Below are 57,671 nucleotides of genomic sequence, written 5' to 3'. Positions count from 1 at the left end.
TTCTCCAACGAGGTCCAGGTGATCGCGACGGTCATCTCCATGAACCCTGACGTGGATGCGGATATTCCCGCCATGCTGGGGACGTCCGCGGCACTGGCGATCAGCGGCATCCCCTTCGAGGGCCCCATCGGTGCCGCCCGCGTCGGCTATCGTGACGGCGGGTTCATCCTCAACCCCACCTTCAGTCAGCTCGAGGAATCCGAGCTTGATCTGGTGGTCGCCGGCACCGAACAGGCGGTGCTGATGGTCGAGTCCGAGGCGGACCGCCTGTCCGAGCAGACCATGCTGGACGCCGTTCTCTACGGCCATGAGCAGATGCAGTCCGCGATCGCCGCCATCAACGAGCTGGCGGCCGAGGCCGGCAAGCCCCGCTGGGAATGGACGCCGGCGCCCACCGACGAATCGCTGGCCGCACGGGTCGGCGAACTCGCTGAACAGTCACTCACCGAGGCCTACGGGATCGCCGACAAGCAGGCACGCCAGGAGGCCATCGGCGCGGTTCGTGAGCGGGTCAGTGCGGAACTGGTCGGCGATGACGAGACGGCCGAGGGCTGGAGCGCCGATGCTGTCGGCGAGGCCTTCAAGACGCTCGAGAAGCGCATCGTGCGTGGCCGCATTCTGGGTGGAGAGCCCCGGATCGATGGTCGTGACCAGAAGACGGTCCGCCCCATCGACATCGAGGTGGGCACCCTCCCGCGTACGCATGGTTCGGCGATCTTCACCCGCGGTGAGACGCAGGCGATTGTCGTGACCACCCTGGGCACCGGGCGTGACGCGCAGATCATCGATGCCATTGAAGGCGAGCGTCGCGAGCCCTTCATGCTGCATTACAACTTCCCGCCTTATTGTGTGGGCGAGACGGGTTTCATGGGGACCCCCAAGCGCCGTGAAATCGGGCATGGCAAGCTGGCCAAGCGGGGCATCCAGGCGGTCATGCCGTCCCCCGAGGACTGTCCATACGTGGTTCGCGTGGTCTCCGAGATCACCGAGTCGAACGGCTCGAGCTCCATGGCCTCGGTCTGTGGTACCAGTCTCTCGCTGATGGACGCCGGTGTGCCCATCAAGGCACCCGTCGCTGGCATCGCCATGGGCCTGATCAAGGAAGGCGATGAATTCGCCGTGCTGACTGACATCCTCGGTGACGAGGATCATCTCGGCGACATGGACTTCAAGGTCGCCGGCACCGACAACGGTGTGACCGCGCTGCAGATGGACATCAAGATCAACGGCATCACCCGCGAGATCATGGAGCGGGCGCTGGAGCAGGCGCGCGATGGCCGGCTGCATATCCTCGGGCGCATGAACGATGTCATCGCCGAGCATCGCGAGGAGATGTCCGCCTACGCCCCGAGGCTCATCACACTGCGTATCGATCCGGAGAAGATCCGCGATGTCATCGGCAAGGGTGGCGCGACGATCCGTCAGCTGACCGAGGAGACCGGCACGACCATCGACATCACCGATGACGGCACGGTCACCATCGGTTCCGTGGACAAGGCGGCCGGTGAAGAGGCGCGACGCCGCATCGAGCTGCTTACCGCGGATGTCGAGGTCGGACAGGTATACGAGGGCAAGGTCATCAAGCTGATGGACTTTGGCGCTTTCGTGAATATCCTGCCGGGCCGTGACGGCCTCGTGCACATCTCGCAGATCTCCAACCGCCGGGTCGAGAGCGTCTCCGACGAGCTGAAGGAAGGACAGATGGTGCGGGTCAAGGTGCTCGAGGTGGATCGCCAGGGGCGCATCCGGCTCAGCATCAAGGCGCTGGAGGAAGAGGGCGTCGAGGGCTAGGCCGATCAATGGGATGCGGGGCCGATCCGCTCGGCCCGGATGAAAGCCCCGCGGCGGATGCCCGGGGCTTTTTCATTTCAGGCGGCTCAGAACGCGCGCTGCTGGCGTCGGAATTCCACCATCCGCTCCTGCGCGGCAATGGCCTCGCTGAGTGTGGTGATCGATTCGCCGGGCAGCAGCTCGATGAGTCGGGTGAATATCTCCGCCGTGGTCAGCGAATCTCCAAGGGCGGTATGGCGGCCGCCGACGCCGACACCGAGCCGGTCGGCGACGCTCTCCATGGTGTGCTCTCCCGTGTGGTCGTGCAGGAGGATGGAAAGCAACAGGGCGTCGAGCGTGGGATTATCGAACCGCACACCGCAGCGGCGCTGCTTGAGCCGCAGGAAGCGCATGTCGAACGCGATATTGAAGCCGACCAGCACTGCATCGCCGGCATAGGCATGGAATCGCCGGACGACCTCCTCGACGGGCGGTGCGTCGGCGATATCTTCATCGCTGATGCCATGAATGCTCGTCGCGAGCGCCGGAATGGGTCGGCCCGGATTGGCCAGCAGTTCAAAGGTTTCGCCGTGCATGACCCGGCCCCGGTGGATTCGTACCGCACCGATGGAAACGATCTCGTCGCCCTGACTGGGGGCCAGCCCGGTCGTCTCGCAGTCGAACACGACATAATCGAGGCTTGCGAGACTCGCCTCGGCCTCTGCGCCAAGCGGCCTGACAGGCTCTGAGTCCTCGACGGCGAAGTCATAGAATTCCGGGCGTGCAGGCACGATCTCGGTGGTCCTCACCTTCTCCGGCGCACCCGGCAGGGGCAGACGCAAGAGGGCCCGGCCGGTGCGTGACAGATCGGGCTGGCTCCAGGCCGTCGTATCGTGCCGCTGCAGGACCTCGCGCAGCGTGACAGTCCCGCCAACATCCTCGAGTCCGGCGTCCAGCCATTCATCCAGCTGGTCCGGTGCAATGACGTCTCCCGACCAGTTCATCTCCAGATACACGAGGCTCCCCTCCTCACGGCCGGAGAGGGCCACGGCGGAGACATCGAGCTCGGTGACCAGGCGCGCCAGCAGCGCCTCGACAACCTGACTCAGCAGATAGGGCTCCGCAGACACCCAGACATCGGCACGACACTGGATCCGGGGCAGGGCAGCACTATCTCCGGTCTGCTTGATACCGTCGACCAGGCTGCCGAGATGGACATCCTCCAGCCGCCAGTTGTCGGTCACCACTGACATCGTCTCAGTGGACAGTGCCTTGAAGCCCTCGGTGAGGCGATGCGTCTCCTCGCTGATCATGCCGCTGAAGCGGGTCGCGTCCTCCGTCAGGCCAGCCTCCTGGGCGAGGCGTAGAGTCTCGCTGGCGGTATTGAGGCTCGTCAGCGGGTTGCGCAGGGCCTCCACGGCCTCGCGCAGGCGCTGCTCCCGGCGAAGGGCGGAGCGTGTCTGACGTGAGACATCCTGCAGCGTCATCACGAAGCCGGCGGTGTCCGGGTCGTCGGTGGCGAGTCGCGCGACCCGGCAGCGAAGCAGGCGCTCACCGCTGGCCGTGGCACAGACCAGCTCGGCGTCGGCCGGCGCATCGGTCCCGCCCTCCCGCGGTTCCAGCAGACGCAGGGTATGGCGCAGCGGGCCCTCGTTGAGCACCTCATTGATATTGCGGCCGAGGCCAAGAGCCGGTTCGGCGCTCAGCAGTTCCCGCGCCGTCCGGTTATACAGGTTGATGCGGCCGTCCGGCCCACAGACGAGGACCCCCTCGCGGATCTCGCGCAGGATCGTCTCGAGTCGGGCCTTCCTGGCCTCGATACGAGTGGTCCAGGCGGCGGCCGCCTCTTCGAGCTCACGCCGGCTGCGGGCCACCGCACCGCCGAGTTGCTCCACGGTCTCGGGCAGCCGACCCAGCCAGTGACGGCCCCTCACCTCGAGACGATGTCCGGGGTTGGTGGTCGCGATGATACCGGCACCGCGTTCGGTCGCCACGAGCGGGCGGCCGATGCGTCGGTCGATGACGAACCCGGCGGCGAGCGTGCCAGATGCACCGGCGGCGGCCGCCAGCAGGGGATGCAGCGGAACCAGCAGGATGATGGCGATCAGCTCCGCCGCCGCCAAGGCGCCAATGGTGAGCCAGAGGCGTTTGCGCAGTCGGGGGAGCCGGAACGCCCGCACCCTCAGGCAGCCTCTCGGAGCAGCTCCTGCACCCGGACAAGCATTCCCGCGGGGTCGAATGGTTTGACGACGAAGTCGGTGGCGCCCAGTGATAATGCCTTCTCACGTTCCACCTCGAGGCTGCGGGTGGTCAGCATGAGAACGGGAAGATGCTGTAGCCCGGGTCGGGCCAGCAGCGCCTGACAGAGATCGTAGCCACTGCGGTCGGGCAGGTTGGCGTCGATCAGGGCCAGGTCCGGGCGCATTGTCTCGACCGCGGCCTCCGCCTCGGCGTAAGTGCCGGCAAGCGTCACATTGAATCCGGCATGACCGAGCAGGAACTGAAGGGCGGTGGCGAGGTTGGACTCGTGATCCACGAGCAGAATGTTCTTATACATGGCGATCCAGCATCACTGATGCTGCCTCCTCCTCCTCGTTTCCTCTGCAGTATAGGCTATTAAGGCCGGGGTTTGTCGAGGTATTCTGTCTGCCGATAAGGCTGATTTTTCCAGGAGACGCGCATGGTTGGCGCCAATGCCGGCACCAACGCCACGGCTGTGGCCCGGGAGTTCCTCAAGGATAATGCCCCGTTCGACCGGCTTCCCAATGGGCTTCAGCGATACTTCCTCGAGCACTGCGAACTCCGCGACTACACGGCCGGAACCGTGATCCTCGATCCGGCCGCGGGCCGGGCGCCGCACTTCTATGTGATCGTTGGCGGACGGGTGGATGCGGAGCGGCCCGGTGGTGGTGAATCGGGCGTCGAGCGATTTCAGCTCGAGACCGGCGAAAACTTTCCGATGGCGGCCATGATCGGGCAGCGGGCCACGCGGACCGTGTATCGGGCCGGCACCGATGTGCGCTGTCTCAGGCTGCCGCGTCCGGCGTTCGAGCATCTCATCAGCGAGAGTTCCGTTTTCCGGGACTACTGCCTGCGGGGCGTGAGCAGCCTGCTCGACCAGGTCCAGCAGGATATCCAGCAGCATGCCGCCGGCAATCTCGGAGGGGATTCCACCCTTGATACGCCGCTTGGTGATCTCATGAAGGGTGATCCGCTCACCTGCGCGCCGGATACCTCGGTGCGCGGCGCGGTGGAGGCGATGCATGAGCGCAAGGTGGGCAGTGTGCTGGTCACCGATGACGATCATCGGCCCCGCGGAATCTTCACGCTCCACGACCTGCGTGCCGTCGTCGCTGGCGGCAGCGGCCTGGACGAGCCGCTCAGTACGGTCATGACCGGTGATCCGCTGACCCTCGATACCGACACCTACGCCTTCGAGGCGATCGTCGAGATGGCCCGGCACCGGATCCGCCACATGATCATCACTGATCATGCGGGGCGGCTTGCCGGCGTGATTTCCGAGCGGGACATCTTCGCGCTCCAGCGCATCAATCTCGTTCATCTCACCCGCTCCATCACCGGTGCCGAGAGCGTTGACGCCCTCGTTCATGCCAGGGGGCAGGTGGGTGCGCTGATTGACAGCATGATGGCCCATGGCGCCGGCGTGGAGCAGATCACGCGGATCATCACCCTGCTCAATGACCGAACGGTCACCCGTGCCATTGAACTGGTGCTGGAGGAGCGGGGGGATCCTGGCGTGCCATTCACCTGGATCGCTTTTGGCAGCGAGGGGCGTAGCGAGCAGACGCGGGTGACGGATCAGGATAACGGCATCCTGTTCGATCCGGGTGCCGAGCCGCCGGAGACAGTCCGGGAGCGCCTGCTGCCCCTGGCCTGGCGTATCAATGAGGTGCTGGATGCCTGCGGGTTCACGCTATGCACCGGCAATGTCATGGCCAGCAACCCCAATCTCTGCCTGAGTCTGGCCGAGTGGGAGGACACCTTCCGCGGCATGGTCGGCAGCGCCACGCCGGAGAACCTGCTCAACTCCACCATTTATTTCGATTTTCGACCCATCTGGGGTGATCTTGCCGCCGGTGAGGCGCTCCATCAGCGTGTGGTTGAAATCGCAGCCGGCAACAGCGTCTTTCTGCATACCCTGGCGGGCAACTGCCTGGCCATCAAACCGCCCCTTGGTGTCTTTCGTGACTTCGTCACGGACAAGGACGATGACGGTGTCAACCGGCTCGATCTCAAGGTGCGGGGACTGACGCCATTCGTCGATGCTGCCCGGGTCATGGCGCTGCAGGCCGGCATCGTGGAATCCAACACGCCGGCACGCTTTCGCGGTCTGGTGGAGGCCGAAGTCCTCAGCGCCGAGGATGCCGGGGCATTCGAGCGCTCGTTCGCCTTTGTGCAGCTGCTGCGCATGCGGGAGCATCAGCGCCAGGCAGCCGCAGGCGAGGCCATGGGCAACCGGCTCGACCCCGATGAGCTCAACCCGATGGATCGCCGGATCCTCAAGGAGGCGTTCCGCGAGGCCCGTCGACTGCAGAAAAAGCTCGAGCTGCGCTTTCAGCTCTAGGGCGGGCCCTGCGTCCCAGCGAGTGACCCCACCGCGCCATTAAAAAGCCCCGGCACCTGACGGTGACCGGGGCTTTCGAGTTCAGCGGCTCGGTGCGTCATTCCATCGACGCACCGCACCGTCAGTCTCAGCTCGCGCGTGGCACGCGGATGCTCTCCACCAGCTCCTGGATATCCTTCGGCGGCGGTGCCGTCGCACGGGATACCAGGGTGGCCACAACCACGTTGATCAACGCGCCGATGGCGCCAATGGCCTGCGGCCCAATACCCATGAACCAGTGCTCCGGCGTGTCCGGCAGCGTGTTCGTGCCCGGGATGAAGAACCATCCCTTGTAGGTGAACACATAGATCAGGGTGAAGGTGAGGCCCGAGAGCATGCCCGCGATGGCGCCGGCACTGTTCATGCGCCGGTTGAAGATGCCGAGCATGAGGACCGGGAATAGTGAAGAGGCGGCCAGACCGAATGCCAGAGCCACCACCTGGGCCGCAAATCCTGGTGGATTCAGGCCCAGATAGCCAGCCACCAGCACCGCTGAACCCATGGCTATTCGCGCGGCTAACAACTCGCTCTTCTCGCTGATCCCCGGGTTGATGACACCCTTGATCAAGTCATGGGATATCGACGAGGAGATTGCCATGAGCAGGCCCGCCGCCGTTGACAGCGCCGCTGCCAGGCCGCCGGCCACCGTCAGCGCGATCACCCAGTTGGGCAACTGCGCGATCTCCGGGTTGGCCATGACCATGATGTCGCGGTCGACGGTCAGCTCGTTGCCTTCCCAGCCGTACTCGGCAGCCGTCGGCGCAAAGGCCGGGTTATTCGAGTCGTAGTACTGGATACGGCCGTCATCGTTCTTGTCCTCCCACTGGAGGAGTCCGGTCTCCTGCCAGCGCGAGAACCAGCCCGGCACGTCCTCATAGAGGAGGTTGCCGTCTTCCGACCCGATCGGACCCGGCTGGACCGTATTGATCAGGTTGTAGAAGGACATGGCGCCGACCGCCGGGGCCGTCGTGTAGAGGATGGCAATGAAGATCAGCGTCCATCCAGCGGAAAGGCGGGCATCCCGCACCCTCGGCACCGTGAAGAAACGCACGATGACGTGAGGCAGGCCGGCCGTGCCGATCATCAGCGACATGGTCAGGAAGAACATGTTGAGCATGCTTCCCTTCATCGCCGTGTACTGGGAAAAGCCGAGATCCACCAGAATGTTGTCCAGCTTGTTCAGCAGGTACGTGCCATCCGAGACGGTACCGCCCAATCCGAGCTGGGGCAGCGGATTGCCGGTGATGGCCAGCGAGATGAACACCGCCGGAATGGTATAGGCGAAGATCATGACGCAGTACTGGGCGATCTGCGTGTAGGTGATGCCCTTCATGCCGCCGATGACGGCATAGAAGAAGACGATCGCCATGCCGATGAAAAGCCCGACCTCGTAGCTCGTCTCCAGGAACCGCGAGAACGCGACGCCGATGCCCTTCATCTGCCCGATCACGTAGGTGATCGAGGCGACGATCAGGGCGATGACGGCGATGACGCGGGCGGTCTTGGAGTAAAAGCGGTCACCGATGAACTCGGGGACCGTGAACTTCCCGAACTTGCGCAGATAAGGCGCCAGGAGCAGGGCCAGGAGCACGTAGCCGCCGGTCCAGCCCATCAGGTAGACCGACGCGTCATAGCCCAGGAAGGCGATGAGGCCGGCCATGGAGATGAAGGAAGCCGCGGACATCCAGTCCGCCGCCGTGGCCATGCCGTTGGCAATTGGGTTGACCCCCTTGCCCGCGACATAGAATTCGCCGGTGCTGCCGGCCTTGGCCCAGATCGCGATCCCGATGTAGAGCACGAAGGTGGCGCCGACGATCAGATAGGTAGTGAGTGCCAGATCCATGTCGAATTCCCCTTCGTTATTCTTCGTGCACGTCGTATTTCCGATCCAGCGCATTCATTTTGAACACGTAGACGAAAATCAGGACGATGAACGCATAAATGGCGCCCTGCTGGGCGAACCAGAACCCGAGGGGGTAACCAGCGATCACGATGCTGTTGAGTGCCGGGGCGAGAATGATGCCCAGCCCATAGGAGACGACAAACCAGATGATCAGCAGCGTGATCAACAGTCTGACGTTCTCCTTCCAGTAGGCGATTGCCGCCTCTTCCTTACTTGAAGCCATGCTTTAGCTCCTCCTGCAGATGTCACTTCGGAGGCAGTGTCTGATTGACCTGCCGCCTTGTTATACGACGAATCCCGGTCCGTCTGACTACTATTCTTGCAAGAATCGTGCAATCCCGCGCTTTCCCCAAGATCCCCGTTATCTGCGGCTCACCAGGGCCCACGGCGGGACCAGGAGAGCGTCTCGTTACCGATCGTAACGTCGAGGTGTGGCGGACGGTAACGACGGCGGCTGGCTGGCCGCCGTCGTCCCCTTCGCTACTGGTTGGCGCGGTTGGTGATGAGCTCATCCACCACGGTCGGATCCGCCAGCGTGCTGGTATCCCCCAGGCTGTCGAGCTCGTTGGTCGCCACCTTACGCAGGATCCGGCGCATGATCTTGCCGGAGCGGGTCTTGGGTAGACCCGGTGCCCACTGGATGACGTCCGGTTTGGCGATCGGGCCGATCTCCTTGCGTACGAGATCAGTGAGCTCCTTGTGCAGGCCCTCATTCGGCTCCACGCCCTTGACCAGCGTGACGTAGCAATAGATGCCCTGACCCTTGAGATCATGCGGATAACCCACCACCGCGGCCTCGGCAACGGCATCATGCAGCACCAGTGCGCTCTCGATCTCCGCGGTGCCCATGCGGTGTCCCGAGACGTTGAGCACATCGTCGACGCGGCCGGTGATCCAGTAATAGCCATCCTCATCGCGTCGCGCACCGTCCCCGGTGAAGTACTTGCCGGCATAGGTGGTGAGGTAGGTATTCATGAAGCGTTCATGATCACCGTAGATGGTCCGCATCATGCTGGGCCAGGCCCGGGCGATGCACAGGTTGCCGTCGGTCGCCCCATCAAGGATGTTGCCCTCGTTGTCGACCAGCTCGGGCTCGACGCCGAAGAAGGGCAGAGTGGCCGAACCCGGTTTCAGGTCGATGGCGCCCGGCAGGGCCGAGATCATGATGGCGCCGGTTTCCGTCTGCCACCAGGTGTCCACGATCCGGCAGCGTTCGTCACCCACGACGCGGTAGTACCACTCCCACGCCTCCGGATTGATGGGCTCGCCCACGGTGCCGAGGATGCGAAGGCTTTTCCGGGAGTACTTCTTCACCAGCTCCTCGCCCTGGCCCATGAGCGAGCGGATGGCCGTCGGAGCGGTATAGAAGATGTTGACCTTGTGGTCGTCGATGACCTGCCAGAAGCGGCCGGCGTCCGGATAGGTGGGCACGCCCTCGAACACCAGACTCGTCGCCGCATTCGAGAGTGGCCCGTAGACGATGTAACTGTGACCCGTCACCCAGCCGACGTCGGCGGTACACCAGTAGACCTCGCCATCGTGGTAGTCGAAGACGTATTTGAACGTCATCGACGCCTGCAGGAGATAGCCGCCGGTGGTATGCAGCACGCCCTTGGGCTTGCCCGTCGAGCCGGAGGTGTAGAGGATGAACAGCGGATCCTCCGCGTCCATCTCCTCCGGTTCGCAGGTCGGCGAGGCCTCCGCGAGAGACTCCTGGTACCAGATGTCACGATCCGGATTCCAGGTCACCTCGTTGCCGGTGTGTCGGACCGTGACAACGGTATGGACGCTGTCGAGCCCGTCAATGGCCTTCTCCACGTTCTCCTTCAATGGCACCGGCTTGCCGCTGCGCAGGCCCTGGTCGGCGGTGATCACCGTCCGGCAGTCGGCATCCTCGATGCGGTCTCGGAGTGCATGGGGCGAGAAACCACCGAAGACGATGGAGTGAACGGCACCGATTCGGGTGCAGGCCAGCATGGCGACCACCGCTTCGGGGATCATCGGCATGTAGATGGAGACCCGGTCGCCCTTTGCGACACCACGGTCCTTCAGGACATTGGCCAGTCGGCAGACTTCCTCATGGAGTTCGCGATAAGTGATATGCCGCGTATTGCCGGGCTCGTCGCCTTCCCAGATGATCGCGTTGCGATCGCCGTGGGTCTCGAGATGGCGATCCAGGCAGTTGTAGCTCACATTCAGCTTGCCGCCCTCGAACCAGCGAATCTGGCCCTTGGTGAGGTCGTTGTTGCTGACTCGGTCCCATTTCCGGAACCACGTGATGAACTGCTCTGCCTGTTCACTCCAGAACGTGTCCGGATCATCCAGCGACTGCCGGTACATCCGGTCATATTCCTCGCGGGTGAGCAGTGCGTGCTCGGCGGTCTCCGGGGGTACCGGATACTGTTTTTCTGCGGCCATGCCGTTTTCTCCTCCTAGGTTACCGATTGTAACGTCCTGTATCGGGGCGCCACCCCTATCCTGCTTGGCGTCGACGCTGGATTCCAAGCCGCTGGCGTTTTTCCCAGAGCGCCTTGCGGCTGATACCCAGCCGTCGGGCGAGTTCCGTTTCGGTGAGCTCTCCCTCATGGGTGCGCACGAATTCGCGGAAGTAGTCCTCCAGCGAGAGGTTCAGCCCATGGTTGTCGGTCGGTGCCGTGCGGCCCGGCAATGCCAGGTCATCCGTCGTCACTGTCGCACCGTCGGCCAGTATCACCGCGCGCTCAATGACATTCTCAAGCTCGCGGACGTTGCCTGGCCAGTCATGATTCATGATCTGCCTCAATCCTTCCTCACTGAAGGTCATCGCCGGCCGGTTCAATCGACGGCAGGCCTTTTCAAGCAGGAATCGGGCCAATTCCGGTACATCCTCGCCGCGTTCACGCAATGCCGGCAGTTGAATCTCCATGACATTGATCCGGAAGTAGAGATCTTCACGGAAGTGGCCCTGGCCGACGAGGGTCTGCAGATCACGGTGGGTCGCCGCCACCAGGCGGATGTCGACCTGCCGCGAGTGCGATGCCCCGACACGCCGGATTTCCGACTCCTGGAGCACGCGCAGCAACCGTGCCTGAGCGGCAGCAGGGAGTTCGGCGATTTCATCGAGAAACAGCGTGCCACCGCTCGCCGACTCCACGAGGCCCTCCCGGGTGGCGTCAGCGCCCGTGAACGCGCCCTTTTCATGGCCGAAGAGCTCAGCCTCGATCAACGATTCCGGAATGGCGGCACAATTCACGGCAATGAGCGGGCCGTCCCGGCGATTGCTCTGCTCGTGCAGTGCCCGAGCCACCAGCTCCTTGCCGGTGCCCGATTCACCAAGGATAAGAACGGTGGTGTCCGTGGGCGCGACCCGGTCGACCCGCTCAAATACCTGTGCCATCGCCGGGCTGCGACCCACGATGCCGTTGACTGGATAGTCGGCATCCACCCGGGCGCGCAGGGCGGCATTCTGGCGCTGCAGCGCATGTTCCCGCAGGGCGCGATCGACCGTCAGCCGGAGCTCCTCGTTGTCGAACGGCTTCGCGATGTAGTCGACGGCACCCCGGCGCATGGCGTCCACGGCCGAGCGGATGCTGGCGTAGCTGGTCATGATGATCACCGGGACCGGCCCGGCCTCATCGATGACCTCCATGCCGCTGCGCCCCGGCAGCCGAATATCCGCGAGAATGAGATCGTGGTTGGCGAGTGGCCCCTGGTCCAGTGCCTCCTCCAGGGACTCGGCGGTGCTCACGCCCATTCCATGGCGCGACAGATGACGCTGGATGGCATCGCGGATGATGGTCTCGTCCTCGATGATGAGTACTTCAGCCATGAACCGGCTCTACCTCCCTGTCGGTGATCTGGGCGCGGGGCAGGCGGATCATGACCTCCGTGCCGCCGCTTCGGCCGCGCCGCGGCTGGATTCGCAGACTGCCGCCGTAGTTGCTGATGATGTTCTGGGCAAGCGCCAGGCCGAGGCCGGTGCCATGCCCGGGGGTCTTGGTGGTGAAGAAGGGCTCCATCACCTTGTCACGGATACCGGAGGGTATGCCGTGCCCCGTATCCAGTATCCGCAGGCTCACGCCGTCGCGCTGGAGCCTCGCCACCGTGGTGATCTCGCCACCGGGATCGCAGGCGTCCACCGCATTGCTGTAGACGTTGACCAGTACCTGGACCAGGCGCTGGTGATCGGCCATGACCGCCGCGTCCCCGGGTAACCGGGGGATGAAGACAATGCCCCTGGAGCGGGGGTTGAGCCGGACCAGGCGCTCGGCCTCCTCGACCACCGGTTGCAGGGCCGTGGGCTCTGGTCGGGTCGACGCCTCACCCCGTCCGGCATGGGCATAGTCCACCAGCGTCTGGACGATATGACTGATCCTCTCCGTCTGCTCGAGTATCTGCCGGGCATGGTCGTCCGCCCGGTCCTCGCGCAGTTCCTGGGCAAGACAGGCGATACCGGTGATCGGATTGCCGATCTCATGGGCCACGCCGGCCGCCAGGCGGCCGATGGACGCGAGTCGTTCACTATGTGCCAGTTCGTTCTCCAGGCGTTGCACATCCGTGACATCCTCCAGGAGCAATAACCGGTCGCCATTGGGTGTCCCTCCGGGCGCGCCGATCATGGCCTTGTGCAGGCTCATCCAGCGCGTGCCGCCGGCAAGCACCACGGGGCGCTTGTAGGCATGGCTCTCATCCTCGCCGATGAAACCGCTCAGCAGCTCACCCCAGGGTTCGGGCAGCTCGATCATGCTGCGCCCCAGCGCGCGGCCGGCGCTGATCCCCGTCATCTGATCCATGGCCGGGTTCCAGCGAGCGATCCGGCCCGCCGGCGTGACGGCGACGACGCCGAGTGGCAGGTCCTCGAGGATCTGACGGTGATAACGGCGCAGGGCGTCCAGCTCGGCGGCGATACCCTGAAATCCGCCCCGCGCCCGCTCGAGGCGCTCTTCGATCATGCGCACGTTCTGGGCAACCGCGCTGCGGCTGTCGGCGTCAAGGCGCAGGCATTCGTCCACGATATCGCGTGCCAGCACCGGCCCCATCATGCCGGAGAGGTTGCGCCTGACCTGTTCGCGCAGCTGCTGCAGCCGGTCGGGGCGGTTTTCCGTCCAGGCCAGATCGAGGTCCTCCAGTCCTTTGGCGATCTCGGCGCGTGCGGCCGGCAGACCGGTCACCGGCGCCAGCTGATCGACCATCTGCGCCGGGGATTCGGCGATGACCGAGCCAGCGGGGATGCGCGTGCTCACCTCACGGCAGGCGGAAGCCGCTTCGCTCTCCCGCGGCGCCTGACGGGTGAGCAGCGAGACGGCGGTGAACACGAGCGCATTGGTGGCGACGGACCAGAAGGCGAGGGCGCCGAAATGGGCCGGTGACTGGGCAACACTCAGGTCCAGACCGATGATGCGGATGGGCCCCATGGTACTGAGGGCTGGCAACAGGGCCGCTACTCCCCAGATGGTGCCGCCTGCCACCAGGCCGCTGACGAATCCCTGTCGCGTCGCGCCGGGCCAGTAGAGGACGGCCAGGACACCCGGAATGAGCTGAGCCATGGCCAGAAACGAGATCAGGCCCCAGGAGACGAGACCCTCGGTTCGCTCGAGACTCAGATAGAAGAAGTAACCAGCGGCGATCACCGCCGCGATCAGGGCGCGCCGTGTCCAGCGCAGTGTCCGGTAGAGATCCTGCCGGCCGGTGATCCGCATCACCGGCAGCACCAGATGATTCAGGCACATCGAGGACAGCGCCAATGTCGACACGATGATCATGGCGCTCGCCGCGGAGATGCCCCCGAGGTAGGTGAAAAGCACGACGGCCGCCGATCCGCTCTCCCCGGCGACGCCGAGTACGGTGTAGTCGGCCGGTGTCGACAGCCCCATGGCCTGCCCGGCCCACATCAGCGGCGGAATCGCCATGGCGAGCAGCAGAAGGAAGAGCGGAAATCCCCAGCTCGCGGTTCTCAAACCCTGGTCCTGGAGGTTTTCGGTGAACAGCATGTGAAACTGCCGGGGGAGGAGAAAGGCGGCGGCGAAGGCCAGGAATATCAGACCCGTCCACTCCGGGCTGGCGGCCCCTGCCTGGAAGGCCTCCAGTCGATCCGGGTTGTCCACCAGCCAGTCCCCGAGACCGGCGGGTCCGCCGAAGGCCAGCTCAACGGCCAGCCAGGCCACCAGCAGGAGCGCCGCCAGCTTGACCAGCGACTCGAAAGCAATCGCCGCGACCAGGCCACTGTGTTTCTCGCGGGGCGTGACATGGCGTGCGCCGAAGATGGTGGCGAATCCGGTGACCATGACACAGAAAACCACGGCGACCAGGTGGGGCGGAGACTCCCCGCTCAGCACCTGGGTGGATTCCGATACGGCCCGGATCTGCAGGGCCAGATAGGGGAGGCTGCCGGTGAGCAGCATCAACGTCACCAGAATGCCGGCGGCGCGACTGTCAAAACGGAAGGCGAACAGGTCGGCGATCGACGTGAGCTGGTGACGCCGGGTGAGCCGCAGAAGTGGCATCAGCAGCACGGGTGTCAGTGCGAAAGCGAGCGTTACGCCAATATAGATCGTGGCGTAGGTGATCCCGGCGTTGGCCGCGAAACCGACGCTGCCATAGTAACTCCAGGTGGTGGCGTAGACGCCCAGCGAGAGGACGTAGACCGCCGGATGGCGGATCACCGCCTCCGGTATCCAGCCACGCTCGCTGGCATGCGCGATGAGGAACAGCAGCGACAGGTAGGCGATGGCCGCGACGAACAGGCCGCCGAGACTAAAGGTCATGTCGTCTCCGCCGGCCGATGCTCAGGGCGATGATCAGAATGAACCCGAACCAGGCCACGAATGGCAGGTACCAGGATGGTGTCCGGTCCAGCCACCAGATCGTCAGTGGCGAGACGAACAGCACCAGACCCACACCCAGCAGGAAAAGGCTGACCGATTCGTTGGTCGCACTCGGTTTGGGCATTGCTCTCCTCCCAACCTGTTACCAACAGTATCACGGCTTATTGGCCGATCGTTATACCCGCACCTCGGAAGATCGGGGGATATGCGCCGGACGCCATGCTGTCACCGCCCATTCGAGGACTTCCCGCGGCGGGGCCCCGGCGATCTCCGCCGCCGGGGACTGGCCAAGAAAGGTCAGTGCATCGATCAGCGTGGCGCCAGGGTGTGTCAGATCCACCGGCGGCGCGCCATTGGTCTTGCTGAGCTTGCGGCCGCCGGGGTCAACGGCGATTGGCAGATGCAGATAACGGGGTGTCGGAAGGTCCAGCGATTGCTGGAGGGCGAGCTGAGGGAAGGTTGCCGGCAGCAGGTCGCCGCCGCGGACCACATCGGTGACACCCAGAGCGGCGTCATCCACCACCATGGCGAGGTGATACGCATGCAGTCCATCGCCACGGCGGATGATGAAATCACCGATGCCCGTGGCCGCTTCCAATGACTGGCTGCCGGCATGACGATCACGGAAGGAGAGCGTCCCTGCTGGCATGGCGAACCGCCAGCTCCGCGCGCCGCGCCCGGCTGGCAGCCCTTCCCGGCAGATGCCCGGATAGATCATTCCGGCCGGGCCCATCGAGGCGACGGCGGCGATTTCGCGGCGTGTACACGCACAGGGGTAGGCCCGGCGCTTTTCGCGCAGCCGCTCCAGTGCATGCTCATACTGATCACGATGCGGGTCCTGGTACTGGACCGGGCCGTCCCAGTGGAGGCCCAGGGCCTCAAGCGCCCGGCGTATGTCCGCTGCCGCATCGGCGCGGGCACGGCCGCTGTCGACATCGTCGATGCGCAGCCGCCAGGTCCCGCCGGCCGACCGAGCATCGAGGTAGCTGGCCAGCGCCGCGATGACCGATCCGCGGTGCAACGGACCCGTCGGGCTGGGGGCAAACCGGCCAACATACGCATTGCCGCTCATCTGCGGCATCATAGCGTATTGTCTTCAGGCCGACTTCCCGGGGTTATCGTGACGCTCCCGACGCTATCCGCCCGCAGTCATCGCATTCAGCCGTTTCATGTCATGGCGTTGCTCGCCCGTGCCCGGGAGCTTGAGGCGCATGGCAGGGATATCGTGCACATGGAGATCGGCGAACCGGATTTTCCCACCGCCGAGCCGGTCCGGATTGCCGGTGAGCAGGCCCTGACCCAGGGACATACCGGCTATCTGCCGGCGGCGGGTCTGCCAGCGCTGCGCGCGGCCATCGCCGGGCACTATCGGAGCCGCTACGGACTGGCCATTGATCCCGGTCGCATACTGATTACGCCGGGGGCGAGCGGGGCGTTGGTGGTGGCGCTCGCCATGCTGGCCGATCCGGGTCGCAATGTCCTGCTGCCGGACCCGGGATATCCCTGCAATCGCAATTTCGTCGAGCTGGTGGACGCGGTACCGCGGGCCGTTCGGGTGGATGCCGGGACCGATTATCAGCTCACGCCGGGGTTGGCCGCAGACGCCTGTGATGACAGAACCGCCGCGATGCTGGTCGGCTCGCCGGGCAATCCAACCGGCACCCTGGCCAGCGCGGCAGACCTTCAGGGGCTCGCGGCGCTTGCGCAGCGGCGCCACATCGGTCTGATCGTCGATGAGATCTACCACGGCCTTCACTACGGGGCTGATCCCGCCCAGGCGCTGGAGCATGCGCCGGACGCCACAGTGGTGAACAGCTTCTCGAAGTATTTCGGCATGACCGGATGGCGGCTGGGCTGGATGGTCGTTCCGCGGGACTGGGCGCCGGTTGCCGAAAAGCTGATGCAGAATCTGTTCATCAGCGCCTCAACCCCGGCGCAGTATGCCGCGCTCGCCTGCTTTGACGAAAAGGCGCTGGAGATTTTCGAATCCCGACGGGCGGCATTCCGCCAGCGCCGCGACTTCCTGCTGCCAGCACTGCGATCGCTGGGCTTCCACATACCGGGCGATCCCGCGGGTGCGTTCTATCTCTACGCGGATGTGTCGTCGCTGTGCGATGACAGCTTTGCGTTCGCCGAGGATCTGCTCGAGCAGGCCGGCGTTGCCGTGACACCCGGGCTCGATTTCGAGCGGACCGCTCCGCAGCGCCATCTGCGGTTTGCCTATACCACCGATACCAGCCGCCTCGCTGAGGCGCTGGAGCGTATCCGCGGTTTCCTCGCCGCCGGCAGCTAGCCAGACGCCGGAATGCTGCAGACCTCGGAGCGGGTCAGGAAACGCTTGCCCTCGGGGGCCTCGAGGGAAAAGCCGGAGCCGCGTCCCTCGATGACGTCGATGATCAGATTGGTATGGGCCCAGCGCTCGTACTGCGCTCCGCCGATATAGAAGGGCTCGCCGCCGATGTCGCCGAGGTAGACGTCATGTGCGCCGATGCGGAATTCATCGCGGGGGTAGCACATGGGGGCGCTGCCGTCGCAGCAGCCACCTGACTGGTGGAACACGAGCGGGCCGTGGCGTTCACGCAGCTCGGCAATGAGTGCCTCCGCCGCCGGGGTTGCGCTGACCTGGCTTGTGGCTTCCGTCATGATTCTCCTCCCTATTGGAAAACGGGGGCGGCTGCATAGATCAGCAGCCGTCCCCGTTGATCCGGCCGTCAGACGTTTAGAAAAGTCCCATCGGAGCCTGACTATAACTGACCAGCAGGTTCTTGGTCTGCTGATAGTGGGCCAGCATCATCTGATGGTTCTCGCGGCCGATGCCCGACTGCTTGTAGCCACCGAACGCCGCATGCGCGGGGTAGAGGTGGTAGCAGTTGGTCCAGACCCGCCCGGCCTGAATACCGCGGCCCATCCGGTAGGTGGTATGGGCGCTGCGCGACCACACGCCGGCACCCAGGCCATAGAGCGTGTCATTGGCAATCTCGAGCGCATTGTCCATGTCGCTGAAATCCGTAACCGACACCACCGGCCCGAAGATCTCCTCCTGGAAGATCCGCATCGAGTTGCGGCCCTCGAATACCGTAGGCTGGACGTAGAAGCCACCCGAGAGATCACCGCCGGGCTCGAGCTGTTCGCCACCGGCGAGCACCTTCGCGCCTTCCTGCCGGCCGATGTCGAGGTAGGCCAGGATCTTCTCGAGCTGATCGCGCGAGGCCTGAGCGCCCACCATCGTGTCGGTGTCCAGGGGGTTGCCTGTCTTGATGCGGCCGACGCGATCCAGGGCGGCGTCCATGAAGTCGCCGTAGAACGACTTCTGCACCAGCGCCCGCGACGGGCAGGTGCAGACCTCACCCTGGTTGAGCGCGAACATGGCGAAGCCTTCCAGCGACTTCTCGCGGAAGCCGTCGTCCGCAGCGAAACAGTCGTCAAAGAACACGTTGGGGGATTTGCCACCCAGTTCGAGCGTCACCGGGATGATGTTCTCGGAGGCGTACTGCATGATCAGCCGGCCGGTGGTCGTCTCACCCGTGAACGCCACCTTGGCGATGCGCGGGTTCGAGGCGAGGGCCTTGCCGGCCTCGGCACCGAAGCCGTTGACTACGTTGAGTACGCCGGCTGGCAGCAGATCGGCGATCATTTCCACCAGCAGCAGGATGCTGGCCGGGGTCTGTTCCGCAGGCTTCAGGACGATGCAGTTGCCGGCGGCCAATGCCGGCGCGATCTTCCAGGTCGCCATGAGGATCGGGAAGTTCCAGGGGATGATCTGCCCCACCACACCCAGTGGCTCGTGGATGTGATAGGCCACGGTATCGTTGTCCAGCTCGCCGATGGTCCCTTCCTGGGCGCGGATCACGCCGGCGAAGTACCGGAAGTGATCAATGGCCAGCGGGATGTCAGCCGCCAGTGTCTCACGTACGGGCTTGCCGTTCTCCCAGGCCTCGGCCACCGCGATCTTCTCGAGATTCTCCTCCATGCGGTCGGCGATGCGGTTGAGGATCACCGCGCGCTCGGCGACCGGGGTTTTCCCCCAGGCGTCCTTGGCGGCGTGGGCGGCGTCCAGGGCGAGCTCGATGTCGGCGGCCTTGGAGCGGGGAATGCTGCAGAAGGTCTGGCCAGTGACCGGCGTGGGGTTGTCGAAGTATTCCCCATCCACCGGGGCCTTCCACTCGCCACCGATGAAGTTGCCGTACTGGCTCTTGAAGCTGACGATGGCATCGCTGCTTCCGGGGTTTGCGTAGATCATGCTTTCTCCTCCGTTATTCATCCTGTCGTTCCCCCGAATGGGGCGACGGCCGATAACGTCGCAAGATCCGGGCCAGTATGGCGTGCCAGTACCTATCCCCTTGTCATGAGCGTTTTTTGAGGCGATCCTCTTGGCGAAACGGGCCGGAAAGAGTCCGCAGGCAATGTGCCGAGTTGGGACAACCTGTTGCAGAATGCGACAGAGGAGGAGGCCATGGACGATCGGCCACTGAGCGGCCGTGAGGAGCTGGTGGACGTCCGTCGCCAGCTACTGGCGGGTGATGTCTCCCCGCCTGGTGCCGCCGATGGGGTCGGGGCCTCCTGGCAACGGGTCCAGCGTGCGGGTCTCTCGCCGGGGCTCTGCGCGGCCGACGCCATGCTCGATGCGGTGTCGCTGCAACTTGCCCGTGAAGAGAACGAACGGCTCATCGCCTTCGCCCTTCCGGAGCTGGAGAACCTCCATCAGCAGATCGCCGGCAGCGGTAGCGCGGTGCTGCTGGCTGATGCCGATGGGGTGATTCTCGAGCGCCAGGGCGATCCGGGTTTCCGCGAGCGCAGCCGTCAGGTGGCGCTCTCGCCCGGTGCGTGCTGGGGGGAAGGGGCCCGGGGCACCAACGCCATCGGCGTCGCTCTGGCCGAGGGGCGCTGTGCCTCCGTTCACGGGCCCGAACACTTCCTCGAGTGCAATACGTTCCTGACCTGTGCGGCAACGCCCATCCGTGATCCGGGCGGCGGGATCATCGGCCTGCTCGATGTCTCCGGTGATCAGCCGGCGCGACAGCTCCATGCCCTCGGGCTCGTGCGCATGGGTGCCCGGATGATCGAGAACCGCATGCTGGCGGCCGAGTTCCCGGAGGCCATCTATCTGCATTTCCATGCCCGACCAGAGCTCTTGGGCACCCTCGGCGAAGGGATCGCCGCGGTGGATGGGGACGGTCGACTCCTCGCCCTCAACGCGGTGGCCCGCTCGCACTTCGCCAATCTGGCGCCGGGGACCGGGTTCGAGGCCCTGTTCGAAGGCTCACTGGAGCACCTCCTGCGGGGTGACTCGATCTCGCAGATGATCCGGACAACCACCGGAATCACGGTCTGTGTCCGGGTCATCAAGCCTCAGCAGCACGGTGCCGCCCATTCCGTCCACCTCGCGGATGCCGGCCACGCACGCAGCCAGGATCAGTTCAGCGAGCTGCATGCCGGTGATCCCGCGGTCGCGGAGACGCTGCAGCGGGCGCAGCGCGTATTCGCACGTGGGATTCCGTTGCTGATCGAGGGGGAGACCGGGACCGGCAAGGAGTGGGCCGCAAGGGCGCTGCATGCGCTTGGTCCGCGGTCCGACGGACCACTCGTGACCGTGAACTGTGCGGCGATTCCTGAGGGACTGGCCGAAGCGGAGTTGTTCGGTTATGTCCCGGGCGCCTTTACCGGCGCCAGTGCCAGTGGCGCCGACGGGCGTGTCATGGAGGCCAACGGCGGGACGCTGTTCCTCGACGAAATCGGTGATATGCCGCTGGCGCTGCAGACCCGACTGCTGCGGGTCATCCAGGAGCGCAGCGTTCTGCCAGTGGGCGGGGGCGCACCACGCGAGGTGGATTTCTCGTTGATCAGCGCCACCAACTGCGATCTGGCCGCGATGGTCGCCGAGGGACGCTTTCGTGCCGATCTCTACTACCGTCTCTGCGGTCTGCGGATCCAGTTGCCATCGCTGCGCTCGCGGGCGGATCTGGCCGGCTTGATTGATCGGTTCATCGCCGATGAAGATCCTCAGGCAGCCCTGTCAGCGGTCGCCCGGGAGAAACTGCTGGGCCACCACTGGCCGGGTAATCTGCGCGAGCTGCATAACGTGCTGCGCACGGCCATTGCATTGCGCGAGCCGGGCAGGCCCATCGACATCGCCGATCTGCCGGAAACCCTCATGGCGAATACGGCACCGGTGCCGCTCGATGTCGGTGGCGCGTCCGATGATCTGCGGGCCGCCGAACGGCGCTGCATGGAGGCGGCGGTCGCAGCCCATGATGGCAACTACAGTGCCGCGGCACGTTCGCTTGGCATCAGTCGGAGCACGCTCTACCGCCGCCTGGGCCGCGGAGACAACGGCTAGCGGAGGCATTCGACACCGCGGCATTTCCCAGTGACCGCCAAAATGGGTATTTTTGACGCTTCAGCGCGGGATGGCCACAAGCGTCAATGCGGCTCAGCAGAATCCGCCTCAACGGCTTCAAATCGTTCGTCGACTCCACGCCGGTACCTCTCCCCGGGGGGATAACGGCCATTGTCGGCCCGAATGGCTGCGGCAAATCGAATATCATCGATGCCGTGCGCTGGGTGATGGGGGAGAGCTCGGCGAAGCATCTGCGTGGCGGCTCCATGGCCGACGTCATCTTCAGCGGCTCCGGCAGCCGCAAACCGGTCGGCCAGGCCAGTATCGAGCTGGTCTTCGATAACGCCGACGGCAGCCTCGGCGGCCAGTACGCGGCCTTCGCCGAGATCGCCGTCCGCCGTCAGGTCAATCGCGACGGCCAGTCGGTGTACTACCTGAACGGCAGTCGTTGCCGACGACGTGACATTACCGATGTATTCCTCGGGACCGGCCTGGGGCCCAGGAGCTACTCGATCATCGAACAGGGCACGATCTCCCGTCTGATCGAGGCCAAGCCCGAGGAGCTGCGTGCCTATCTCGAGGAGGCGGCGGGCATCAGCCTTTACAAGGAGCGTCGACGGGAGACCGAACGACGCATGCGCGATACGCGCGAGAACCTCGAGCGTCTGGAGGACGTCCGTGATGAGGTGAGCCGGCAGCTGGACAAGCTCTCCAAACAGGCGGAGACGGCGGAGCGCTACCGCGGACTCAAGGACGAAGAGCGCCAGCGTCGCGCCCAGCTGCTGATCCTGCGAATCCGAGGACTTGAGGCCGAGCGCGCCAGGATCCAGTCGGAACTCGTCGAACGCAATAACGCCCTGGAGGCCCGGCTCGCGGAACAGCGCCGTTGCGAGCGTGAGATAACGTCCCTGCGGGCCAGTCAGTCCGAGGCAAGCGACCGGCTTAACGCCATCCAGGGACGGTACTACCAGCTTGGCTCGGATATCGCGCGCCTGGAGCAGCGCATCAGCCACAACCGGCAGATCCGCGAGGATAGCCGGCGCGAGCTGACCCGCATCGGCGAGTCCATCGCCGAGAACACGCAGTCGCTCGAGCAGGATCGAGAAAAGCAGCGCGTTCTCGATGACCGGCTTGCCACCCTGCAGCCGGAGCTTGCCGAGGCCGACGCCGCACTCGGGCAGGCCGATGCGCTTGTGGCGGAAGCGCGCCGTCGGATGGATGAGTCCCGGGCGGCGCGTGATGCACTGACCGACGAGCGCGTCGATGCCGAGCGTCGCGCCCAGGTGGAGCGTACCCGAATCGAGCAGCTCGAGGCACGGCAGCTCGATCAGCAGCGGCGCAGTGAACGTGTGGCCGGTGAACTTGCGTCGCTGACGGAGGCTGATACCGCGCCGCTGGATGCCCTTCGGTCGGCCATTGACGGGCTGATGGCCGAGCGGGCGGATCTGGATGAGCGGATCGAACGCCTGCAGGTCGACATCAGCGACCGACGGAACGAGCGCGACGAAGCAAGCGAGCGGCTGGCCTCCCGTCGCACTGAGCTCGGCGAGCAGCAGGCGCGTCTGGCCTCGCTGGAGACCCTGCAGGAGGCGGCGCTCGGCGCCAGGGAGGATGTCGCCGCCTGGCTCGCCCGATTCGACCTGGATCCCGGCCGTCGGCTCGCCGATCGACTGGATGTCGAGCCCGGCTGGGAACTTGCGCTTGAAATGGTGCTTGGCGAGGCGCTCCAGGCGGTTGAAGCCGGGGATGATCAGCTCTCTGCCGGGTCACTGACTGCGCCCGCCAGCGGTCGGGTCATGCTGTTTCAGGAAGCGGGATCCGTTGGCCCGGACGACGCCGGCGCCAGCGGGCAGCCCCTTGCCGGCTATGTCCGCGGAGCGGACGCGCTGATCGATCTGCTGGCCGGCGTTCATGCCGCGGACAATGACGCCGAGGCGCGCGCCCTGCTGGCGAGTCTGCCTCTGGGGCACTCCGTGGTGACGCGCGACGGTCACTGGCACGGCCATCACTGGCTGCGCCTGATGGCCGTGGCGGACAATCCGGAGGCCGGCGTGGTCGCTAGGAGACGCGAGATCGACGCAGCGGGGGAGGCCATCGCCCGAGTTCAGGAAGCGGTGGCCGAAGCCGGATCGGAGCTGGCGAGGCAGGATGCGGAGCTCGAGGATCTGGATGATCGGCTCGAGGCGGAAATCGACAGGCGCAATGCCATTGACCGGGATCTGGCGGCGCAGCGTGCGCGGCTGGAATCCGAGCAGGCGCAGATGGATGCCCGCAGGCAACGCCTCGAGGCACTGCAGGGCGAGGCCGCCGAGCTGCGGGAGGCCATGGTGAGCGCCGACGCGGCGATTCGCGAGGCCCGGGAACGGCTCCAGGGAGCGCTTGCTGCAGCCGAGACCGCGGAGCAGCGGCAGCGTCCGCTGGAGGCCAGCTGCGAATCGGCCCAGGCAGCGCTCGATGAGGCCCGCGAGAATGCCGCTTCGGCCCGCGACCGTCGCCATGATCTGGCCGTTCGGTTGGAGAGCGCACAAACCGCGCGCCAGTCGATGGACGAGGCCATTGCGCGGCTCGAGCGGCAGCGCTCACGCTATGAGGAGCGCCGCGAGGAACTCCAGGCGGCGCTTGACGCCGTGGATGATCCGGAAGGGGGCCTCGAGAACGAGCGTCAGGAACGACTGGCCCGCCGTGTGGACGTGGAAGGCGAGTTGACTGAAGCGCGACGCAGCCTCGAGGAAACCGAGGCGTCGCTGCGCAGACTTGATCAGGAGCGCATGGCGGCGGAACGGGCGGTGACGGAACTCCGCGATTCGGCCGAGTCGGCGCGCCACCGGGACACCGAGGCCGGAGCGCGGCTGGCCACGCAGCAGGAGCAGCTCGACGCGATCGATGTGAATCAGGCGGAAGCCGCGGAGGCACTGCCTGAGCAGGCCACTGAGGCGGACTGGGAGGTCGAACTGGAACGGCTCGACAGCCGCATTCGCCGTCTTGGTCCGATCAACCTGGCGGCGATTGACGAGCATCGGGCGCTGGCGGAGCGCAAGGGCTATCTGGACGAGCAGCAATCGGATCTGGCCGAGGCGCTGGAGACGTTGCAGAGCGCGATTCAGCGGATCGATCGGGAGACCCGCGCCCGCTTCCGCGAGACCTTCGACAAGGTCAACAGTGGGCTGCAGCGGCTATTCCCCCGTCTCTTCGGCGGCGGTGAGGCGTTTCTGGAGATGACCGAGGATGACCTGCTGGAGACGGGCGTAACGATCATGGCGCGCCCGCCGGGCAAGCGGATCACCAACATCCACCTGTTATCGGGGGGCGAGAAGGCGCTCGCGGCGGTCTCGCTGGTATTCGCGATCTTCGAGCTCAATCCGGCTCCGTTCTGCATGCTGGACGAGGTGGATGCACCGCTGGACGAGGCGAATGTGGGGCGCTTCTGTGATCTGCTCCGTGAGATGTCGGCCCGTGTGCAGTTCATCGTCATCACGCACAACAAGACCACGATGGAGGCGGCCAGCCATCTCGCCGGCGTGACCATGGCGGAACCCGGCGTTTCCCGGCTGGTGGCCGTTGATGTGGAATCCGCCGTGGAGATGGCCACGGCGGATGCTTGAGTTAAGACGAGCGGCGTTGCAACCTGACGCCGGTTACTGGAGCGGACACTGGCATGGATGAATTGCGCTGGATTTTACTGGGGCTCGGGGTCGTCATCATCGTCGGGGTCTATGGCTATGCCCGACTGCAGGACTGGCGCCGGGACGGGCCGCCCTGGCGGCGCCGGACATCGACCGAGCGGGAGCCATTCGCCGGTTACGACGAACCGGATATCGATGCCGACGATCCGTTGACGGTGGATCCAATCGAACCGGTGGCGGACAGAGGGGGTGATGATGGATCCGATAACGATGGGATCCTCGGGCCGGCACGGGTCGTGAGCGAGGGAGGCACGGCGCCGGAAGACCCCGCCGCGCCGCCGGAACGGGCCGCGCCCGAGGAGCCCGTGGCGGAGGAGGTGAGCGTCAGCCCCCACCATCACCGCAGGGATGAACCGGCACCGCAGCCGGAACCGTCCCCGGCCGATCCCCCGATCCCGGCATTCCTGAGAGCCCGGGGCCGTCAGCAGCCGGCTGCCGGGCCCGCCGCGGAACAGCGGCCGGCGCCCGCCCCGAGACCTGAACCGGCACCTGCCCCCTCGCCGGCGGCACCCTCGGCTCCGGCTGGGCCCGTGGAAGAGCCCGAACTCGACCTGGGTTTCCCGCCGGAACCGGAGCCTGCTCCGGAACCGGCGGCACCGCCGGTCGAGTCGATGCCGGCGGATATCGATGGCGAAGAGAAGGTCATCGCCCTGTCGGTGATGGCGCCGACCGGACGCGAGTACAACGGCGCGGATCTTGCCGCCGTTCTGGAATCCGCGGGGCTGCGCCTCACCCCCCAAGGGATCTTCCGCCGCGGTCTGGATACCGGCGAGGGTACGGTTGCGCTTTTCACGGCGGCCAACATCATCGAGCCGGGTACATTCGACGCACAGGATCCCGCCTCGGTGTCGACGCCGGGGGTCGTGCTGATCATGCAACTGCCCGGTCCGTTCGACGGGCTGGCGACCTTTGAGCAGATGCTCACCACCGCGCGGCGTCTTGCCGACACGCTGGGCGGACAGTTGCTCGACGGCCGTCGCTGCGATCTGACCACCCAGGCCATCGAGCACATCCGCGAGGAACTGCTGGAGTACCGCCGCCGGGCGCATCTCGCCAGCCGCAGTCGGCGCCGGAGCTAAGCGACGTGGCGGAAGATCACGACAGCGCGGCGCGTCGCGCCGAGACGCTCCGCGAACAGATCGAGTACCACAACCATCGGTACTACGTCCTGGACGACCCGGAGATCTCCGACGCCGAGTACGATCGGCTGATGTCCGAGCTCGAGGCGATCGAGCGCGAGTATCCCGATCTGCAGACCGCCTACTCGCCGACCCAGCGGGTGGGTTCCGAGCCCCTGGCCGAGTTCGCCGAGCTGGCCCATGGCGAGCCCATGCTCTCCCTTGCCAATGCCTTCAGCGAGGAAGCGCTGGAGGACTTTGACCGGCGCCTGCGCGAGGCCCTCGACGTCCAGCGCGTCGAATATGTCGGCGAGCCGAAGCTGGATGGCCTGTCGATCAATCTCACTTATGAACGGGGGCGGCTTGCCGGTGCGGCGACAAGGGGGGACGGCCGGGTGGGTGAGGACATCACCGCCAATGCCCGTACCATTCGCAGCATCCCGCTGGTGCTGCTGACCGACGAGCCACCGGAGCGCGTCGAGGTCCGCGGCGAGGTGGTCATCCGGCGCAGTGACTTCGATCGACTCAACGACCAGCGGCTCACCCGGGGGGAGAAGCCCTTCGCCAATCCCCGGAACGCGGCGGCGGGCAGTCTCCGTCAGCTCGACTCGCGGGTAACGGCCAGACGGCCGCTGACGCTTTTCGTATTCGGTATCGGCGAGTGCAGCCGGACCCTCGCCGGGACCCACTTCGGCGTGCTTGACGTCCTCCGACAGTGGGGGTTCCGTGTGAATGAGCGGGTCGAGAAGGTGAGCGGCGTCGCGGGGTGCATGGACTACCACGACCGGTTGATCGAGGATCGTGACTCTCTCGACTATGAGATCGATGGTGCGGTTTACAAGGTCAATGACCGGGGAGCCTGGCGCTCTCTCGGTACCACCGCCCGGGCGCCACGGTGGGCGTTGGCTCACAAGCTCCCGGCCCGGGAGGCCACCACCCGGGTCGAGGCCATCATCCCGTCGGTGGGACGCACCGGCGTCATCACGCCGGTTGCCGATCTTGATCCGGTGGAAGTTGGTGGTGTCACGGTGAGCCGCGCCACACTGCATAACCTCGATGAGGTCCACCGCAAGGATGTCCGCGAAGGGGACATGGTGATGGTGCGCCGGGCCGGCGACGTCATTCCCGAGGTGGTGAGCGTGATCGAGTCACGCCGACCCGAGGATGCCACGCCCTGGTCGATGCCGGCGCAGTGTCCGGTCTGTGGCTCGGAGGTTGTGCGGATCGACGACGAGGCGGCGCATCGCTGCATGGGCGGTCTCTACTGCCCTGCGCAGCGCATGGGGGCGCTCATGCATTTCGTCTCCCGCCGCGCCATGGATATCGATGGCCTGGGCGAAAAGCTCATTGAGCAACTGGTCGAGCGGGAGCGTGTCAGCACGGCGGCGGATCTCTATCGCCTGACCCGCAGCGATCTGCTCGGCCTGGAGCGGATGGGCGAGAAGTCTTCGGACAATCTGCTCCAGGCCATCGATGAATCCCGCGAGACCACGCTGCCGCGTTTCCTCTATGCCCTGGGGATCAACCAGGTCGGTGAGGTGACCGCACGCAGTCTCGCCGAGCATTTCGGCAGCCTCGAGGCGCTGATGAGGGCCGACGAGGAGTCCCTCACCCGGGTGCCTGACGTCGGACCGGTGGTGGCCGAAGCTGTCCGTCGCTTCTTTGGCCAGTCGCATAACCGCGAGGTGATCGATGGCCTGATCGACGCGGGCGTGACCTGGCCCGGGCCGCAGGCGTTTGACCAGGGGAGTGGCGGGCGACGGCTTGAGGGGAAGACATTCGTGCTCACCGGTGCGCTGTCGGGCTATACCCGGGATGAGGCGCGGGCAAGAATCGAGGCGCTGGGCGGCAGGGTGACCTCCAGTGTCTCGGGTAATACCGATTATGTTGTCGTGGGCGAGGATCCGGGGTCGAAGCGGGATCGCGCCGGGCAGCTTGGCGTGACGCTGCTCGATGAGGCGGGGTTCGAGGAGTTGACGGGATAGGCCGCCCCATGGGGCGGCCCGAGTCCACCCGGTACCGCTACTCGTTATCGGGTGCGGCCCACGAGGCCTCGTAGTCGATGTTCGCATTCTCGCGCAGCGTCGCCAGCCGCTCCTGGATACGCTCGTTGATGATGCGCATGCGCAGCTGACCGGCGACGTCGCCAAACGCCGGTGCGGCCGTCTCACGGGTCTCGTCGAGGCGGATGACATGCCAGCCGAACCGGGTCTCCACGGGCTCCGCCGTCAGCTCGCCGGCGTCCAGGCCCGCCACGGCTTCGGCAAACGGCGCGACCATGTCGCCGGCGGCAAACCAGCCAAGGTCACCGCCGCGCTCGGAGCTGCCATCCTGGGAGTACTGGCGCGCGAGATCGGTGAAGTCCTCGCCGTTCTGGAGTCGATCAATGATCCCTGCGGCCTGATCGCGCTCCGAGACTAGAATATGGCGTGCCTTGTACTCAAGCGGGGTGTCGCCGCCATACTCTGCCTCGTAGCGCTCCCGCATCACCGACTCGTCCACCGGTTCCTCTGTGGTCAGCTGCCGGACGAAGGCCTGCGCGAGGGAAGTCCGCCGGTTGTTGTTGAGCTGGGCCTGCAGTTCGGGATTGTCCCCCAGTCCATCGGCCGCTCCGGCCTGGGCGAGCAGCATCAGGTTGATGTACTCCTGCAGGAACTGTCGCCGCTGGGCGGGCGGGATGTCCGACCGGCCCTGGGTCTGCTGTTCGACCAGCAGATCGAGTTCCCGCTCGGTGATGGGCTCGCCATTGATCTCGGCGAGGACCTCGGCCTCCTGGGCCTGGGCGGTGCTCAGGCCAGCCGCCAGCAGCAGGGCGGGCAACAGGCGTCGCAGGGTGATAACGGCATTGGAATTCATTGGCTTACTCACTGGCGGTTGGTTTGGGATGGCTGGGCCTCAGCGGGCGTCAGGGCCTCGATGCTGAGCGCGTGGATGCAGTCGTCGCGGATGGCGTCGCCCATGGCGTCGTAGACCAGACGATGACGCTGGAGACGGCCCTGCCCGGCGAAGTCATTGCTGATCACCTGGACATGGTAGTGTCCGCCCCCGGCCCGGGCGCCGGCATGGCCGGCGTGCAGATGGCTGTCATCGCGGACGTCGATGTGTTGGACATCGAGTGCGTGGCACAGCCTCTCCCGGATCATTCCGGGTCGCTCGCTGCTGGGGATGTCGTTCATGGCAGAACCTTCCGGAAGGGCTTTACCGTGACCTGACGGTAGACACCGGCGGCGACATACGGGTCGGCATCCGCCCACTCCCGTGCCGCCGCCAGCGAGTCGAATTCGGCAATCACCAGACTGCCGCTGAACCCTGCGGGTCCGGGGTCATCGGCGTCGATCGCGGGATGCGGTCCTGCCACGAGCAGTCGTCCCTCGTCCCGCAGCGCTTCCAGACGTGCGAGGTGATCCGTTCTCGCCCCGGCACGACGTTCGAGGCTATCGTCGATGTCTTCGCTGATGATTGCGTAGTGCATGCGCGTATCGTCCTGTAAGGCTGCCAGACGCTACCATACCTGAGCACGGTGAACACCAAGGAGACGGGACGGCATGAGCCAGTATTTCGAGATCCATTCGCAGACCCCGCAGCCGCGACTCATCCGCCGGGCCGTCGAGATCGTCCGCGACGGCGGCGTCATCGTCTATCCGAGCGGTACGACCTATGCTCTGGGCTGTGCCATGGGTGAGAAGACCGCCGTGGACCGGATCCGGCGCCTCCGGGGGCTGGAGGAGCGTCACCATTTTACCCTGGCCTGTCGTGATCTATCCGATATCGGCAGCTATACCCGTGTCGACAATACGGCCTTCCGCCTGCTCAAGGCGCATACGCCGGGGCCCTACACCTTCGTGCTTCGGGCCACCGCCGAGGTGCCGCGGCGTATCCAGCACGCGCGCCGAAAGACCATTGGCATCCGGGTGCCGGACCACCCCGTCGCCATCGCGCTGCTGGAGGCGCTGGGCGAGCCATTGACCACCAGTACGCTGTTGCTGCCCGGTGAGACGGAGCCGATGACCGATCCTGTGGATATGCGGGAGCGGCTCGGTAAACAGGTGGATGCGGTGATTGACGCCGGGCCCGGCGGGCTGGAGCCGAGCACGGTCATCGACCTGAGTGGTGATGCACCGGAGGTGATTCGCCGTGGTGCCGGCGACGCACACGTTTTCGAGGCGTAATCCGCTATCATGCAGGGCAGTCTGTCCGGCAAAGAGCGGAGGTCAACTTGAGTCAGACCCTAGCCAGCGGCGATCGCATCCTCTCGGGTATGCGACCCACCGGTCGCCTGCACCTCGGGCACTATCACGGCGTGCTCCGCAACTGGATCAGGTTGCAGGAGACCAACGAATGCTTTTTCTTTGTGGCCGACTGGCACGCGTTGACCACCGCCTACGAGAAGCGTGAGGTCATCTCGGAGAGTGTCTGGGACATGGTGGTGGACTGGCTCGCCTGCGGAGTCAACCCCAACCTGGCGACGCTGTTCATCCAGTCCAGGGTCATCGAGCATGCCGAGCTGCATCTGCTCCTGTCGATGATCGCGCCGCTTGGCTGGCTCGAGCGTGTACCGACCTACAAGGATCAGATCGCCGAGCTGCGCGAAAAGGACCTCGCCACTTACGGCTTTCTGGGTTACCCCGTCCTGCAGAGTGCCGATATCCTCATTTATGGGGCCAGCGGCGTTCCCGTGGGCGAGGACCAGGTCTCGCATGTGGAGCTGACCCGTGAACTGGCGCGACGCTTCAATTACCTGTTCGGTCGGGAACCCGGCTTCGCGGACAAGGCTGAAGCCGCGGTGGGCAAGATGGGCAAGAAACAGGCGCGGCTGTACCGCGAGCTGCGCCGGCGCTACCAGGAATCAGGGGATGCCGAGGCGCTGGGAGAAGCGCAGGCGCTGCTCGAGGCGCAGCAGAACCTGACCATCGCCGACCGGGCGCGCCTCGCCGGCTATCTTGACGGCGGTGGCCGAAGCGTCCTCGCCGAGCCGGAGGCGCTGCTGACTCATGCCCCGAGGATGCCGGGGCTCGACGGACGCAAGATGTCCAAGTCCTATGGCAACACGCTCTCGCTGCGCGAGTCCGATGCCGATATTGAACACAAGATCCGCACCATGCCGACGGATCCGGCGCGGGTCCGGCGCAACGATCCGGGCGAGCCCGAAAAATGCCCGGTCTTTGACCTCCACAAGGTCTATTCCGATGCCGATACCCGGGAATGGGTCCAGACCGGCTGTCGTTCCGCGGGCATCGGTTGTCTCGACTGCAAGAAGCCGCTCATCGGCGCCGTCCAGGCCGAGGTGGCGCCGATCCGCGAGCGGGCGGCCGAACTGGCGTCCGATCCGGAGCACGTCCAGCAGGTGGTCACCGATGGCTGCGACCGTGCTCGGGGCGTGGCGCGCCAGACCATGCAGGAGGTCCGTTCGGCCATCGGACTGGATTATCGCCAGCGATGAGCGCGGACGGCACGGAGGAGCTGCTTGACCCATCGGTGGTCGCCACCGTTCAGGGAGAGCCGTTCTCCGACCTGCCACAGGATCTCTATATCCCGCCGGATGCCCTCGAGGTGTTTCTGGAGGCGTTCGAGGGGCCGCTGGATCTGCTCCTCTATCTCATCCGGCGGCAGAACCTCGATATCCTGGATATTCCCATCGCCGAGATCACCCGTCAGTACATGCAGTATGTGGATCTCATGAAGGATCTTCGGCTGGAACTGGCCGCCGAGTACCTGGTCATGGCCGCCATGCTGGCGGAGATCAAGTCACGGATGCTTCTGCCCCGGCCGCCTGCCGCGGAATCCGATGAGGATCCCGATCCGCGGGCAGAGCTGGTCCGGCGCCTGCGTGAGTATGAACAGTTCAAGGCGGCCGGTGAACAGCTTGACGCGTTGCCTCGAGTGGCACGGGACATCTTTCCCGGGCGTGCGGCATGTCCGGGGTTGAGGCCGGCCCGGCGGTTGCCCGCCGTGGACCTCGATGAACTGCTGTCCGCCTTCTCCGAGGTGCTGGGCCGTGCCGCCATGTTCAGTCATCATCAGATCCAGCGCGAAGTGCTCTCGGTCCGCGAGCGGATGAGCGAGACCCTGGAGCGACTGGAGGGTGATCGTTTCGTGGCGCTGGACGAGCTGTTGCGTCCCGAGGAGGGGCGAGCCGGTGTGGTGGTGACTTTCCTCGCCATCCTTGAGCTGCTCAAGGCGGCGCTGGTCGAACTCGTCCAGGCGGAACCATTCGCCCCGCTCTATCTACGCAGCGGCGATCTGATGCCGCAGGAAGGCCACGATGGGTGAGCCGGCCATGGAGAACATCCTCGAGGCGGCGCTGCTCGCGGCCGGTGAACCGCTGTCGGTCGACCAGTTGCAGGTCGTCTTTGGCGATGACCCGCCACCGCGAAGGGCAGTGGAGCAGGCCCTCGAGCGGCTCTCCGCGCAGCTCGCCGGCCGAGGAGTAGAGTTGCAGCGCGTGGCGGGCGGTTACCGTCTCCAGGTGCCCGGCCAATACGCCGAATGGGTATCGCGGCTATGGGACGAGAAACCCGCCCGCTATTCCCGGGCGGTGCTTGAGACCCTGGCGATCATTGCCTATCGCCAGCCGATCACCCGGGCGGAGATCGAGGAGATCCGTGGCGTGACCCTGAGCAGCAATATCATCCGCACGCTGCAGGAACGCGGCTGGGTGCGTGTCGCCGGCCATCGGGATGCACCCGGTCGGCCGGCCGTCTTCGCGACCACCCGTGATTTCCTCGACTACTTCAATCTGGGCAGCCTCAGTGAGCTGCCTTCGTTGATCGAGATTGGCGAGCCGGGCCCCGATCATCCGGAGCTCGATCTGCCGATTCCGAACCAGGGGCCTGCATGAGCTCGGAGAAACTGCAGAAGGTGCTGGCGCGGGCCGGACTGGGGTCGCGTCGGGAAATGGAGCGACGTATCGAGGCCGGTCGGGTTCAGGTCAATGGCCACCAGGCCAGACTGGGAGACCGGGTTGAGCCCGGAGTGCGCATCCACATGGATGGCCGTCCGGTGAGCGCGGCGGCGCTGGCGCCGACGGATCGTCGCGTCATCGTCTACCACAAGCCGACCGGTGAGCTCGTCACCCGCAGCGATCCCGAGGGCCGGCGCACGGTGTTCCGGCGGCTGCCTCCGCTCAAGAGCGGACGCTGGCTGGCGGTGGGGCGCCTTGATATCAACACGTCGGGGCTTCTGTTACTGACCACGGATGGCGAGCTCGCCAATCGCCTCGCGCATCCGTCGTACCGCCTGATCCGCGATTATGCCGTGCGCCTGTTCGGCCAAATCGACGAGGCGACGCTGCGGCGACTCATCGAGGGCGTCACGCTCGAGGACGGACCGGCGGCCTTTGAGTCCATTCGGCCGCTGGATTCAGGCGAGGCCGCGAACAGCTGGTACCGGGTCAGGCTCCGTGAGGGAAAAAATCGGCTTGTCCGCCGGCTCTGGGAGTCGCAGGGCGTCCAGGTGAGCCGCCTCATGCGTGTCCAGTACGGGCCGATCGAGATGCCGGCCGGCCTGCGTGAGGGGCAGATGAAGACGCTGACGGCCGGCGAGGTTCGTCATCTCGTGGAACTCGTGAATCTCGGTGATGGTGACGGCGGAGACCGGGCCCGCAAGCGCCAGCGACGGTCATCGCCAGGGCCTGGAGGAGGGCGGCCAGGCCGTGAGCGAAAACGACATGGCTGACACGCGCCCGGCGATCACTGACACCGCCACGGCGGTCCCCCGTCTGTACGACCGGCTGCTGGCGGCGCTGGGTCCCCAGAGCTGGTGGCCGGCGGAGAGCGCATTCGAAGTGCTGGTGGGTGCGGTGCTCACCCAGAATGCCGCATGGCGCAATGTCGAGCAGGCCGTCGACCGCCTACAGGCCCGTGACTGGATGACGCCGGAGGCGATTCTCGCCGCGCCCCGGGAAGCGCTGGCCGAGTGCCTGCGTCCGAGTGGGTACTACAATGTAAAGTCCCAGCGCCTGCGCGCCGCCTGCGAGACCTGGCTGGCACTGGGTGGCGAGGCGGGGCTGATCGATATGGAAACCGCGGCCATGCGCTCGGCCCTGCTCGAAGTCAAGGGCCTCGGACCGGAGAGTGTGGACGATGTGCTGTTATACGGTTTCGGCCGCCCGGTTTTCGTGGTCGATGCCTATACCCGGCGGATATTCTCGCGCATCGGACTCGTCTCGCCGCGCGTCGGCTACGATGGCCTGCAGGCGCTGTTCCACGATGCCCTTGCGCCGGATGTCGGGCAGTTCAACGAGTTCCACGCGTTGATCGTCACCATTGGAAAATCCTACTGCAGGCCGCGCACGCCGCGGTGCGAGGCCTGTCCGCTGCGCGGTGACTGTGCCCATGGACTGGCCCGCCGGAATCAGCGCTCGTAGGTGCCGATCAGCCGGTTCATGCCGATCACATGAGGCTCAACCTGGTCGAGGAACTGCCAGAGAGTCAGTCCCGGCTCCAGGTGCAGCGACTGATCCAGGGCGAGCACCCAGAAATAGTAGTGGTGCACGCCGTGGCCCTCCGGCGGCATTGGTCCACCATAGGTCTGTTTCCCGAAGTCCGTGACGCCGTGCGTGTACGCCTCGCTGCCCTCGTCCAGGGCCGTGACGTCGCCAGGAATGTTGTAATACACCCAGTGGACAAAACCGTAGCTCCCGGGGCTGACCAGTGGCGCATCGGGGTCATGGCAGATCACGGCGAAGCCCTGGGTGCCCTCGGGTGCGCCGGTCCAGTGAATGGGCGGTGCGATGTCGTCACCCTCACCGGTATGGCGGACCGGAATAGGCTGATGGGGTCCGAAGGCGTTACTCCGGACCTGCAGGGCCGATAAGGCGAATCCCATGGCGTGTTCTCCACTCCCGTTTCAAGTGTTGCGCATGCTTGCACTTCCACTGGCCTTGCCACAAGCATGCCATATCTGTCAGGCCACTACCCGGTACATGCCGCCATTGACCGGCGTGCTGGCCGGGTCGAGTAACCGGTTGATGGCGGCGGCGGCCCCCGCGGGCGAGGGGACCTCGTCGGCCGCCTCACCGGTAAAGAGCTGCCGCCTCAGGCGCGTCTGCATCGCCCCTGGGTCAACGCTGCAGCTGATCACTGGATGGATCGGCGAGTGCTCGGCCGCCAACGTCGCCATGATGCCCTCGACGGCCCATTTGCTGACGGCGTAGGCGCCCATGGCTGCCCGGCCCTCGCGGCCCGCCTCATCACTTACGAATATGACACGCCCAGCGCTCGTCCTGAGCAATACCAGAAGCGCCTGGGTCAACAGGAAACTCGCGTTGATGTTGACATGCAGGCACTTGAGCCACGCCTGCGGTTCATACAGCGTCAATGGTGCCGGTTCGCCGAAGTCGGCGGCTGCGTGGACCACGACCTCAAGGCCACCGAGCTCCTGTTCGATTCGATTGGCCAGCTCGGCATAATCATCGGGTGATGCGCCCATCATGTCGAGGGGATAGAGTGCCGGCTGCCGGTGGCCGGCCGCCTCAATGCGGTCATGCAGCGATTCCAGTGCCTTGAGGTCCTTGTCGAGTAGGACGAGCTCCGCCCCCTCTGCCGCCGCGAGTTCCGAGAGCGCGCTGCCAAGGCCGCCGGCGGCGCCCGTGATCAGTACACGCTGTCCGTCAAGCCGGTCGGGTCTGGCCGGGCCTTGTGGGCCGGGGCTGATCTCGATGGTCATGGCACGGGCTCCTCGGGTCGGGGACGGACGTTATGCGGTCGTCGGGCGGTGCGCCAGGCGAGCCAGAGCTTGCGAAGCGGCGTCAGATGGACCTGGCGCTCGGTCACCGCATGACCGTCGCCGGCGATGCTGTCCAGCAGCTGCCGATAGACGACCGCCAGGATCAGACCATAGGTCTGGGATTTCCGGGCAGGGCCAGGCAGGCGGCTGATGGCGCTGTCGAGGAAGCGTCTGGCGCGGTCGCCCTGGCGGGAGAGGAGATCTCTGGCCGCCTCCGATTGCCCGCCCTGCGACAGTGTCTCCGGGTCGACTCCGGTGACCGCCAGTTCATCCTCGGGGATATAGACACGGCCGGCCCGCAGATCCCGCCGCAGATGACGCAGCATGCGGGTGAGTTCAAGGCCCATCGACAGGTCGTGGGCAAAGGGTGCGGCATCGGCTCCGTTGGCACCGGTGATCCGCCAGGCCAGGTCGGCGACGGCACCCCCTGCGCGATGACAGTAAAGCGTAAGCTCGCGCAGGGTTGGGTAGCGGCCGTATTCGAGGTCCATGCGGCTCGCCTCGATCACCTCGGCGAGTCCGCCGGTATCGAGCCGGTCACGGCGGATGACCGGCAACAGTGCCTGGGTGATCGGGTGGCGGGGCTCGCCCGCCTCGAGACGCCCGAGTTCTTCCTGCCACCAGGACAGCTTCACTGCGCCGACGCCGGCATCGCTCACTTCCCGCGGGACCTCCAGCACCTCGGCGCGGTAGGCCGCGAGCGCCGTCAGTCCATCCCGCGCGGAAGGTGGCGCGAAGAGCAGCGCGTAGTAGAGGCTTGAGCCCTCCGGGGCGACCTTGCGCCGGCAGTAGTCGAGTGGATCCATGGCTCAGACCGCAAGCGGTTCCTGGACCGGGGTCGGTGCGCGCGCGACCCAGCGAAGCAGCTCGAGGGGATGTCCGATGAGCCCGTCCGCGCCCCAGCGCTCGGCGCGGTCATCACCGCTGAGGTAGCCATAGAGGGCGGCAAGGGTCAGGGTTCCCGCACGTCGACCGGCCCGGATATCACGCTCGGCGTCGCCGACGATCACGCACGCCGCCGGGAGCAGACCCAGCCGGCGGGCGCCCTCCAGCACCTGATGGGGGTGCGGCTTGCGCCGCGCGATATCGTCACCGGTCACCACACAGTCGGGACGTCGGTCGTAGCCGAGTGCGCTGATCAGCGGCCGGGTAAGCCAGCCGGGCTTGTTCGTCACGATGCCCCACGGGATCGCCGCCGCCTCCAGTGCCGAGAGCGTCTCGTCCATACCGTCATAAGGGCGGGTCTCATCGCTCAGGCGCTCGTGGTAGAGCTCAAGAAAGCGCTGGCGCAGGGGCTCGAAATGCCGGTCGGTCGGCTCGAGATTGAATCCGCGCGCGATCATCGGGACGCTGCCGTGACCCACCGAGTTGGCCAGGTCGCCAGCCGGCAGTGGCGGGAGCCCATGCTCCCCGCGCAGCGCGTTCAGGCTGGCGATAAGATCGGGCGCCGTATCGAAGAGTGTGCCGTCCAGGTCGAGCAGGACGCCCTGGGCTCGATCCGACAGGCCCATCAGGGGTTGGTCCGTGTGCAGTGCGCGAGGTAGTTCACGCGTGTGTCGTCCGTCAAGAAGTAGTGCCGTGTCAGCGGATTGTAATGCAGGCCAGTGAGGTTGTTCATCTCCAGCCCGCTGCGCCGCGCCCATCGCGCCAGCTCGGCAGGGCGGATGAACGCCCTGGCGTCGTGCGTCCCCGCTGGCAGCAGACGCAGAACGCGCTCGGCACCGACGACGGCGAGGAGCCATGCGCGGGCGTTGCGGTTGATTGTGGAGAAAAAGACCGCGCCCCCCGGGCGCACCAGTGTGCTGCAGGCCTCGACCACGGCCGCCGGATCGGGGACATGCTCCAGCAACTCCATGCAGGTCACCACATCGAACCGGCCCGCCGCTTCGGCGGCCAATGCTTCCGCGGCGATCTCCCGGTAGTCGATGGACAGGCCTGTGCCATGCGCGTGCAGCCGGGCCGTTTCCAGAGTCTCAGGCGCCAGATCGATGCCCGTTACCCGAGCCCCGCGCGCCGCCATCGGCTCGCTGAGCAGTCCGCCGCCACAGCCGACATCGACCACGCTGAGGCCCGCGAGGGAACCGATACGGGATTCGATATGGTCCAGCCGGAGGGGCGTGATGGCGTGCAGCGGTGCGAATGGTCCTTCAGGGTCCCACCAGGCACTGGCGTCCCGGTCGAACTTGCCGATTTCTCCCTGATCCGCGTTCTCGCCATTCATCCCCTCAATTCTAGCACGCCCGTCCCGCCCGGGTGTGCGAGAATCCCGGCTGGTCTGGATATGGAGGGACGACCATGAAACACATACCAATCGCACTCGCACTCGCCGCCGCCGTGGGCACGGGCGCAGCCAGCGCACAGAACCCGCAGGTGGTATTCGAGACGACGGCCGGCGATTTCCGCATCGAGCTCTTCGCCGATGAGGCGCCGGTGACCGTGGAGAATTTCCTGACTTACGTGGATGACGGGTTCTATGACGGGACCGTATTCCACCGTGTCATTCCGGGCTTCGTGATTCAGGGCGGTGGATTCGGCCAAGAGCTGAACCGTAAGTCGACGCGGGATCCCATCGTCAACGAAGCCGACAATGGGCTGAAGAATGAGCGCGGCACGCTGTCCATGGCTCGCACCCAGGTTCGTGACAGCGCGACGTCGCAGTTCTTCGTCAACCTGGCCGACAATGCCTTCCTCGATCACGGCGAGCGGGATTTCGGCTATGCCGTGTTCGCACGCGTGATCGAGGGAATGGGCGTCATCGACCGCATTGCCGCCGGTGAAACAGGCCGCCGCAACGGGATGGCGGACGTGCCGGTCGAGCTCGTCGTGGTCGAACAGGCGCGGCGCGTGGATGGCGAATAGCCGCCCGGAGCGGCCGATGCCTGGCCATTCGAGCGCATGTTATGATGGATGTTTGATGTCCGATTGGCTCCCTACAGTCGAGATCCGCTAGATGTCCAGCGTCGCCAAGGAAATCCTCCCGGTCAATCTAGAAGACGAGATGCGGCAGTCCTACCTGGACTACGCCATGAGCGTCATTGTCGGCCGCGCCCTGCCCGATGTCCGAGACGGGCTCAAGCCCGTCCACCGGCGTGTGCTCTACGCCATGCGCGAGCTCGGCAATGACTGGAACCGGCCGTACAAGAAGTCGGCCCGGGTGGTCGGCGATGTCATCGGTAAATACCATCCGCATGGCGACACGGCGGTCTATGACACCATCGTGCGGATGGCGCAGGACTTCTCCATGCGCTACCTGCTGGTGGACGGCCAGGGCAATTTCGGCTCCATCGACGGGGACAATGCCGCGGCGATGCGCTACACCGAAGTGCGTATGGCGCGCATGGCGCATGAGCTCCTCGCCGACATCGACAAGGAAACCGTCGATTTCGCGGACAACTACGACGGCTCCGAGCAGGAGCCGCAGGTGCTCCCCACCCGCGTTCCCAACTTCCTCGTCAACGGTGGCGCGGGTATCGCCGTGGGCATGGCCACCAACGTGCCCCCGCACAACCTGCGTGAGGTCGTGGATGCCTGTATCGCACTGATTGATGATGACAGCCTCGATATTGAGGCCCTGATGGCCTACGTGCCAGGGCCGGATCTGCCAACCCGCGGCATCATCAACGGCGTCGAGGGGATCCGCGAGGCCTACCGCACCGGACGCGGGCGGATGGTCATGCGGGCGCGCTGCCGGTTCGAGCATGACGACGGCAGTGGCAAGGCGAGCATCATCGTCGAGGAGCTGCCGTACCAGGTGAACAAGGCCCGGCTGCTTGAGAAGATCGCCGAGCTGGTCAAGGAAAAGCGCATCGAGGGCATCACCGAGCTGCGCGACGAGTCCGACAAGGATGGCATTCGCATGGTCATTGAGCTGCGCCGCGGGGAGGTCCCCGAGGTGGTGCTCAACAACCTCTACCAGCACACTCAGCTGGAGACGGTCTTCGGCATCAACATGGTGGCGCTGCACGAGGGGCAGCCGCGACAGCACAACCTCAAGGACGTGCTCGACGCATTCATCCGTCACCGCCGCGAGGTCGTCACGCGGCGCACGGTCTATGAACTGCGCAAGGCACGCGATCGGGCACATGTGCTCGAGGGGTTGGCCGTCGCACTCGCCAACATCGACGAGGTGATCGCCCTGATCAAGGCGTCACCGACGTCCGCGGATGCCAAGACGGCGCTGGTGGCGCGTGACTGGGCGCCAGGCGTTGTCAGTGAGATGCTCTCGCGTGCGGGTGCAGAAGCATCCCGACCCGAGTCGCTCGGCCGTGATGTCGGTCTGATCGGCAACGCCTATCGCCTCACCGAGGCGCAGGCCCAGGCCATTCTCGATCTGCGCCTTCACCGCCTGACCGGGCTGGAACAGGACAAGATCGTCGATGAATATCGGCAGATCCTGGACACCATCGCCGATCTGCTCGATATCCTCGGCAGCAGCGATCGCCTTATGCAGGTCATCCGCGAGGAGCTCGAGGAGATCCGCGAACGCTACGGCGATGACCGGCGGACCGAGATCCTTGAGACGCGACTCGATCTGTCCATCGAAGACCTGATTCCGCCGCAGGATGTGGTGGTCACCCTCTCCCATAGCGGCTACGCCAAATCCCAGCCGGTGGATGCCTATCAGGCGCAGCGCCGGGGCGGCAAGGGCAAGGCGGCGACGCGGATGCGTGACGAGGATTTCGTCGACAAGCTCTGGGTGGCGAACACCCACGACACGCTGCTGTGCTTCTCCAGTCGGGGCAAATGCTACTGGCTCAAGGTCTATGAGCTGCCTCATGGCAGTCGGGGTGCCCGGGGCAAGCCCATCGTCAATCTCCTGCCGCTGGAGGATGACGAGCGAATCAATGCCGTGCTGCCGGTGAGCGAGTTCGACGGCGATCACTTCGTATTCATGGCGACCCGCCAGGGCACGGTCAAGAAGACGCCGCTGTCGCATTTCTCGCGGCCACGCTCGACAGGCATCATCGCCGTCAACCTGGGTGAAGACGACACGCTGGTCAATGTCGGCGTCACCGACGGCCATCGCGACATCATGCTGCTGACCGACGCCGGCAAGGCGATCCGCTTCAAGGAGGACGACGTACGTCCCATGGGGCGCACGGCCGCCGGTGTCCGCGGCGTCCGTCTCGCTCCCGGCCAGACGGTGATCCAATGCCTGATCCTGGGTGACGGTGATGTCCTGACAGTCACGGAAAACGGCTATGGCAAGCTGACCCCGGTGGATGACTACCCCCGACGGGGCCGAGGCGGCATGGGGGTCATCGGTATCCAGACGTCGAAGCGCAACGGGGCGGTCGTGGGGGCCGTCCAGGTCACCCACGAGGATGAGGTCATGCTCATCACCAACGGTGGAACGCTGGTCCGGACCCGGGCGTCCGAGATATCCGTCCTGGGCCGTAACACCCAGGGCGTGAAACTGATCACGCTCTCCGAATCGGAATCGCTGGTGGGGATGGCCCGGGTCGAGGCCCTCGGCGAGGAAGACGAGGATCTGGCCGAACCGGGCGCCGACCCGGACTGAACCCTCTCTCGTAATCAACGGAAAACTCTGGAGCGAATAATGTCGCGTGTTTACAACTTCAGCGCGGGTCCGGCGACGTTGCCCGAGCCGGTTCTGCAGCAGGCGGCCGAGGAAATGCTGGACTGGCGCGGGACCGGCATGTCCGTGATGGAGATGAGCCATCGTGGCAAGGCTTTCGTATCGATCGCCGAGCAGGCCGAGGCGGATCTCCGCGAGCTTCTGCAAGTGCCCGACAACTACCGCGTGCTGTTCCTCCAGGGCGGGGCGACTGCACAGTTCTCTGCGGTTCCGCTCAATCTGCTGGGTGACGCCGGAAGCGTGGACTACGTCAATACGGGCAGCTGGTCGAAGAAGGCGATCGCTGAGGCGCGCAAGTACACGGCGGTCAACGTGGTGGCCGAGGGGGGCAGCGGCGATCCGATGTCCATTCCGCCGCAGTCCGAATGGCAGCGGGATCCCGATGCCGCTTACCTGCACTACTGCGCCAATGAGACGATCACCGGCGTCGAGTTCCCGGAGATTCCTCACAGTGGGGACGTGCCACTGGTCAGCGACATGTCCTCCACGTTCCTGTCCAGGCCTCTCGATGTCTCGCGCTTCGGCGTGATCTATGCCGGAGCGCAGAAGAATTTCGGGCCGGCCGGTCTGACCGTGGTCATCGTCCGGGACGACCTGCTCGGCCGCGCCAGTGAGACGGTCCCCGCGATCTGGGACTACCGCCGGCAGGCCGAGTCGGACTCGATGCTCAACACGCCGGCGACCTACAGCTGGTACATCGCTGGACTGGTCTTCCAGTGGCTCAAGCGCGAGGGCGGGCTCAGGGCAATGGCTGAGCGCAACAAGCGCAAGGCCGACAAGCTCTACGCGGCCATCGACGGCTCCTCCCTCTACCGCAATCCGGTGGATCCGGCGGCGCGCTCGTGGATGAACGTGCCCTTCGTACTGGCCGATGACCAGCTCGACGGGACTTTCCTCAGCGAGGCGGCCGACGCCGGGCTGCAGACGCTGAAAGGGCATCGCTCCGTTGGGGGGATGCGGGCGAGCATCTACAACGCCATGCCAGAGTCCGGGGTGGATGCCCTGATCGATTTCATGGCCGATTTTGAGCGACGTCACGGTTAATTGAGGAAAAATGTACAAAGTACTGACTTTCAACAATATATCGGCCCGAGGGCTGGATCGTCTCCCGCGCGAGCGGTTCGAGGTGTCCTCGGAAATACAGCAGCCGGATGCAGTGCTGCTGCGATCCGCCAAGCTGCATGACTGGTCGATCCCCGAGACCCTCAAGGCCGTCGGCCGCGCCGGTGCGGGTGTGAACAACATCCCCGTCGATGCGATGAGCCAGCGGGGCATCCCGGTGTTCAATGCCCCCGGCGCCAACGCCAATGCGGTGAAGGAGCTGGTCATCGCCGGCATGTTCCTGGCGGCACGCAACATCTGCCCTGCCTGGGCGTTCGCCGAGTCGCTCAGCGGTAGCGACGAGCAGATGAACAAGACCGCGGAGGCGGAGAAGAAGCGTTTTACCGGTTTCGAACTCCCGGGCCGGACGCTGGGTGTGATCGGGCTCGGCGCCATTGGTGTCAACGTGGCCAATGCCGCTTCCTCGCTGGGCATGAAGGTCATCGGCTACGACCCCAAGATTACGGTGCGCAGCGCGTGGAATCTTGAGGCCGGCGTGCGTCGGGCCCACAGCGTGGACGAGGTGATGGCCGCCGCCGATATCGTCACCCTGCATGTGCCGGAGACCGATGAGACGCGCGGCATGATCAACGGCGCCCGTCTGGCCGGCGCGCGGGAGGGGCAGGTGCTGCTCAACTTCGCCCGGGCCGGCATCGTCGATGACGAGGCCATCGTCAAGGGGCTCCAGCAGGGGCGGCTGCGGACCTATGTCTGCGACTTCCCGTCGGCAACGCTCAAGGGCCAGGACGGTGTCGTCGCCCTGCCGCATATCGGCGCCTCCACGGCCGAGGCACAGGAGAACTGCGCCATCATGGCCGCTGACGAGGTCAGGGATTTCCTCGAGACCGGTAACATCAGCAACTCGGTGAATTTCCCGGAGTTGATCCTGCCGCGTAACGGCAGTGGCGACCGGCTGACGGTGGTCAACGCCAACGTGCCGAACATGCTGGGGCAGATTTCCTCGGCGGTCGCGGATGCCGGCCTGAACATCGCTGATATGTATAACAAATCACGCGGTGAGCTGGCCTACAGCGTCGTTGATATCGATGGCAAGCTGACGGCGGAGGTTGCCGATCGCCTGAGGGACACCGAGGGCGTTCTTGCCGTTCGCGTGATTGAGTGAAACAACGGGGGCAGGCGTGACGGGTGAATCGCTGGAATCCATCCGGGCCCGGATTGACGGGATTGATGATGAGCTCCTGAAGCTGGTCAATGAGCGGGCGCGGGCTGCGGCTGAGGTGGCCGCGGTCAAGCAGGCGGCGGGGGAGTCCGGTGACTATTACCGTCCCGCCCGCGAGGCGCAGGTGCTCCGGCGGGTTCGGGACGCCAACCAGGGGCCGCTGTCCGACGAGGACATCTCCCGGCTTTTCCGCGAGATCATGTCGGCCTGCCTCGCGCTTCAGCGGCCGTTGCGGGTCGCCTTCCTGGGGCCGGAGGGGACGTTCACGCAGGAGGCCGCACTCAAGCACTTCGGGCACTCGATCCGCAGCCTGCCCCTTGAGGGTATCGATGCGGTCTTCCGGGAGGTCGAGGCCGGCGGCGCCGAGTATGGTGTCGTGCCGGTGGAGAACTCCACCGAAGGGATGGTGACGCACACGCTGGATCGGCTCCTGTCCTCACCGCTGCAGATCGTGGGCGAAGTCGAGATGGCGATCGTGCAGAATCTCGCCACCCGCGCCACCTCGCTCGGAGAGATCCGCCGGGTTTACTCCCACAGCCAGGGCCTCGCGCAGTGTCGCGCGTGGCTGGAGACGCATCTGCCGGCGGCGGAACGCATCGCTGTCTCCAGCACGGCCGAGGCGGCGCGGCTGGCGGCTGAGGACAGCAGTGCCGCAGCAATCGCCTCGGATGCTGCCGCCGAGCGGTATGAGCTGCCCGTGCCGCAGCCCTCGATTCAGGATGGCGCGGCCAACAGCACCCGGTTCCTCGTTCTCGGCAAGGAGAGTCCGGAGCCCACCGGCGAGGACAAGACCTCGCTGGTCATCGCCCGCGAGAATCGGCCCGGCGGGCTGGCTGGTCTGCTTGCGCCACTGGCGCGCTATGGACTCAACATGACCCGACTGGAGTCGCGGCCGTCGCCCGAGGGCATGTGGGAGTACGTCTTCTTCATCGATCTGGTCGGACACGCCGAGGATCCCGATCTCAAGCGCGCGCTCGGGGAGATGCAGCAGCTGGCGAGCCTGCTGAAGATCCTGGGTTCCTACCCGCGTTCGGTGGCATAGGGCGAGCCGGTGAATGCTCAGCCGCGGCGTATCTGCCTGGTGGGTGTCGGGCTCATCGCAGGCTCCCTCGGACTCGCGCTGAGACGCGCCGGGGCCGTCACCGAAGTGGTGGGACTGGGACGCCGGAGCGAACCGCTGGCACGGGCCCGGGAGCTGGGCGCAGTCGACCGCTACAGTCTTGATCCCGCCGAAGCATTGGCCGGCTCTGACCTGGTGGTGCTGGGCGTCCCGCTGGGGGCCATTCGGGGAGTCATGGCCCAGCTCCGGCCGTGGCTGACGGATGATACCGTGCTGACCGACGTGGGCAGTGCGAAGGGGTGTGTCGTCGGCGACGTGAAAGCCGCGCTTGGCCATTTCCCCACCCGGTTCGTCCCGGGACATCCCATCGCCGGTACCGAGCACAGCGGCGTAGAGGCGGCGTTCGCCACGCTTTTCCAGGGGCGGCGCGTGATCCTCACGCCCACGGCCGATACGAGCGGCGATGCCACGGCCACGGTGCAGTGGATGTGGGAGTGCGTCGGGGCGGAAGTGATCACCATGTCGGTGGAGCATCATGACCGCATGCTGGCGATCACGTCGCATCTTCCCCATCTGCTCGCCTTCGGGCTTGTGGATATGCTTTCCCGGGCCCCGGATCACGAGGAAATCCTTCGATACGCCGCTGGCGGGTTCCGCGACTTCACGCGCATTGCCTCCAGCGATCCGGTGATGTGGCGGGATATCTGCCTGGGTAACCGCGAGGCGGTGCTGGATGCGCTTGCCGGTTACCGGCGCGACCTGGAGGCGCTGGCCGAGCTGGTGGAGGCCGCTGACGCCGATGGCCTCGAGGCGGTTTTCCGAAGCGCCAAGCAGACCCGGGATGCCCATCTGCACTGGTTCGAGCGCTGATCACAACGGAGATGACGTGATGGCTTTGAAGGTTGGCCGACGGTTCATCGTGGAGCCCGGCGGGGCGCTGCATGGCGAGTTCCCGGTGCCCGGGGACAAATCCATTTCCCATCGCTCGGTCATGCTGGGCTCGATCGCCGAGGGGGAGACCCGGGTCGAGGGTTTTCTCGAAGGCGACGATGCCATGGCCACGCTGTCCGCCATGCGGGCGCTCGGTGTGGAGATCGAAGGACCGGAGGACGGTCGCCTGCGGATCCAGGGTGTGGGCCTGCACGGACTGCAGGCCGCGGATGCGCCCCTCGACCTGGGCAACTCGGGCACCTCAATGCGTCTGTTCAGCGGCCTCCTGGCCGGACAGCCGTTCGTCAGTGAACTGGTTGGCGATGCGTCCCTGATGCGGCGGCCGATGCGGCGGGTCACCGACCCGCTGACGCGCATGGGTGCTCGAATCGGTACGGCGCCGAACGGTACCGCACCGCTGCGTATCGAACCTGCGCCTGGTCTGCGGGGTATCGACTATGCAATGCCCATGGCCAGTGCCCAGGTGAAGTCCGCGCTGCTGCTGTCCGGGCTCTATGCCGAGGGCGAGACCTGCGTGACCGAGCCCGCCGTCACCCGGGATCACACCGAGCGCATGCTCGCGGCCCTCGGCGTGCCGGTCGCCGTGGAAGGCCCGCGTGTTCGGGTGACGGGCGGGGCGTCCCTGACGGGCGGCGGGATTGCCGTACCCGGTGATATCTCGTCGGCGGCGTTTTTCCTGGTGGGTGCCTCCATCGCGTCGCAGGCCTCCGTCACGCTGACCAACGTCGGACTCAACCCGACCCGGACCGGCGTGATCGAGATTCTCCGGCGCATGGGCGCGTCGATTGATATCGATGCCGGGCATGCGGGTACCGGTGAGCCCGTGGGGCGGATAACGGTGGAACCGGCCCCACTGCGAGGCATCGACATCCCACCGGAGCTGGTGCCGCTTGCCATCGACGAATTCCCCGCCATCTTCGTGGCAGCGGCCTGCGCCCGGGGTGAGACCGTGCTGCGTGGCGCGGAAGAGCTGCGTGTCAAGGAAAGCGATCGGATCGCCGTCATGGCCGAGGGGCTGGCGCGCCTGGGCATTGAGGTCCATCCGCAGCCCGACGGCATCCGCATCGTTGGAGGACGTCTGCGCGGCGGCCATGTGCGCGCCCACGGCGATCACCGCATCGCCATGTCATTCGCCATGGCGGCATTGGCGGCGGATGGGCCCGTGACCATCGATGACTGTGCCGAGGTGGATACCTCGTTTCCCGGTTTCGTTGAGCTGGCGCATCGTGCCGGTCTGTCCATTCGTGCCGAGGAGACGTCGGCATGAGTGCCCGCATCGGCGTGGTCACGATCGACGGACCGGGCGGAGCCGGAAAGGGCACCATCGCCCGGGAGCTGGCCGGACGTCTGGGGTGGCACCTGCTCGACAGCGGGGCGATCTACCGGCTTCTGGCGCTGGCTTCGCTGCGGGCCGACATCGGACTCGGCGAGGTCGATCGTCTGGTGGCGGTCGCCGAGGCGCTGGACATCCGGTTCCCGACAGATGGTCCCGCGGCCGGTGAGGTCATCCTCGACGGGGTGGTCGTCAGTGACGCGATCCGTGACGAGGCCTCTGGTGAGCGGGCCTCCCGCCTGGCCGCGGTGCCGGTGGTGCGCCAGGCGCTGCTTGAGCGCCAGCGTGCATTCCGCCGGCCGCCCGGCCTGGTGGCTGACGGTCGCGATATGGGGACGGTGGTTTTCCCGGATGCGCCGGTGAAGATCTTTCTGACCGCGAGCGCCGAGGAACGCGCCCGCCGGCGCCATAAGCAGTTGATGGGACAGGGTGTTGCTGCTAATCTGGCGGATCTTTTGCAGGAACTGAGAGCGCGGGACGAGCGCGATACCCAGCGCAGTGTGGCGCCGCTCAGGCCGGCAGAGGACGCGGTGACCATCGATACCACGGACTTGTCCGTCGAGGCGGTGGTCAGTGCAGTGATGGAGCGGGTCGAGGCCCGGCTCTGAAGCAGGTGGACGCTGCTGTTGGCAGTGTCTTGTGTTCAAGCAACCAACTGGATCGTTTTCCGATCCCGGATCAAATCATCCCATGAGCGAAAGCTTTGCAGAACTTTTTGAAGAGAGCCTTGCGCAGACTGACATGCGGCCGGGCTCCATCGTCACCGCCCAGATCGTGGCGATTGATGGTGAGGACGTCATCGTCAATGCCGGACTGAAGTCCGAGGCGGTCATCCCGTTGCGCCAGTTCACCGACGAGGAAGGTACCGTCGAGGTGAACGTCGGCGACGATGTGGAAGTGGCCCTGGATGCCGTCGAGGACGGCAGCGGTGAGACCCGGCTGTCCCGCGAGAAGGCCAAGCGCGCACGGGCCTGGCGTGTGCTTGAGGCGGCCTACGAGGGCAGCGAAACGGTCACCGGTCAGATCAGCGGCAAGGTCAAGGGTGGATTCACGGTGGACCTCGGTCACATCCGTGCCTTCCTGCCGGGCTCGCTCGTGGATATCCGCCCCGTGCGGGATACCACCTACCTCGAGGGCAAGGACCTCGAGTTCAAGGTGATCAAGCTCGACGCCCGTCGCAACAACGTCGTCGTGTCGCGCCGTGCGGTGGTGGAAGAGGAATATAGCGCCGAGCGCGAGGCACTGCTCGAGAAGCTCCAGGAGGGCCAGACGCTCAAGGGTATCGTCAAGAACCTCACCGACTACGGCGCATTCGTCGACCTCGGCGGCATCGACGGCCTGCTGCACATCACCGATATGGCCTGGCGGCGCGTCAAGCATCCGTCCGAAGTGGTGGATGTCGGCCAGGAAATCGACGTCAAGGTGCTCAAGTTCGATCGTGAGCGCAACCGCGTCTCCCTGGGCCTGAAGCAGCTCGGAGAGGATCCGTGGGAGGCCATCGCCGCGCGCTATCCCGAGGGTAGCCGCGTGGTCGGCAAGGTGACGAACATCACCGATTACGGCTCCTTCGTGGAGATCGAGGAAGGCGTCGAGGGCCTTGTCCACGTCTCCGAAATGGACTGGACGAACAAGAACGTCAATCCGGCGAAAATGGTCTCCATCGGCGACGAGGTCGAGGTGATGATCCTCGACATCGACGAGGAGCGTCGCCGGATCTCGCTCGGCATGAAGCAGTGCCAGCCCAACCCCTGGGACGAGTTCGCCGCCACCCATAACAAGGGTGACCGCGTGACCGGTGCCATCAAGTCGATCACCGACTTCGGCATCTTCGTCGGACTCGAAGGCGGCATCGACGGGCTCGTGCATCTCTCGGATCTCTCCTGGAGTGATGCCGGTGAGGAGGCCATCCGCGACTTCCAGAAGGGTGAGGAAGTCGAAGCCGTGGTGCTGTCCGTCGACCCGGAGCGTGAGCGCATCAGTCTGGGCATCAAGCAGCTGGCGCAGGATCCGGTCTCCCAGTGGGTGGCCAACCATCCCAAGGGGACGGTCGTGACCGGAACCGCCGCCGAGGTGGATGCCAAGGGGATCGTGGTTGATCTTGGCGACGACGTTCAGGGCTACATCCGTGCCGCCGACCTGGCCCGCGAGCGGGTTGATGACGCGCGCAACGTGGTCAGCGAGGGTGATGAAGTCGAGGCCAAGTTCATGGCGGTCGACCGTCGCAATCGCATGATCAGCCTTTCGGTCCGTGCCAAGGATCAGCAGGATGAGCGCGAGGCCATCGAGGGCTATGGCAGCACCGGCACCGCCGGTACCACCACCCTGGGTGATCTGCTCAAGGAGCAGATGGCTGATCGGGGTGACGAGGACTGAGACGTCCGCAACAGACTGCGGCCGGGCAGGCGATGCCCGGTCGTGGTCGTTCTTGAGGTGATGGATTGCCATCCATGACGAAGTCGGAACTGATTGAATTGATCTCGGCGAATCAGCAGCATCTCGCCCAGCGGGATGTTGAGCTGGCCGTCAAGACGCTGCTTGAGCAGATGAGCGAATCCCTGGCCAGCGGCGAGCGGATCGAGATCCGCGGTTTCGGGAGCTTCTCTCTGCATCATCGGCCACCGCGCATCGGTCGTAACCCCAAGACCGGAGAACCGGTCTCGCTCCCCGGCAAGCATGTCCCGCACTTCAAGCCGGGCAAACAGATGCGCGAGCGGGTGGACGAGGGTCGGCGTAACAATGCGGAGGACGCATGAAGCGGCTGATCGGCCTGGTCCTTGCGCTGATCGTCGTGGCGGCGGGACTGAGCTTCGCCATGCTCAACCCGACAGCCGTGTCGCTGGATTTCTACCTTGGCCAGCTCAAGCTGCCCATCTCCCTCTGGCTGGTCATCGCCTTCGCCATCGGCGTGATCATCGGGCTCGCGGCCGCCACCGGCATACTCATGCGCCAGCGCTGGCAGCTGGCACGTCTGCGGCGTGAGGTCGCGGCCTCCCGCGAGGAGCTCTCTGAATTGCGCAAATTGCCGATTCGGAACACGCCCTGACCATGTGGTACCTCTTCTGGCTGCTGCTTCCGTTGGCAGCCCTGTCCGGCTGGTGGGTCGGACATCGCAAGGCGAAAGGCGCCGCCCGCCGCCAGCGAACCCTCCCCCGCGATTATTTCCAGGGACTCAATTACCTGCTCAATGAGCAGCCAGACCGCGCGATCGAGGTTTTCACGCGCATGGTCGAGCTGGATGAGGACACCGTGGAGACGCATCTGACCCTCGGTAACCTTTTCCGTCGTCGGGGCGAGGCCGATCGTGCGGTCCGCATTCATCAGAACCTCATCGCGAGACCCTCTCTGGCGCAGGAGCAGCGCGCCGCGGCGCTTCTGGAACTGGCCCGCGACTACCTCGCGGCAGGGCTGCTGGACCGTGCCGAGACGCTGTTCCTCGAGGCGCTGGAGTTCAGCGAATACCGCACCACGGCCCTGCAGTCGCTGCTGGACATCTACCAGCAGGAGCGCGAATGGGAGTCGGCGATTGAGATCGCACAGCGCCTGCAGCGTATCAGCGCCGGGGACTACGGCCCTCAAATGGCGCAGTTCGCCTGTGAGCAGGCTGAGCAGATGATCCGGGATCATGCGGATTCCGGCGAGATCCGTCAGACCATCCGTCGGGCCCTTGGATATGACCGGCGCTGCGTGCGGGCCTCGTTGATGAAATGCGACCTCGAGCAGCGGGAGAACCGCTGGCGCGCCGCGATCAAGGCGTGCCAACGGGTCGAGAGCCAGGATGTCGACTACATCCCGGAGGTGCTGCCTCGGCTTGAGGCGTGCTACCAGGCGACCGGAGACCAGGGCCAGTTCATGGGGGAACTCTACCGGTTGCTCAATCGCTATCCGGGTGTGTCGGTGATCATGAAGCTCAGCGAGTGCATCGAGTCGCGTGACGGGCGCAAGGCAGCGGTGGAATTCCTCGCCACACAGCTCAGGGAGCGCCCGTCGGTCCGGGGCCTGGATCGTCTTATCGAGCTCAATATCAGCGAGGATGACGAGGACCGCCGTCGCCAGCGGGATCTCAAAGTGCTACGGGAGCTTTTTCAGGCGCTGCTGGGCGATCGGCTGCCGTATCGGTGTGTCAAATGCGGGTTCGAGGCCCGCCAGCTCCACTGGCAGTGTCCGGGGTGCCGGTCCTGGTCAAGTATCAAGCCGCGCCGCGGCCTGGAGGGGGAATGAGCCCGTCGCCGAGCCTGATCGTCGCACTCGACTTTGATAACGCCACGGCGGCGCGGGATATGGTGAACCGCCTGGCGCCGGGCCGGTGTCGCCTGAAAGTCGGCAAGGAGCTTTTCGTTCGTGCCGGACCCTCGCTGGTCCGGGAGTGGGTGGATGACGGGTGGGATGTGTTTCTCGATCTCAAATTCCACGACATACCCAATACAGTGGCGGCGGCCTGCCGGGCCGCCGCGGATCTCGATGTCTGGATGATCAACGTCCATGCACTCGGCGGCCCCGCCATGCTGGCGGCGGCCCGCGAGGCGGTGGATGAGGCGCCGCGCCGGCAGCCCCTGCTGACCGCGGTCACGGTGCTGACCAGTCATGACGAGGCGACCCTGCAGGCCATCGGACTACAGGGAACGCCGGTCGAGGCGGTCAGCCGGCTGGCCGCGCTGGCCGCGAGTGCCGGGCTGGATGGTGTGGTCTGCTCTGCACAGGAGGCCTCCGCCGTCCGCGAACAGGGCGGTCCATCATTCCGACGGGTCACGCCGGGGGTTCGCCCCGCCGGCATGGCCGTGGATGACCAGCGACGCATACAGACCCCGGCCTCCGCCATTGCCGCCGGCGCGACGGATCTCGTGGTGGGGCGGCCCATTACCCGATCGGCGGATCCGGCTGGTGCGGTGGAGATGATCCTCGATGAGATGCAGGTCACAACAGGGGGGTGACCTCCAGCACTAGGCTCTGACATGCCACTTCAAGCAATAAGGGAGCATGTCATGAAGTCACTCACTCCACTGGGCGGTCTGCTCGGGCTGGGTCTCTACGCCGGCGTGGCGCTGGCAACCGCGGAGCCGGTGAACGTCAATGAGGCGGATATCGATCAGCTCCAGCGCATCAACGGCATCGGGCCGGCGACGGCGGAGGCGATCGTTGAGGATCGCGAGCTCAACGGGCCATTCGAGACCATCGAGACCATGACCCGGGTCAATGGCATCGGTGAGGCGACGCTCGAGGCCATGCGAGAGCAGGTCACCCTCGACTAGGCGGGATGGGTGGGGCGCCTGACACGGCCCCCACCTTGCTTTACGCTTGTCGGGCAGGGAGAGAACCGTTTGCAGGGAGTATCACGGCAGATGGCAAAACGAATCCGCAAGGCCGTCTTCCCGGTCGCTGGACTGGGCACGCGGTTCCTGCCGGCAACGAAGGCGAACCCCAAGGAAATGTTGCCGGTGGTGGACAAGCCACTCATACAGTATGCCGCGGAGGAAGCGGTCAGGGCCGGGATCGAGACGCTGATTTTCGTGAACGGACGCAATAAGCGCAGCATTCCCGATCATTTCGACAAGGCCTACGAGCTGGAGACCGAGCTTGAGGAATCGGGCAAGCTCGAACGACTGGCGGCGGTCCGAAACATCGTCCCGTCCCATGTGGCCTGCATCTACATCCGTCAGTCCGAAGCGCTTGGGCTGGGGCATGCGGTCCTCTGTGCCGAACCCGTCGTCGGTGACGAACCCTTCGCCGTGATTCTCGCCGACGATCTCATCGATGACGGCGAGGGGGATGGCTGTCTCGCCCAGATGGTCCGGCGCTATGACGAGCAGGTGGCGAGCATCCTCGGCGTACAGCGGGTCCCGGAGGCCCATACGGACCGGTATGGCGTCGTCGATATCGAGCCGGTGAGCGAGCGTCTCGGTCGCCTGAACGCCATCGTAGAGAAACCCAGCCCGGCGCATGCCCCGTCCAACCTCGGCGTGGTCGGACGCTATATCCTCAACGGCAGCATCTTCAACAAGCTCCGTCAGACCCGGCCCGGCGCTGGCGGCGAGATACAGCTCACCGATGCGATCGCGGCCCTCATGCGTGATGAGCCCGTGTTTGCCTATGAATTCGAGGGCACGCGCTACGACTGTGGCGACAAACTGGGCTATCTGCAGGCGACGGTGGAGTTCGGCGTCAAGCACCCGGATTTCGGCAAGGCGTTTGCCGACTACCTGCGACAGCGCCGGGCGTAGGGTGACCGGGACCGGTCACCCGTTTCGTGTGGATCCCCGGCCGTTAGCTCAGGCGGAGGCCTTCTCCCGGGGCGATTCCTCCCGGAAGCCGATGCGCTTGAGAATGGCCATCGCCGGGCACCACCGCGTGAACGCCGACTGCAGCAGGTTGAAGCCAACGAAAGCTGTGAACAGATACCATCCCGGATGGACCCAGGTGCCCAGCGCGAGGCTGAGGAGCACAAAGAATCCCGCCATTGCCCGAAGTCCCTCATTCACGGTCATGACCAGCCCTCCTAGAAGCTGTAGCGAAGTCGAAGATAAAGATTGCTGTTGTCTTCAAGCTGCGTGTGGAACGTCCAGTCGTCCGCCCCGCCGAACAGGTTTCCACCCGCGGTCCCTGTCAGCTGGTCGCTGAAGCGGTAGATCGCTCTCGGACGGAGGTAGTAGTCGGCATCCGACGGCGAATAGAAGGTAAACAGCGACAGGGTCAGATCCTGGCGCAGCAGCTGCCAGGTGATCCGGTTGGTCAGCAGATGGCGGTACTCGTCCGGTGCATAGGGGCGTTGAGCCGCCGGCAGATTGGCGATGATTGCGTCGTGATCCCGGGTCCACTCCAGCAGGTACTGCCAGCCGAGGGTGAAATCCGCAAAAGGCTCGTTCTCGAATCCACCCAGAAAGCGCCACTGGTCGTTGGGAAGGTTGGGGTTGTCGCCGCTGCTGTCCTCGCCGGCGTAATAGGCGGTTTCCAGATTGCCAATACCGCCAAGAGCGGGGCGACGCAGGCTCGCGCCCAGTGAGGACAGGCGTGGGAAGTACGCCTCGCCGGTGGATGGGTCGACGGCGCTCGGCTGGTTGTCATAACCGTGGTAGGCGTAGCCGGCATATTCCACCCCATCGATTGTCTGGTAGACGCGCAGGGCAAACTCGCTGTCCCTGCCCAGGCTGTCACGTTCGCGGGGGTCTATCGTCGGCGGTGCGGCTACCCGACGCCCCTCCACCACGCTGAAGTAGGACAGTCGTTCCCCGGTGATGTACCGGTTGGGGGCGGCGCGGGGCATCCAGACGAAGTCGATGTTCACATCACCGAACCAGGAGAGTTTGAGGGCGTCGGCGGGTGCCTTCAGGTACTCATCGTCGCGGCCGCTGAAGAACGAGACATAGTCCTTGGGGAAGAGGTCGTTGAGGAAAACCAGGTCTCCGGTCCCCCATGTCAGGATCTGGCGGCCGACGTCGACATCAATCCGATCGGTGAGGCGACCGGCGAGCGCCGCCTCGCGTAGGTCACCACGAACACCGTCCTCGACGCCGTCAATCCAGACATCTCCCTTGATGGTTGCCGTGTAGTCACCAAGGGCCCGCTCCGCCTCAAGCTGCAATCGGGCCTCATTGAGGGTGTAGTCATCGCCCACCGCCGGATCGTCATGGAGTCGGGTGGCCGTCGCGCCCTCAAGGAATCCGTACCACCGCCAGCCCGTCTGTTGCTCTGCCCACGGGTCCTCGCCCCATGCTTCATCACCCCACGGGTCTTCTGCCTGCCCATTCTCCTGGGCCATCAGTGGCGTGGCGGTGACCATGAGGAGCAGTCCGAGCAACGCGCCGCGGTGTTGCCATCGGGACCAGTCCCCGGTCATATGGCTGCCGGTTCCCATGGTTCAGTCCCGGCGCAGCCAGTCCCGCGGCGGGTTACGCAGCGAGCGCTCGCTGAAGATGCGGTCCGGCAGACCGACATCGTATTCGGAGAAACGGAACTGCGTGACGGTGTAACCGCCCGAATCCAGGTCCTCCATGCGGACTTCGGTCCCGGTCGGGTAGCCATCAATGGTTTCCACCTCGGTGACTTCCATCCGCCGATAGACCTCGCCGGAATCGCGCTGGTACTCGGTGCGCATGGGGAGCATCGTCTCGCGGTCGACCCACGTCCGGTAGCGGGCGAATTCCACCTGATCCGGATCCTTCGGCGTGCTCTCGATCACGTAGTACTCGTCCGTCGTATCGATCAGGCTGTGTTCATCCTCCTCGGTACCCCGGCCGGAGATATCCTCGTAGAAGAAATGCGAGCCGACGAAGCTGGTCCGCTTGTCCCCGGCAGCGATGCGCTTGACCAGGTCGAGCGCGGGCAGGTAGAGCCAGCGGTCATCGGCCTCGCCAACCTGCTTCTCCACCCGGAAGACCGTGCCGCGGATATCCGCGGGGCGGCTGAAGACCACCAGATAGCGCTGATCGCCGCCATCAGCGACATCCTTGCGCAGCAGGGTGAATTGCCGGCGCTGCCGATTGTCGTTGCCGTCGACGATCAGCATGCGGGCCGCCGAGCGACCATCGTCGCCGGCATAGTACGAGGCGATATTGGCCTCCTCGACGATCTGCTCCGCATCGGTCATCTGGGCACTCGCCATGCCTGCCGCAAGGCCGGCGATGGACAGGCAGGTCAGGGCTAGAAGGTGTTTCATGTCGCCTCTCCAGTGGATTGCGTGGATGCGGTGGTCCGGTCGGGCATGATCCGGCGTTGACCGAGTTTCATGATGGCGGGCAGCAGAACCACCGATGCGATGGCCGACGCCGCCATGATGCTGGCGAGGAAAATCCCCACCGTGTTGTAGGGCACCAGCGGTGCGGCCAGCAGCGGCAGGAAGCCGACCGCAATGACAATGGCGTTGCGGCTGATGGCCCGCGCCGGCTCCTTGAACATCAGACGCATGCTCTCGGCGAAGTTCCCCGTGCGCCGATAGTTCTCGCGGCTGCGCTCGATGAAATGGATGGCAAAGTCCACCGACAGGCCGAGGGTGAGCGAGGAAAGCACCGCGATGGGCATGTCGTAGTATTTGCCGATCAGACCGACCACGCCGTAGATCAGGGCGATGCTCACGGTCAGCGGGACCATCGCCAGGAGCCCGAAGACAAGCGAGCGGAAGAGCAGCAACATCATCAGGGCCACCATGACCCAGGCGATGGCAAGGCTCTGTGCCATGCCCTTGACCATGGCATCCTGCCAGACGACGTTGATGTAGTTGAGCCCGCCCCAGCTCATGCTCACGCCCTCCGGCAGCGGGTTGCGCTCGACATACGCATTGGCGCGGTCGATGACCGCCTGCATGTCCTGGTTGTCACCGCTGGAGAGCTGCAGCCAGAGGTTGGCCGCCTGATAATCCGGGGTGACCATTCGCCAGAGGTCATGGGGGCGATGCGAGCCCTGGAAGCTGAGGATGGTCTGCGCCACCGCCTGCCGGGAATCCGGGATACGATAGTCCCCGGCGTCGCCGCTGCGCAGCTCGCGGTAGACCGTGCGGACAAGGTCCGAGACAGTATTGACCTTGCCGACTTCCGGGCTCTCCGCCAGGGCGGCCTGGAAATCGGCGATGTAGCGCAGCATCTCGGGGCGCTGGAAGGTGTTGAGCTCGCCCCGGGTCTCGTCGATCAGCGTGAGTAGTTCCTCCCACCACGGATACGCGGCATCGTCCGCGGTGAACAGCTGATCCTCGACCTCCAGGCTCAGCGTCTCGAGCAGCGCACGGAAGCCGTCGGCATCGCGTGCCGCCTGTTCCCGCAGCTGCGTCCAGGTATCGCCTATCCGCACGCCGTCGGCGCGGGCCTGATCGATGATCTGCCGGGATTGCGTCCGAAAGCGCTGGGGAGCGGCCCCTGCCTGCTCCGATTCGAGTCGGAGATAGGCGCTGTAAGTGCCGGCGAAATGCTCGTTGAGCACGCGATCGGCGACCCGGATGCGATGGTCCGACTGGAACCAGCGTACGGGGTTGTCGTTCACCGTGATCTGGCTGATGCCATAACCGGCGATGACCAGTGCGATGGCGAAGATGCTGACCACCAGCTTCGCCCGGCCGACGGCAAAGCCTCCCAGGCGCGTCAGCCCACGGGCGAGGGGGGTGTCATCCGGGGGGCGGCGGCTGCCCGCGGCACGCAGGGCCTCCAGCCGCTCTGGCTTGAGACGCACCGCGTAGGCCGGGATGAAAATCACCGTGAGGATGAACGCCAGCACGATGCCGGCCCCGACGAACAGGCCGAAGACCTGTACCGGTGGAATCGGGGTGAAGGCGAGCGACGCGAAGCCGATGCCGGAGGTGATCGAGGTGTAGAGCATGGGCGTGAACAGATGGTCCATCACCTCGGCCATGGTCTCCCTCGCGCCGCGCTCCGGGCGGTAGCGGTCGGCGAACTCCGAGATGATGTGGACCGAGTCGACCACGGCGATGGGCATCAGAAAGATGGGGATCATGGAGCTCATGATATGGACGGTGAAGCCCATCCCGATGAGGGCCCCCATTGTGGTC

51 protein-coding genes (2 of these 51 cut by a window edge) are annotated in these 57,671 nt (G+C 65.4%); 28 read left to right on the top strand and 23 right to left on the bottom strand.

The genetic code is table 11. The features are described from left to right. Positions 1–1,791 carry the 3' portion of a polyribonucleotide nucleotidyltransferase gene (gene pnp / locus V6X63_RS01970; protein ID WP_367966923.1) on the top strand. It extends 321 nt beyond the left edge of the window, so the window shows 1,791 of its 2,112 coding nt (coding positions 322–2,112); its start codon lies off the left edge, out of view; it ends in the stop codon at positions 1,789–1,791. An 86-nt stretch (positions 1,792–1,877) separates the two neighbouring features. On the opposite strand, the gene V6X63_RS01965 is transcribed toward pnp, so the two are convergent. Continuing rightward, entirely contained in the window at positions 1,878–3,950 is a 2,073-nt protein-coding gene (locus tag V6X63_RS01965; RefSeq protein WP_367966922.1) for a 3'-5' exonuclease, read from the bottom strand. Positions 3,951–3,952: 2 nt separating this feature from the next. Beyond that, complete coding sequence (locus tag V6X63_RS01960) at positions 3,953–4,327, bottom strand: response regulator transcription factor (protein WP_367966921.1); 375 nt, start codon at positions 4,325–4,327, stop codon at positions 3,953–3,955. Positions 4,328–4,450: 123 nt separating this feature from the next. Here V6X63_RS01960 and V6X63_RS01955 point away from each other — a divergent pair, with 123 nt between their 5' ends. Next, complete coding sequence (locus tag V6X63_RS01955; protein WP_367966920.1) at positions 4,451–6,355, top strand: putative nucleotidyltransferase substrate binding domain-containing protein; 1,905 nt, start codon at positions 4,451–4,453, stop codon at positions 6,353–6,355. Positions 6,356–6,482: 127 nt separating this feature from the next. On the opposite strand, the gene V6X63_RS01950 is transcribed toward V6X63_RS01955, so the two are convergent. The 7 genes from V6X63_RS01950 to gluQRS form a co-directional block, all read right to left on the bottom strand. Beyond that, positions 6,483–8,237, bottom strand: a complete 1,755-nt coding sequence (locus V6X63_RS01950; protein ID WP_367966919.1) for a sodium:solute symporter family protein — start codon at positions 8,235–8,237, stop codon at positions 6,483–6,485. Positions 8,238–8,253: 16 nt separating this feature from the next. Continuing rightward, on the bottom strand, positions 8,254–8,520 hold the full coding sequence (locus tag V6X63_RS01945; protein ID WP_367966918.1) for a DUF4212 domain-containing protein: 267 nt from the start codon (positions 8,518–8,520) through the stop codon (positions 8,254–8,256). Positions 8,521–8,777: 257 nt separating this feature from the next. Next, on the bottom strand, positions 8,778–10,715 hold the full coding sequence (acs, locus tag V6X63_RS01940) for an acetate--CoA ligase (protein WP_367966917.1): 1,938 nt from the start codon (positions 10,713–10,715) through the stop codon (positions 8,778–8,780). Positions 10,716–10,770: 55 nt separating this feature from the next. Beyond that, complete coding sequence (locus V6X63_RS01935) at positions 10,771–12,105, bottom strand: sigma-54-dependent transcriptional regulator (RefSeq protein WP_367966916.1); 1,335 nt, start codon at positions 12,103–12,105, stop codon at positions 10,771–10,773. Next, positions 12,098–15,040 (bottom strand): ATP-binding protein, encoded by a 2,943-nt coding sequence (locus V6X63_RS01930; RefSeq protein WP_367977990.1) that lies wholly within the window; start codon positions 15,038–15,040, stop codon positions 12,098–12,100. The genes V6X63_RS01935 and V6X63_RS01930 overlap by 8 nt, the downstream gene beginning before the upstream one ends. Further along, a complete protein-coding gene (locus V6X63_RS01925; RefSeq protein ID WP_367977989.1) occupies positions 15,030–15,224 on the bottom strand; it encodes a hypothetical protein in 195 nt (64 codons plus the stop codon). The genes V6X63_RS01930 and V6X63_RS01925 overlap by 11 nt, the downstream gene beginning before the upstream one ends. A 51-nt stretch (positions 15,225–15,275) precedes the next feature. After that, the gene (gene gluQRS / locus V6X63_RS01920; protein WP_367966913.1) at positions 15,276–16,172 is read right to left on the bottom strand and encodes a tRNA glutamyl-Q(34) synthetase GluQRS; all 897 of its coding nucleotides are present in this window, start codon (positions 16,170–16,172) and stop codon (positions 15,276–15,278) included. Positions 16,173–16,220: 48 nt separating this feature from the next. Here gluQRS and V6X63_RS01915 point away from each other — a divergent pair, with 48 nt between their 5' ends. Further along, entirely contained in the window at positions 16,221–17,393 is a 1,173-nt protein-coding gene (locus V6X63_RS01915; protein WP_367966912.1) for a pyridoxal phosphate-dependent aminotransferase, read from the top strand. On the opposite strand, the gene V6X63_RS01910 is transcribed toward V6X63_RS01915, so the two are convergent. Both V6X63_RS01910 and exaC read right to left on the bottom strand, forming a co-directional pair. Next, positions 17,390–17,743, bottom strand: a complete 354-nt coding sequence (locus tag V6X63_RS01910) for a DUF779 domain-containing protein (protein ID WP_367966911.1) — start codon at positions 17,741–17,743, stop codon at positions 17,390–17,392. The two genes, V6X63_RS01915 and V6X63_RS01910, sit on opposite strands and share 4 nt — an antisense overlap. A 76-nt stretch (positions 17,744–17,819) precedes the next feature. Then, on the bottom strand, positions 17,820–19,340 hold the full coding sequence (gene exaC, locus V6X63_RS01905; protein ID WP_367966910.1) for an acetaldehyde dehydrogenase ExaC: 1,521 nt from the start codon (positions 19,338–19,340) through the stop codon (positions 17,820–17,822). Positions 19,341–19,553: 213 nt separating this feature from the next. On the opposite strand from exaC, the gene V6X63_RS01900 reads away from it, so the two are divergent. The 4 genes from V6X63_RS01900 to ligA all read left to right on the top strand — a co-directional run bounded on the left by V6X63_RS01900 (position 19,554) and on the right by ligA (position 28,223). Then, positions 19,554–21,437 (top strand): sigma-54-dependent Fis family transcriptional regulator, encoded by a 1,884-nt coding sequence (locus V6X63_RS01900; protein ID WP_367977988.1) that lies wholly within the window; start codon positions 19,554–19,556, stop codon positions 21,435–21,437. 86 nt (positions 21,438–21,523) lie between these two features. Further along, the gene (gene smc / locus V6X63_RS01895) at positions 21,524–25,039 is read left to right on the top strand and encodes a chromosome segregation protein SMC (protein ID WP_367977987.1); all 3,516 of its coding nucleotides are present in this window, start codon (positions 21,524–21,526) and stop codon (positions 25,037–25,039) included. Positions 25,040–25,092: 53 nt separating this feature from the next. Further along, a complete protein-coding gene (zipA, locus tag V6X63_RS01890; protein WP_367977986.1) occupies positions 25,093–26,199 on the top strand; it encodes a cell division protein ZipA in 1,107 nt (368 codons plus the stop codon). Between the two features lie 5 nt (positions 26,200–26,204). Then, positions 26,205–28,223: an NAD-dependent DNA ligase LigA gene (gene ligA / locus V6X63_RS01885; protein ID WP_367966906.1), complete on the top strand. Its 2,019-nt coding sequence runs from the start codon at positions 26,205–26,207 to the stop codon at positions 28,221–28,223. Positions 28,224–28,260: 37 nt separating this feature from the next. Here the strand turns inward: ligA and V6X63_RS01880 are convergent, their stop codons facing one another. From V6X63_RS01880 to V6X63_RS01870, 3 genes are read right to left on the bottom strand one after another with little or no spacing between them, the layout of a single operon-like run. Beyond that, on the bottom strand, positions 28,261–29,094 hold the full coding sequence (locus V6X63_RS01880; protein WP_367966905.1) for a peptidylprolyl isomerase: 834 nt from the start codon (positions 29,092–29,094) through the stop codon (positions 28,261–28,263). An 8-nt stretch (positions 29,095–29,102) separates the two neighbouring features. Further along, the gene (locus tag V6X63_RS01875) at positions 29,103–29,414 is read right to left on the bottom strand and encodes a BolA family protein (RefSeq protein ID WP_367966904.1); all 312 of its coding nucleotides are present in this window, start codon (positions 29,412–29,414) and stop codon (positions 29,103–29,105) included. Then, entirely contained in the window at positions 29,411–29,710 is a 300-nt protein-coding gene (locus tag V6X63_RS01870; protein WP_367966903.1) for a YciI family protein, read from the bottom strand. The genes V6X63_RS01875 and V6X63_RS01870 overlap by 4 nt, the downstream gene beginning before the upstream one ends. A 73-nt stretch (positions 29,711–29,783) precedes the next feature. Here V6X63_RS01870 and V6X63_RS01865 point away from each other — a divergent pair, with 73 nt between their 5' ends. From V6X63_RS01865 to V6X63_RS01840, 6 genes are read left to right on the top strand one after another with little or no spacing between them, the layout of a single operon-like run. Continuing rightward, positions 29,784–30,407: an L-threonylcarbamoyladenylate synthase gene (locus V6X63_RS01865; protein WP_367966902.1), complete on the top strand. Its 624-nt coding sequence runs from the start codon at positions 29,784–29,786 to the stop codon at positions 30,405–30,407. A 47-nt stretch (positions 30,408–30,454) separates the two neighbouring features. Next, on the top strand, positions 30,455–31,678 hold the full coding sequence (locus V6X63_RS01860) for a tryptophan--tRNA ligase (protein WP_367966901.1): 1,224 nt from the start codon (positions 30,455–30,457) through the stop codon (positions 31,676–31,678). Next, positions 31,675–32,508 (top strand): segregation and condensation protein A, encoded by an 834-nt coding sequence (locus V6X63_RS01855; protein WP_367966900.1) that lies wholly within the window; start codon positions 31,675–31,677, stop codon positions 32,506–32,508. Before V6X63_RS01860 ends, V6X63_RS01855 begins: the two co-directional genes overlap by 4 nt. Continuing rightward, entirely contained in the window at positions 32,501–33,076 is a 576-nt protein-coding gene (scpB, locus tag V6X63_RS01850) for an SMC-Scp complex subunit ScpB (RefSeq protein WP_367966899.1), read from the top strand. The genes V6X63_RS01855 and scpB overlap by 8 nt, the downstream gene beginning before the upstream one ends. Continuing rightward, positions 33,073–33,912: a 23S rRNA pseudouridine(2605) synthase RluB gene (gene rluB, locus V6X63_RS01845; RefSeq protein ID WP_367966898.1), complete on the top strand. Its 840-nt coding sequence runs from the start codon at positions 33,073–33,075 to the stop codon at positions 33,910–33,912. Before scpB ends, rluB begins: the two co-directional genes overlap by 4 nt. Then, positions 33,905–34,603 carry an endonuclease III domain-containing protein gene (locus tag V6X63_RS01840; protein ID WP_407826382.1) on the top strand — a complete coding sequence of 233 codons (699 nt, stop codon included), beginning with the start codon at positions 33,905–33,907 and terminating at the stop codon, positions 34,601–34,603. The genes rluB and V6X63_RS01840 overlap by 8 nt, the downstream gene beginning before the upstream one ends. On the opposite strand, the gene V6X63_RS01835 is transcribed toward V6X63_RS01840, so the two are convergent. The 5 genes from V6X63_RS01835 to ubiG form a co-directional block, all read right to left on the bottom strand. Then, positions 34,591–35,064, bottom strand: a complete 474-nt coding sequence (locus tag V6X63_RS01835; RefSeq protein ID WP_367966896.1) for a YbhB/YbcL family Raf kinase inhibitor-like protein — start codon at positions 35,062–35,064, stop codon at positions 34,591–34,593. The two genes, V6X63_RS01840 and V6X63_RS01835, sit on opposite strands and share 13 nt — an antisense overlap. A gap of 78 nt (positions 35,065–35,142) precedes the next feature. Beyond that, a complete protein-coding gene (locus V6X63_RS01830; RefSeq protein WP_367966895.1) occupies positions 35,143–35,904 on the bottom strand; it encodes an SDR family NAD(P)-dependent oxidoreductase in 762 nt (253 codons plus the stop codon). Next, the gene (locus V6X63_RS01825) at positions 35,901–36,770 is read right to left on the bottom strand and encodes a squalene/phytoene synthase family protein (protein ID WP_367966894.1); all 870 of its coding nucleotides are present in this window, start codon (positions 36,768–36,770) and stop codon (positions 35,901–35,903) included. The genes V6X63_RS01830 and V6X63_RS01825 overlap by 4 nt, the downstream gene beginning before the upstream one ends. A gap of 3 nt (positions 36,771–36,773) precedes the next feature. Further along, on the bottom strand, positions 36,774–37,475 hold the full coding sequence (locus V6X63_RS01820; protein ID WP_367966893.1) for an HAD family hydrolase: 702 nt from the start codon (positions 37,473–37,475) through the stop codon (positions 36,774–36,776). Then, entirely contained in the window at positions 37,475–38,185 is a 711-nt protein-coding gene (gene ubiG / locus V6X63_RS01815; RefSeq protein ID WP_367966892.1) for a bifunctional 2-polyprenyl-6-hydroxyphenol methylase/3-demethylubiquinol 3-O-methyltransferase UbiG, read from the bottom strand. Before ubiG ends, V6X63_RS01820 begins: the two co-directional genes overlap by 1 nt. A 74-nt stretch (positions 38,186–38,259) precedes the next feature. On the opposite strand from ubiG, the gene V6X63_RS01810 reads away from it, so the two are divergent. From V6X63_RS01810 to galU, 15 genes are all read left to right on the top strand, one after another. Continuing rightward, positions 38,260–38,823, top strand: coding sequence for a peptidylprolyl isomerase (locus tag V6X63_RS01810; protein WP_367977985.1), 564 nt, complete (start codon positions 38,260–38,262; stop codon positions 38,821–38,823). 91 nt (positions 38,824–38,914) lie between these two features. Further along, positions 38,915–41,485, top strand: a complete 2,571-nt coding sequence (gene gyrA / locus V6X63_RS01805) for a DNA gyrase subunit A (protein ID WP_367977984.1) — start codon at positions 38,915–38,917, stop codon at positions 41,483–41,485. A gap of 39 nt (positions 41,486–41,524) precedes the next feature. Next, complete coding sequence (gene serC / locus V6X63_RS01800; RefSeq protein WP_367966889.1) at positions 41,525–42,607, top strand: 3-phosphoserine/phosphohydroxythreonine transaminase; 1,083 nt, start codon at positions 41,525–41,527, stop codon at positions 42,605–42,607. A 10-nt stretch (positions 42,608–42,617) separates the two neighbouring features. After that, a complete protein-coding gene (locus V6X63_RS01795) occupies positions 42,618–43,787 on the top strand; it encodes a phosphoglycerate dehydrogenase (protein ID WP_367966888.1) in 1,170 nt (389 codons plus the stop codon). A 16-nt stretch (positions 43,788–43,803) separates the two neighbouring features. Beyond that, a complete protein-coding gene (gene pheA, locus V6X63_RS01790; protein WP_367977983.1) occupies positions 43,804–44,886 on the top strand; it encodes a prephenate dehydratase in 1,083 nt (360 codons plus the stop codon). Positions 44,887–44,895: 9 nt separating this feature from the next. Further along, on the top strand, positions 44,896–45,774 hold the full coding sequence (locus V6X63_RS01785; RefSeq protein WP_367966886.1) for a prephenate dehydrogenase: 879 nt from the start codon (positions 44,896–44,898) through the stop codon (positions 45,772–45,774). A gap of 19 nt (positions 45,775–45,793) precedes the next feature. Continuing rightward, positions 45,794–47,122, top strand: coding sequence for a 3-phosphoshikimate 1-carboxyvinyltransferase (gene aroA / locus V6X63_RS01780; protein WP_367966885.1), 1,329 nt, complete (start codon positions 45,794–45,796; stop codon positions 47,120–47,122). After that, positions 47,119–47,796, top strand: coding sequence for a (d)CMP kinase (gene cmk / locus V6X63_RS01775; RefSeq protein ID WP_367966884.1), 678 nt, complete (start codon positions 47,119–47,121; stop codon positions 47,794–47,796). Before aroA ends, cmk begins: the two co-directional genes overlap by 4 nt. 82 nt (positions 47,797–47,878) lie before the next feature. Beyond that, positions 47,879–49,561 (top strand): 30S ribosomal protein S1, encoded by a 1,683-nt coding sequence (rpsA, locus tag V6X63_RS01770; protein ID WP_367966883.1) that lies wholly within the window; start codon positions 47,879–47,881, stop codon positions 49,559–49,561. 74 nt (positions 49,562–49,635) lie between these two features. Then, a complete protein-coding gene (locus V6X63_RS01765; protein WP_367966882.1) occupies positions 49,636–49,941 on the top strand; it encodes an integration host factor subunit beta in 306 nt (101 codons plus the stop codon). Next, positions 49,938–50,231, top strand: a complete 294-nt coding sequence (locus tag V6X63_RS01760; RefSeq protein ID WP_367966881.1) for a LapA family protein — start codon at positions 49,938–49,940, stop codon at positions 50,229–50,231. The genes V6X63_RS01765 and V6X63_RS01760 overlap by 4 nt, the downstream gene beginning before the upstream one ends. 2 nt (positions 50,232–50,233) lie before the next feature. Then, positions 50,234–51,406 carry a lipopolysaccharide assembly protein LapB gene (gene lapB, locus V6X63_RS01755; protein ID WP_367966880.1) on the top strand — a complete coding sequence of 391 codons (1,173 nt, stop codon included), beginning with the start codon at positions 50,234–50,236 and terminating at the stop codon, positions 51,404–51,406. Next, the gene (pyrF, locus tag V6X63_RS01750; RefSeq protein WP_367966879.1) at positions 51,403–52,116 is read left to right on the top strand and encodes an orotidine-5'-phosphate decarboxylase; all 714 of its coding nucleotides are present in this window, start codon (positions 51,403–51,405) and stop codon (positions 52,114–52,116) included. Before lapB ends, pyrF begins: the two co-directional genes overlap by 4 nt. A gap of 51 nt (positions 52,117–52,167) precedes the next feature. Then, a complete protein-coding gene (locus V6X63_RS01745; protein WP_367966878.1) occupies positions 52,168–52,434 on the top strand; it encodes a ComEA family DNA-binding protein in 267 nt (88 codons plus the stop codon). 90 nt (positions 52,435–52,524) lie between these two features. Next, positions 52,525–53,403 (top strand): UTP--glucose-1-phosphate uridylyltransferase GalU, encoded by an 879-nt coding sequence (gene galU / locus V6X63_RS01740; protein ID WP_367966877.1) that lies wholly within the window; start codon positions 52,525–52,527, stop codon positions 53,401–53,403. Between the two features lie 48 nt (positions 53,404–53,451). Here galU and V6X63_RS01735 read toward each other — a convergent pair whose 3' ends face one another. The 4 genes in view from V6X63_RS01735 to V6X63_RS01720 are tightly spaced (at most 11 nt apart) and all read right to left on the bottom strand, a layout consistent with a single transcriptional unit that may run on beyond the window. Beyond that, a complete protein-coding gene (locus V6X63_RS01735) occupies positions 53,452–53,667 on the bottom strand; it encodes a YgaP family membrane protein (RefSeq protein WP_367966876.1) in 216 nt (71 codons plus the stop codon). Positions 53,668–53,678: 11 nt separating this feature from the next. Further along, positions 53,679–55,034, bottom strand: coding sequence for a hypothetical protein (locus tag V6X63_RS01730; RefSeq protein ID WP_367977982.1), 1,356 nt, complete (start codon positions 55,032–55,034; stop codon positions 53,679–53,681). A gap of 3 nt (positions 55,035–55,037) precedes the next feature. Next, complete coding sequence (locus tag V6X63_RS01725) at positions 55,038–55,835, bottom strand: outer membrane lipoprotein-sorting protein (protein ID WP_367966874.1); 798 nt, start codon at positions 55,833–55,835, stop codon at positions 55,038–55,040. Then, on the bottom strand, positions 55,832–57,671 hold the 3' portion of the coding sequence (locus V6X63_RS01720) for an efflux RND transporter permease subunit (protein ID WP_367966873.1). The gene runs 761 nt beyond the window's last position; 1,840 of the gene's 2,601 nt are visible here — the last part of the coding sequence; its start codon lies beyond the right edge, outside the window; its stop codon occupies positions 55,832–55,834. The genes V6X63_RS01725 and V6X63_RS01720 overlap by 4 nt, the downstream gene beginning before the upstream one ends.

It is taken from the genome of Spiribacter onubensis (assembly GCF_040838425.1).
GTDB classification, from domain to species: Bacteria; Pseudomonadota; Gammaproteobacteria; order Nitrococcales; family Nitrococcaceae; genus Spiribacter; species Spiribacter onubensis.
Note: the sequence above shows the minus strand (reverse complement) of the source record. Positions and strands in the feature narration are given on the sequence as shown.

Coding starts and splice junctions, on each gene's coding strand:
- V6X63_RS01960 (WP_367966921.1), bottom strand. CDS start 4,327: ATGTATAAGAACATTCTGCTCGTGGATCACGAGTCCAACCTCGCCACC.
- V6X63_RS01955 (WP_367966920.1), top strand. CDS start 4,451: ATGGTTGGCGCCAATGCCGGCACCAACGCCACGGCTGTGGCCCGGGAG.
- V6X63_RS01950 (WP_367966919.1), bottom strand. CDS start 8,237: ATGGATCTGGCACTCACTACCTATCTGATCGTCGGCGCCACCTTCGTG.
- V6X63_RS01945 (WP_367966918.1), bottom strand. CDS start 8,520: ATGGCTTCAAGTAAGGAAGAGGCGGCAATCGCCTACTGGAAGGAGAAC.
- acs (WP_367966917.1), bottom strand. CDS start 10,715: ATGGCCGCAGAAAAACAGTATCCGGTACCCCCGGAGACCGCCGAGCAC.
- V6X63_RS01935 (WP_367966916.1), bottom strand. CDS start 12,105: ATGGCTGAAGTACTCATCATCGAGGACGAGACCATCATCCGCGATGCC.
- V6X63_RS01930 (WP_367977990.1), bottom strand. CDS start 15,040: ATGACCTTTAGTCTCGGCGGCCTGTTCGTCGCGGCCATCGCCTACCTG.
- V6X63_RS01925 (WP_367977989.1), bottom strand. CDS start 15,224: ATGCCCAAACCGAGTGCGACCAACGAATCGGTCAGCCTTTTCCTGCTG.
- gluQRS (WP_367966913.1), bottom strand. CDS start 16,172: ATGAGCGGCAATGCGTATGTTGGCCGGTTTGCCCCCAGCCCGACGGGT.
- V6X63_RS01910 (WP_367966911.1), bottom strand. CDS start 17,743: ATGACGGAAGCCACAAGCCAGGTCAGCGCAACCCCGGCGGCGGAGGCA.
- exaC (WP_367966910.1), bottom strand. CDS start 19,340: ATGATCTACGCAAACCCCGGAAGCAGCGATGCCATCGTCAGCTTCAAG.
- V6X63_RS01900 (WP_367977988.1), top strand. CDS start 19,554: ATGGACGATCGGCCACTGAGCGGCCGTGAGGAGCTGGTGGACGTCCGT.
- smc (WP_367977987.1), top strand. CDS start 21,524: ATGCGGCTCAGCAGAATCCGCCTCAACGGCTTCAAATCGTTCGTCGAC.
- zipA (WP_367977986.1), top strand. CDS start 25,093: ATGGATGAATTGCGCTGGATTTTACTGGGGCTCGGGGTCGTCATCATC.
- V6X63_RS01880 (WP_367966905.1), bottom strand. CDS start 29,094: ATGAATTCCAATGCCGTTATCACCCTGCGACGCCTGTTGCCCGCCCTG.
- V6X63_RS01875 (WP_367966904.1), bottom strand. CDS start 29,414: ATGAACGACATCCCCAGCAGCGAGCGACCCGGAATGATCCGGGAGAGG.
- V6X63_RS01870 (WP_367966903.1), bottom strand. CDS start 29,710: ATGCACTACGCAATCATCAGCGAAGACATCGACGATAGCCTCGAACGT.
- V6X63_RS01865 (WP_367966902.1), top strand. CDS start 29,784: ATGAGCCAGTATTTCGAGATCCATTCGCAGACCCCGCAGCCGCGACTC.
- V6X63_RS01855 (WP_367966900.1), top strand. CDS start 31,675: ATGAGCGCGGACGGCACGGAGGAGCTGCTTGACCCATCGGTGGTCGCC.
- scpB (WP_367966899.1), top strand. CDS start 32,501: ATGGGTGAGCCGGCCATGGAGAACATCCTCGAGGCGGCGCTGCTCGCG.
- rluB (WP_367966898.1), top strand. CDS start 33,073: ATGAGCTCGGAGAAACTGCAGAAGGTGCTGGCGCGGGCCGGACTGGGG.
- V6X63_RS01840 (WP_407826382.1), top strand. CDS start 33,905: ATGGCTGACACGCGCCCGGCGATCACTGACACCGCCACGGCGGTCCCC.
- V6X63_RS01835 (WP_367966896.1), bottom strand. CDS start 35,064: ATGGGATTCGCCTTATCGGCCCTGCAGGTCCGGAGTAACGCCTTCGGA.
- V6X63_RS01830 (WP_367966895.1), bottom strand. CDS start 35,904: ATGACCATCGAGATCAGCCCCGGCCCACAAGGCCCGGCCAGACCCGAC.
- V6X63_RS01825 (WP_367966894.1), bottom strand. CDS start 36,770: ATGGATCCACTCGACTACTGCCGGCGCAAGGTCGCCCCGGAGGGCTCA.
- V6X63_RS01820 (WP_367966893.1), bottom strand. CDS start 37,475: ATGGGCCTGTCGGATCGAGCCCAGGGCGTCCTGCTCGACCTGGACGGC.
- ubiG (WP_367966892.1), bottom strand. CDS start 38,185: ATGAATGGCGAGAACGCGGATCAGGGAGAAATCGGCAAGTTCGACCGG.
- V6X63_RS01810 (WP_367977985.1), top strand. CDS start 38,260: ATGAAACACATACCAATCGCACTCGCACTCGCCGCCGCCGTGGGCACG.
- gyrA (WP_367977984.1), top strand. CDS start 38,915: ATGTCCAGCGTCGCCAAGGAAATCCTCCCGGTCAATCTAGAAGACGAG.
- serC (WP_367966889.1), top strand. CDS start 41,525: ATGTCGCGTGTTTACAACTTCAGCGCGGGTCCGGCGACGTTGCCCGAG.
- V6X63_RS01795 (WP_367966888.1), top strand. CDS start 42,618: ATGTACAAAGTACTGACTTTCAACAATATATCGGCCCGAGGGCTGGAT.
- aroA (WP_367966885.1), top strand. CDS start 45,794: ATGGCTTTGAAGGTTGGCCGACGGTTCATCGTGGAGCCCGGCGGGGCG.
- cmk (WP_367966884.1), top strand. CDS start 47,119: ATGAGTGCCCGCATCGGCGTGGTCACGATCGACGGACCGGGCGGAGCC.
- rpsA (WP_367966883.1), top strand. CDS start 47,879: ATGAGCGAAAGCTTTGCAGAACTTTTTGAAGAGAGCCTTGCGCAGACT.
- V6X63_RS01765 (WP_367966882.1), top strand. CDS start 49,636: ATGACGAAGTCGGAACTGATTGAATTGATCTCGGCGAATCAGCAGCAT.
- V6X63_RS01760 (WP_367966881.1), top strand. CDS start 49,938: ATGAAGCGGCTGATCGGCCTGGTCCTTGCGCTGATCGTCGTGGCGGCG.
- lapB (WP_367966880.1), top strand. CDS start 50,234: ATGTGGTACCTCTTCTGGCTGCTGCTTCCGTTGGCAGCCCTGTCCGGC.
- pyrF (WP_367966879.1), top strand. CDS start 51,403: ATGAGCCCGTCGCCGAGCCTGATCGTCGCACTCGACTTTGATAACGCC.
- V6X63_RS01745 (WP_367966878.1), top strand. CDS start 52,168: ATGAAGTCACTCACTCCACTGGGCGGTCTGCTCGGGCTGGGTCTCTAC.
- galU (WP_367966877.1), top strand. CDS start 52,525: ATGGCAAAACGAATCCGCAAGGCCGTCTTCCCGGTCGCTGGACTGGGC.
- V6X63_RS01735 (WP_367966876.1), bottom strand. CDS start 53,667: ATGACCGTGAATGAGGGACTTCGGGCAATGGCGGGATTCTTTGTGCTC.
- V6X63_RS01730 (WP_367977982.1), bottom strand. CDS start 55,034: ATGGGAACCGGCAGCCATATGACCGGGGACTGGTCCCGATGGCAACAC.
- V6X63_RS01725 (WP_367966874.1), bottom strand. CDS start 55,835: ATGAAACACCTTCTAGCCCTGACCTGCCTGTCCATCGCCGGCCTTGCG.